Source organism: Coleofasciculus sp. C1-SOL-03, assembly GCF_040220555.1.
GTDB lineage: Bacteria > Cyanobacteriota > Cyanobacteriia > Cyanobacteriales > Coleofasciculaceae > Coleofasciculus.
Genome location: NZ_JAVJUO010000161.1, coordinates 1 through 41016 on the forward strand (window position 1 = coordinate 1; position 41016 = coordinate 41016).

Genomic DNA, 41016 nt, shown 5'->3' on the forward strand with positions numbered 1-41016 from the left:
AAAAGACTGCTTAAATCGTTACCCAGACTTGATAATGGAGATCTCTAGCCTGGAAAAAGAATTTGTTGATTTTGACCAGTGGGACAAACAGGATGGTAAAAAAGTTTGGGATTTAAGTTACTGGGCTGAGGTAAAAGCGACCTCCCCCGATGGTGATCCAGAATGTGATTTTAAGATTGATCAGTATGACCAATGGCAAAAGCTTGGAGAGCCGATGTACAAGGATGTCTACGAGCCTCTTTATGATTGTGACTGGTCATCTATTAAGCCTTTTTGCGATGCGGATAGCGACACTATTGGTGATATTGTCTCTGTTCAGTTTGACGCTGTAAAAGCCGTTGATAGCTACCACGGCGGAATTCATTTTTACAATAATGTATTTCCCCTCTAGGAATGCAGGTGTTAAATATAGATGGCAACATCATCTAAGTTTTGCCTCAGCACGAATCCACACAATACGGTAGTGTCCCATCCAAACCGCTTAACCCCGAAACCGTAGGGGCGCATGGCGTGCGCCCATCAAATCGACATCTAATCCATCATTTTAGCTGTGTCAATCCAGTAGGGTGAGAGAGCATTCCAGATGGTCTTTATCGAGCCTAACCCATCCGCGCCGCGATTCCCATTCGTGTTTTTACTGAAATTTGATAAGTGACGCCTTTAAATTGGGAATAGATAGCGAGCAAGATGCTGATTGGATAGGGAGCAAGATGCTCGCACTACTACGACAATAATTTCATCGGAAATCTGGAAAAACACCCCATTTTTCAGAGGCTCTCTTTATTTTTAGTCCGCACTCGCTGATACACCTGTTCCATTGCCTCAATAAATGAACTATCCTTGTGCCAAAAGGGAGGAATATCTCCGGCTTTTTTAATCAAAATGGCGGGAATATTAGCAGTTGTATCCACCTCCACCATTGAGGGTAATCGTTTCTCTCCTAACCAGAACTCCTTCTGATTCACAGATGATGGTGGTGGCATTTTTTCGGGCTGGGTATAGTAAGATTGGGCGGGTTCTATGGCGGCTTCCTGATCCTGTAAGGCTTGGGATAACACCTGACCTAATGGAGATTTCGCCAATTCTTGCTGTAGCTTTTCTGGCGATAACCCTCTGAGTTCAAAGAGTAAAAATGGGTTGGCGTCTAATTCGTTGGCGACTAAGTAATACACCCCGGCGATATGTTTACAGGGATTTGACCAGTCGGGACAGGAACAATGGGTGGTAAAGTCAGAACGGCTTTTGGGTAATAATTGAAGGTTGACATCGGCAAATGCCTCTTCAATATTATCTGGCATCTCATTCATGAGTAGTTTAGAGACAAAACTTGCCTTAGATGACAAATTCGCGATCGCCTTTGACCAAGATGCGGCTGAAATTGGTTTTATTTCAATGGTTGTGGTATATAATGGTTCTTTATAAACGCCAAAATAGGGATTAATTGAACCCCTAACTTTTGCGGTTATTTTCCCCTGAATAATTTTATACTCTTTAATCTTACCCCCACTGGCATAAGAACGCCCTCGCCCCAGTCTACCGGAGTCGGTAAAGGATTCTAAGGCATCAATAAAGCGTTTGCCCCACCAGGTTCGGCTAAATCTAGACATTCTGCATAACTCCTCAGTTTAATAGCACTTGTAGTGGGCTGACACAGTTAAAATTGTGGGATAGATTTGACTGTGGAATTGGGCGCAAGCCTTGCGCCCCTACAATTCTACTCCACCAATTAAGGTGTGCCACGACGCCATCGTGGGTATTGCCCACCAAAATTAACTCAAATCCCCCCTCCTAACTTTATAAAATAGCGGCTTTATTCAACGCAATCAACTGTTTAAACCGTTCATTATCCAGTTCCGTTAACCATGACTCATCCGCCCCGACAATCGCCCCCGACAATTTTTTCTTCTCTTCAATCATCTGGTCAATCCGTTCTTCTAACGTACCTAATGCCACGAATTTATGCACAAAAACATTCTTCTTTTGACCAATCCGGAACGCGCGGTCAGTGGCTTGGTCTTCGACGGCGGGGTTCCACCAACGGTCAAAATGGAAAACGTGATTGGCTTTAGTTAAGGTGATGCCGACACCCCCAGCTTTCAGGGATAAAATAAACGCCGAGGGTTCAGTGTCGGGGTCTTGAAATGCCGTAATCATTTGCTCTCGCTTTGACCGACTGATGCCGCCATGAATATAATAAGTGTTGTAATGCAAGGTCTGTTTCAGATAGTTGGTTAGGGCGCTACCAATGTCCGTAAATTGGGTGAAAATTAGCAAACTTTCCCCTTCCGCATTCACCTCCTCAATCATTTCGATCAGGCGTTCTAATTTATGCGATCGCGTGGGCGAGAATTCACTGTTATCTTGGAGAAACTGGGCTGGATGATTACAAACTTGTTTCAGTTTCAGGAGGGTTGACAAAATCAACCCTTTGCGGTTTATTCCTTCAGCATCTTCCAGTTTTGCCTCCACATCTTTGACCACGGCTTCATATAAGGAGGCTTGTTCTTGGGTAAGCTGGCAATACTGTTTGTGTTCAAGTTTATCCGGTAAATCTTTAATAATCTGTTTGTCCGTCTTCACCCGTCGTAAAATCAACGGTTGAACTAACTGCTTTAACACCGTCGATTGTCGGCGGTTATTGTCTTTTTGAATCGGCAGTTCAAAGGCTTTGCGAAACTGGGCTTGTTTGCCTAAATAGCCCGGATTGAGAAAGTTGAAGATTGACCAAAGGTCTAATAAACGGTTTTCTATCGGGGTTCCAGTTAACGCCACACGATGATAAGCGGGTAATTTGAGAATGGCTTTGGTTTGGGCGGCTTTGGGATTTTTAATGTTTTGGGCTTCGTCGAGAACTAAACGGTGCCAGGTGACGCTTTTAAACAGTTTTTCGTCTTTGCGGGCGAGGGTGAATGAAGTAATGATTACGTCAAGGCTTTGGCTAGCTGATTTAAACTCCTTTTCCGTTTTAATTCGGTTACTCCCATGATGCACTAAGGTACGCAAATGCGGGGCAAATTTTTCAATCTCTTTTTGCCAATTCCCCACCACAGAGGTTGGCGCAATTAACAGGGTAGGAGATACCGAAGACTCGGTTTCGCGTTCCTTGACTAACTGGGCAATAATCTGAATCGACTTACCCAAACCCATATCATCGGCTAGACAGCCATTGAGTCCCAATTGTTCTAAATATTGCAGCCAAGATACACCGCGTTTTTGATACTCCCTTAATGTTCCTTGTAATTGGGCGGGATTGTCAATCGGTTCCAGTCGGCTGGGGTTATTCAAGCACGCCATCATTTGACCTAAGATAGCATCATGTTCGACTTCTATCTCTGTGTCAGCTTCGCTGGTTTTCTTGAGTAACTCCAGCAGTGTCATTTCCGCTGTTTCTTCCTGGTGGGATTGCCAAAAGTCCAGCATTTGCTGCATCTTATTTTTATCGAGTTCAATCCACTGACCTCGAAACTGGACTAAGGGCGTTTTTGCCGCCACCAACTGCTGCCATTCCTGGGGGGTGACGACTTGACCGCCGATGGAGAGTTGGTAGTGATATTGAATAATGGTATCCAGATTAAAATAACCCTTACTCGCGGCTTTTGTAGACTGAGAGGTTTTTGGGGAAGCCTTGAGGCGCAGCTTGGCACGTTGACGCCCGGAGGGAGTCCACCAGGCGGGAACAATCACTTTATATCCGGCATCTTCTAGCACCCAGGCTTGTTCTTTGAGAAAGGTGAATGCTTCCGCTAAGGTAAGGTTTAACCCTATGGGTTGGTCGGTTTCCAAGCCGCGCCAAATTTCCGGGTAAATCCGGGCAGCATAACCGAGATTTAGGAGTAAGGTTTTCTCGAACTCTTGACCAAATTGTTGATAAACCGTGGCTTTCTTTTTTTTACTCAAAGTCCAATAGTCGGCAACTGCTAGTTTCAGGGAGGGGTCTTTTTTAGAGGCAACAATAAACTGAATCTGCCAGGAGTCGGAAGACTCCGCCCCTGGGTCTTCTAATTGAAAACAAAGATGGAAGGTGGAGGTATCAGACCCTCCCCTAATTTGTTGTTTCCAACTTGACCATTGTTTATAGAGATCTAATGCCCGTTCAGGGGCTTGGGCTAGGGGAGTTTGTGAGGAATAGAGGCAATCGGTAATCAGAGAATGATTAATTCTTTTATCCAAAACAGCCGGGATTGGGGTATTGGTGACAATCTCCGTCAGCAAACATTCAGAAAAATGCCGCAGTAACGTTTCTTTGGCGTAAAATTCGATAGGTTCGGGGGGACTGGCGTGACCGGATACACAGGCAAGGGGCATATAGTCTTGATAATAGTCAATCGTCTCTTCATAGTGATCCGATATAATTTGCCAACCTGGATAAAGTTCAAATAACTGAGTTTTGGCGCTACGTTTACGTTTGCTTTTGGGTGGGGGTAATTCCCTGTATTTCATCGCTGGAATATATTGGTCTTTGAGGATAACTTGTTTAAAGGACTGGGTGTAGTGATACCAAAAGAGTAAATCAGACCCCAGTTGCAGTTCTGCGGGATTGTAGAGGGCAATAAAATGCAGGTCATTTAAGCATTTAATCACGGGGGCGATTGCGCCAGATTTACGTCCAGATGTTTGGTGAACTGGGCTAATCTGATAACAATCAATTATCCAGATATGCCACTCCACAGATTCTGGCAATTCAATTTCCAGATAGCGGCTTAATTCCGGTGACGGCAGCGGTTGTCCTTGAGTTGTGGGCAGAATAAAGTATTGGGGGGTAATTTGATCCTGAATCGGGCTAGATGAGGTTGGGGAAATGCCGAGTTCATTCACTAGAAGGTTGGCTAAATCCGCTTGGGTTAATTGAGCCGGATGCGTATTGCTGTGGGCAGTTTTCTGGGGAGAAGGGGTATCCGTTTCCACCCACAGATAAAACGCGCCCGTTTGGATGAATGCGTCAGAGGTTTGGGGAATCCAGGTGCCATGGAGAATTTTCATGACGAGATGCTGACTAGGTTAGGTTGAAGCGTAACGGTTGAGGGAATGATACCAAATTGGCAGCCGTATTATCAATAAACAGAATTAAGGATAACGGCACTGAAATCAGCATGAGGAAATCGCCGCAACCTTTAATATCCCGTAGTGACGTGGCACACCTTATTTAGGGGATTAGCATTGTAGGGGCGCATGGCGTGCGCCCGGTTTAACCCTTCGACTTCGCGGCAATTGAGCCTGTCGAAATTCAGGGTTAAACGTCAAATCTATTCCATAATTTTAGCTGTGTCAGTCCGCCATCGTGGGTTGAGCGAAGTCGAAACCCACCAGCTTTAAGTCGAATGTCGTTGACTTAAGCGGATTTCGTAGTAGCACGAAGCGTGCCAGAAGCGAAGACAGCGCTGACTACAAACTCTAAAGTCAGTGCTATTAGGCTTAAGGAACTAAAGTGAACGGTAGAGAGGATCATTTATTCGTTGTAAAGGTTTGAGGTCTATGTACAAAACTCAATACAATCTGATTAGTGAGTAGCGAGCAAGATGCTCGCACTACCAGGATTTCCCTATTATTGATATTATTCACAGAGAGGCTCTTAAGAGAATAGCTGTTTAGACTTCCCTAGAATTTTAATTAATGGAAACTCAATGTTAAACTGTTTGTTGTCTTCAATATATTAAGTTAATGAAATGGATTAGTGTAATCACCCTCTTCTTAAGTATCTGGGGGTGGGGATGTGAAATTACTCAAGCGGCTGAACCCAGGCTGGGCAGTTCGTTTAAGCAGTGGTGTCTATTACGTGAGAGCTTGTCAGATGAGGCTAAAAAAACAGTGGAGGTTCTTTTGGCACAAGCAGGTACAAGTGATTGTGAACAAGCCTCAGTTGATCTGTCGAGTCGCATTAGGTTTGACCTTCGCAGTAACCAAATAAAAGATGTTAGTCCTCTCTCTGGGCTTGCAAATCTAACTGTGCTTCTCCTGACGGATAACCAAATAAAAGATGTTAGTCCTCTCTAAAGAACCTGTTTCAATCTGACAAATAAAAAGTCACCTGAGTTCGATATTTGAAGAACAAGCTAGAACCAAATCCCCAAGGGTATTATTTTGACTTTCGTTTCGACTTGGGCGGTGTTCGGTGTGCGCCGAAGTATTTTTCACTGCGGTAGCGAAGCCACACTCGCAACACTTGGGGGATCTGTTCTTTTTGTTCTTTGGTCAGGGTATTATAAAGTGCTAAAGCGCGATCGCGTTCTCGGCGACAGGCAGCATTATTGTGAGCATCCCAGTAGCTACGGGCAACCCGAATCCGCCGACAGACTTCCTTGATTAGTGCTTTTCCGGTGAGGGGTTGTTTCTGCTTTGCCATACTTTAATCAGAATGCACTACTCTCAATCCTAACCTTTAGCCGGAAAGCGTTTGCCCTTACTTGGGGGGCTGAATACCATGACATCTCCGAAAAGCTCTGTCAAAAGATGCTTCGTTTCGTTCCTCCGCTTCGCTCCGGACTCCACTCAGCATGACAAATTCTACCTTAGACTGCAACTTGATATAAGTGTTGTGATGGGGGAGACAAAAGGTAAAAGGCTTTCAGAGAATCGCCGTAGTGCGAGCGTCTCGCTCGCTATTTTGCCTAGTTTTGAACTGATAAAGGCTTAAACCCTTGCATTTCAATGTTTTTTTATCGACGCAGTGAAGCATCTGTTCAGATTCTGACACTACATCAACCCAGAACGAAACGCCTGCACTGCTGATTGCGTGCGATCATCACCACGCAGTTTATCCAAAACATTCTGGACATAGTGTTGAACTGTTCCCGCTGGAATATCTAAGCGTTTAGCAATTACCTCATTATCATATCCTTCAATAATGAACTGCAAAACAGCTAACTCCTGTTCAGTTAAAGGACAAGCCGCTATCAGTTGACTGGGTTTGCTCATATAATCCTGAATCGGTACGGTTTCTTGGGGGGGTGCTATCTCAGGTTGAGTCTGAGTTAAACTGCTATGTTTTAGAACAATTTTAGCAATTCCGGGATCAAGCCAAACATCGCCTCTATGAGTCCGTTTAATTGCATTTAATAGCTGCTCAAAGTTAATTGTCTTCATGCAATAGGAACTCGCCCCGGCTGCCAAGGCTGCCATAACTGCTTCTTCGTTTTCCTGTAAGGTTAAGATTAAAATTTTTGTCGAACAATCGGGATGATTCGCTTTAATACTTTGAAAACGTTGAGTTAACTCGATGCCATCCATGTCAGGAAGTCCAATGTCAACAATCCCAATATCTGGTTGAATCCTTTCCAGTAACGTTAACCCATCAGCACTATTGGTAGCTTCACCTACCCATTCAATCTCATGACTCTCTTGTAAAGCGGTTCGGAAGCCTATACGAGTGAGTTCATGGTCTTCAATTAAAACGACTCTAATTTTACTCATTATCAATCTTGAACATCAGGTTTGCCAATAATCAGGTAAGTAGTCGGATAAAAGTAAAGTTAACGGTTGAGATTAGGCAACAGGCAACAGGCAACAGGCAACAGTAAGGGTTTGAGGGTTGTTAGCATTTCTGGGTACAGGGTACAGATTTTATGTCCAGTACTTATCTGAGGATGAATGGTGCTGACTTAGGGCTGGTGGGCAATGCCCACCCTACGGTATGTCGAGGGTTTTGGTGTCTAACGGGGAATCAGGCATTGCAATGCATCTTAGCGTACCCTGGAAGCTAAAGCGCGATCGCACTCCCGTAACTGCTACGCTTAGGCTAGGCGTCTCTAGACTTCCAGAACCTTGTACCCTAAAGGGTAGAACAGTTATCCATCAACACAGGAACCGCTATGCAAAAGTACCTCCCTTTAGTCGCTCGGATTTTTCTCTCCGCTATTTTTATCAAATCGGGGATTAGTAAAATATTCGGTTTCGCTGGCACTCAAGAGTATATGGCTGCTAGCGGAATTCCTTTGGCGGGTGTCGTTCTCGTTCCGACTATCATTGTATTAGTTGGTGGTGGACTCTCGGTTTTATTGGGCTATAAAGCTCGTTGGGGAGCATTATTATTGATTGGCTTTTTAATTCCCGCCACCTTGATTTTTCACACCCAGTTTCCTGAAGAAGAAAATGCCTTTTTCAAGAATTTAGGCTTAATGGGGGGATTATTGATGGTTGTCGCATTTGGTGCAGGTGAGATTAGTTTGGATCAGCACAGCGACTCCTCTTCTATGCAGTCGGCGAAATAGATTGGTTCTTTGATTAGAATAAACTGGGGAATAGAAAGTAGTGGCGTGACACACCTTATTTGGTGGATTAGAATTGTAGGGGCGCAAGGCTTGCGCCCAGTTTAAACGTCAAATCTATTCCACAATTTTAGCTGTGTCAGTCCAGTAGATGTAAGTCGTTGGGAATTTAAACCTTAATAAAATAATGGCAAATTCCTTAGAGTGCGAGCATCTTGCTCGCTATTACTACCAATTCATCGCTACTAATACCCAATTGAAATGTACGACAGCGTATTCGTCATTAACTGCTAATAAACAAGCCGCGATCGCACATCAATATCTGTTAAAATTAAGAAAAAATGACTCCGATAAGGAGGTAATTATGCCAATTCAAAGCAAAAGCACAATGGGAAAAGTTTTCACCAAACTGACAATTACTAACCGAACTGACCAAGTTTTAGCAGAAGATGGGGTGATACCAGAAGAGAAAATTCGGTCAATAACTCTAAAAAATGTCTTGGCAAATAAAAGAGCCACGACTTTGTGTTTGCCATCAGATGCAATTGCTTCACTGGGACTAAAAATTCTCAAAGAAGTCGATGTTGCGACAGCCATGGGTATCGGCAAAGCCCGAATTTTCCGAGATGCCACTCTTTCTATATTGGGTAGAGAAGGAACCTTTGAGTGTTTGGAATTACCTGGTGGTGCAGATGCGCTTTTGGGTGTGATACCGTTGGAAGCATTGGGGTTAGACATAGATGTGCAAAATCAAACCTTGAAGCCGTTACCCATCAGTCCAACAGATATCTATTTGACAATTTTGTAAGAATCTATAAGCTTGAGAACATCAGTTGGGTTTCGACTTCGCTCAACCCAACCTACTTAGGAAATCTAAAACCTTAGACAAATGACCAATGACCAATGACCAATGACAAACCTTTATACCCTTGAGCTACTGTATTAATCCAAACTGCCCAAACCCTGAAAACTCAACCACTCAAAACTTCTGCCAAACCTGTGGCACAAAACTTATCCTAGCAGAACGATATCGTCCGCTGCGACTTCTGGGTGCTGGGGGATTGGGTAGAACCCTGTTAGCCGAGGATGAATCCCAACCCTCAAAACCTTACTGCGCCATCAAACAATTTTACCCCCAAGGACAAAACAATTCCCCCAAAGCTGCCCAATTATTTCATCAAGAAGCGGAACGCTTACAAGAATTAGGCAACCATCCCCAAATCCCGGAATTCTTAGCCTATTTTGAACAGAATAATTGTCAGTACATTGTCCAGGAATTTATTGATGGACAGAATCTAAATCAAGAGTTAGCAGAAATGGGCGCATTTTCCGAAAAACAGGTTCGCTCTCTGCTGAGTGACTTACTCCCCGTACTGCAATTTGTTCATCAAGGCAATGTTATTCATCGAGATGTTAAACCGGAGAATATTATCCGGCGGCGTCGCGACAATAAATTAGTTCTTGTGGACTTTGGCGCGGCAAAATATGCGACCTGGACAATATTAGCGAAAACAGGGACAACCATTGGTTCTGCTGGATATGCTGCACCGGAACAAACCTTTGGTAAAGCTGTCTTTGCTAGCGATATCTATAGTTTGGGCGTTACTTGCATTCACTTGTTAACCCAGATGCAGCCCTTTGATTTATATGAACCACTAGAAAGTGGGTTTATCTGGCGACAGTATTTGGTCAATAATCCCGTCAGTCAAGACTTAGCTGAACTGCTGGACAAAATGATTGATCCGGTGATGAAACAGCGATATCAATCAGTTGAGCAAGTTCTCCAAGATTTCCATCACTTGGGAACCAGTCAGGTAACGATTCAACCAACTATTCCCTCGCAACCCCTAAACGTTAATGCTTCGCTGGTCAATACAATTCGGGGTCATTCGGGGAGAATCTCTACTATCACCTTCAGCCCGGATAAAAAAAGTCTGGCGAGTGGTAGTGTTGATAAAACGATTAAACTGTGGCAAGTGAGTATGGCATGGGAAATTCGTACATTTGGGGGCTGGTTTTCTGGGAAGCATAGTAAAGAAATAACCGGTCTGGCGTTTAGCCCGGATGGAAAATATCTAGTCAGTGGAAGTCGAGATGAAACCCTCAGATTATGGCAGGTACAAACCGGGAAACAATTAGTTAGTCTCAAAAGTCATAACGGTGGCGTAGATTCAGTCGCATTTAACCCCAAGAAACGTCTTTTGGCGAGTTGCGGTAGAGATAACAAAATTCGGATTTGCCAGAGTCAAACGTTGAAAACGATACAGGTTTTATCCAGTCGTTCCAGTGGATTTAATTGTGTCGCCTTTAGTCCCGATGGACAAATCTTGGCAAGTGGGAGTGGCTATCGAACCATTAAACTGTGGTACGTTCCCTATTGGCAAAGGCTGGGGACTCTAGCCGGACATATCAATTCCGTTGATGCGATCGCGTTTAGTCCTGATAGTATGATTCTAGCCAGTGGCAGTTCAGACGCGACGATTCGGTTATGGGATATTCGCACTCTGACGCAAACCGCCCTAATTCAAGGGAATTGTCCCCAAGTGCGTTCCCTCGCCTTTAGTCCCGATGGGCGTCTCCTCGCCAGTTGCGGGGGTGATAACATGATTAGAATTTGGGATGTTGCAACTGGACAAGACTGTTGTACTCTCGAAGGACATACAGACATCGTTCAAGTTGTGGCATTTAGTCCCGATGGACAAACCTTGGCGAGTGGGAGTTGTGATAAAACGATTAAAATTTGGCGTGTTTGGTAAGAATTGTCATTTGTCATTCGTCATTTAGTCGGGGCGGGTGTAGTGGCGTGGCACACCTTAATTGGTGGATTAGAATTGTAGGGGCGCATGGCGTGCGCCCATTTTAACGGTAAAATCTATTCCACAATTTTAGCTGTGTCAGTCCGCCATCGTGCGTTAGCAAAGCGTAACGCACCATTTCAAACGATAGTCGTGAAACCCGCCCCTACATAAGAAATGGGGTTTGGAGACCAAACCCCTACATAATCTCCCTCATCTACCTGTTCCCTGATAATATGACTCAACCCATCAATCTTTTCGAGTACGAATCATTAGCCCATCAGCAGTTATCTCGCATGGCGCTGGATTATTACGCCAGTGGCGCTTGGGATGAAATAACGTTACGTGATAATCGGACTGCGTTTGAGAAATTCAAACTATGTCCCCGAATGTTAGTTAATGTTAGTCAGCGCGATTTAAGTACAACGGTTTTAGGGCAATCTCTCTCCCTACCCATTCTAATTGCGCCGACGGCATTTCAATGTTTAGCACATCCAGAGGGGGAAATCGCGACAGCAAAGGTAGCGGCGAATGTGGGTTCAGCGATGGTATTGAGTACCATGTCTACTCAACCGTTAGAAGAGGTAGCATTGACATCCAAACAGGTGCAGTCAGACTCTCAGACAGATAGTCATTCTCCATTATGGTTTCAACTCTATGTCCATCGCGATCGCGCTTTGACTCAAGACTTAGTTGAACGGGCGGAAGCCGCCGGATATAGCGCCATTTGTCTCACCGTTGATGCGCCTGTTTTAGGGTGTCGAGAAAAGGATAAACGCAATCAGTTTACCTTACCCCTGGGGATGCAGTTGGCGAATTTAGTCCATCGCGATATTCCGGAAATTGTCGGCGAGTCTGGTTTATTTGCCTATTTTGTCCAACAGCTTGATCCTGGCTTGACTTGGCGGGATTTGGAATGGTTGCAGTCCTTGACAAAATTACCCGTTATTGTTAAAGGAATTCTACGCGGTGATGATGCATTGCGGGCAGTAGAACATGGGGCAAAAGCGGTAATTGTCTCCAATCATGGCGGTAGACAATTGGATAGTGCGATCGCGTCAATTGATGCGCTTCCTGATGTTGTCGCGGCTGTCGGCGATAAGGTTGATATCCTCATGGATGGAGGGATTCGCCGTGGCACCGATATCCTCAAAGCCTTAGCCTTAGGCGCGAAAGCGGTACTGGTGGGGCGTCCGGTGTTGTGGGGATTAGCCGTGGCGGGAGAAGCTGGTGTGCAGCATGTCTTGGAATTGTTGCGGGATGAGTTGGATGTGGCAATGGCGTTGAGTGGTTGTGCCAAGGTAGAGGATATTGATCAGAGTTTACTCAAGCTAGATTTTAAGGCGACAGGTTAATACAAATTAATCATAAATTCTGGAGTTGGAACGGTTTTTGGTATAGACTACAAAGAAGCGGGAAAAAGATTTGATCTGAATTGTTGTATTATTAGAAACATTTTTGGGTAGGTTTCTCCTAACTCGACAAGTTGAGAACCTCCTAAGAGTGCCTCTCCTACGTTCTTTGCTGGTCTCAAACTATCTATTCTGAAAATAGGGCATAGGGTGGGACAGTCCTAGAGATTGGCAGGGAATCACTACGATACAGCCATCTCAAAAGAGGAAGGTAGACATGAACAAGTTTTCAATCGCTGTAGTTGGCGCTACAGTGCTTGCCGTAAGCCCAGTTAATCGCGATCCGGCTGAGGCAGCCCAGTTGACAAATCTGAAGGTGCATGGCAATGTAACTGTTTCTTCAGATGATTTGCCATTGTTCAATGAGCCTGAGACTATAGAACGGACAGTAAACGCGGAGGTGATTATTGATAACCTTGCAGGTAGGCTTGAAGATGAAGAAGATTCACATTTAACCTTTCCGATCATCGGCTATTTGAATGAGTACTTGCCTGAACTGTTCTCAGATCTTCCCGTAGAAATTTCTCTGGCAACTTTTAGTGGTCAAGGGTCTATTTATGGTGACGCGGCTAAAAGCAATCCACTATCCAAGTTTTCTTGGTCATACAACCAGGATGACGATATCGTGACTGTCGATGGCTACGACTTCTCTAGTATTGAGATGTGTCTAACGGCAACCTGTTATCTATCGGGAGAGAGTGAGCAGTTGAGCGTATCTGTTCCTGGTATGCCTTTATCGATGCCCGCCGAAATGAGTTTTGATGTTGCTCAAACAGCAACTCTCCTGCCTATGGATACATCACAACCGCCTGGTATCCAATCCTTTAATGTCTCCGATGCTAACACGGAATCCGTCCCTGAACCTCTGACTATCTTGGGTTCAGTCACTGCTCTAGGATTTGGTACATTGTTCAAGCGAGAGCATTCCAGAAGACAGCGGAATCGGACAAAACAATAGGTTAACTCACTCAATAGGGAGACTGACACCCCTTCCTTGGTAGGGAAGGGGTTGAAGGTTAGGGTGGTAAGACTACTGAGCCGACTTATCGAACTTTGTTACGCTTATCAACAATAACAACGTCCGGATCTTTATCGCCTTCTAGATCGTGAGCTTCAACAACTTCTCGCTCATTTGTATTCGGCTGCTTAACCGTTGACACAGGCTTTTGTTCAACATGTGTTTCTACATGTTCTTCTTTCAGGTGAACGTCTTCTTCATGCTCATGTTCAACCTGCTCAGGTGCCTCAAAAATTTCTAATTCTTCCGCATGGCGATCGCGCATAATTGAGGCAGCATGTTCAACTTTCTCCTCGCTGCCGCTGACCATCAATAAATAGTCGCCAGCTTTGACGCGCTCATTGTACACCTTGGCTTTTTCTTCCGGAATACCCAGACCAATCAAAGCACCAACAATACCACCTGTTGCTGCACCAACTCCGGCTCCGGCTAAGGTTGAACCTAACGCTCCTATCTCGGTTCCAGCCGCGAGGATTGGACCGACACCAGGAATCGCCAGTACACCGACGCCAATCAAGAAGCCACCAACACCACCAAGAAGAGTACCTGTAGTCGCGCCTACACCTGCTCCTTCTTTGGATTCATTCCCTTGTCTTTCGGTAATTTCTTTAGCGCCTTCAACGTCTTCGATATTCCGCGCTAGGAGAGAGACTCTCTCCATATCAAAATCAGCATCTTTGAGTGCTTGGATCGTATCTTGCAGATCTCCGCGCTTGGGGAAAATACCAACAACACGTTTGTAGTCACGGGTTTCGGGGACAAACTTTTCTTTTTCTAACATTACTGTTTCCTTTGAATAAATTAAACAACGGTTAGGCTTGATTCAGCCCTTTGTTTTGGTTTTGACTAAAGCTATCCGGATGAAGGCAAAAGTATAAAAACTCATGTCACACTTTATCCTTCCGGACAAACTTATTATTTATTATCGACAGCAGAAGGAAAAATATCTTCGGCTACGATAACGGGTCTGTCTGTATATCTAGACCCAAACTCCTTAATCTTTTCCGCGTCCCAACCGAGGTCAGAATCCTGCAACAGCTTCGGGTCAAACTGACGCGCTACACCCGTCACGGTGACTCTTTCGCCGTCTTGAACAACGCTATCCTCAGCTTTAAGATTGCGATTGACACCAATCACTAAAACGCCGATATCATCGACCCAACCATCTTCAAATAGAGAGAGTGAACTGGGAGAGTAAACCTCTCTAACATCACCTTCGACAGCAATAACTTTATCGAAATAGCCTGTCGGCGCTTCCGCTAAGTCTTGAGGAGTCGGAGCCAAGGCGAGGGATTCAGCGATAATAGCGGGTTTGTCTTCATACTCGACATATTCGTCACCTAACTCTACACCGTATTCGGTTTCGATATCGGCAATCACCAATTGCACGACTTCACCTGTTACTTGAATTGGCATCTCTTGCTCCTCTGGAAGCTGGAAGGGAGCTTGTGTCGCATTAAGGATCAGAATGGATTCGCCGCCCAACTCCTCAGGCTGTACGACATAGCCAAGATCTCCGACTTTTTGTTCGACTATGTTTCTAATTGTGACCTCTTTCCCGATGATATCTTCGGTATTTTCAACAACATCTTCGCTGGTGACGTTGGTTTTTCCCTCCTGAATTTCCTCGTTACCCGTCGTGCAGCCAGGAAGCAGCAAAGCGGCTAGAGCGAATGCGATCGCGCCTAAGTAAGTCCCTGTTCGTTTAGTCCATAAGGGGACGGAGTCTCCTTGATTCAACATGTATTATTCCTATTTCTAGAACGAAAGTTGCTGCTGGTTATCGCAGCCAACTCAACCATCGAACTCGTTGACGGTTAGTTAGATGGAGGTTGTCGTAAAACGTTAGTTATAGCGTTTTACTTATTGCACTAACCTACATTCGCTCTAAAAAATCCTTTTTGTATCTATCAGGAGAGTGACTTTCTCCCTCTGACTAATTGCAGAGTATTCCGGAAGCTTGAGCGGTTATTCCTTTTCAGGGTAGGCACAGGGGAGATTGATCGGGTGATTAATTTCTGCCATAATGATCGGAATGCAAGCACTCAACATCCTAGCTCTAACCCTCCTATTAGGCGTCACCCTAACAGTTTCACCCTTTGCCCAACCCGTTCAGGCACAACCCTGGCGTCCGGTACGTGGTAGTATCCTGTTTGGGATTAGTGGCATGGCATTCCTCGAACAGCAAGAGGATTCCACCTCGTTTCTCATCGTTCATGACAATAAAGGTGTAGGGGAAGGGCGTCTGGCGATAATCACGGTTATCGGCGAACAAGCCCCTGAATATTTGCCGATCAACTGGTCAAACCAACCTTTACCTGTAGATTTAGAAGCACTCACGGCTGTTCCTGGACAATCGCCACCCACATTTATGGCATTAACCAGTTCGGGAACAGTCTATCATTTCCGGCTCAATGGCAATCATCAAAATGTGTCTGTTTTAAATGTATTTAATTTGCCCAATTTGCCGGAAGGAACTAATTTAGAAGGATTTGCCTTGCAACAAATTGAGGATAAGCTGCTCGCAGTTTGGGCGCATCGAGGTAACCAGGAAGAACCCGGAGTCCTGTACTGGGGAGTTTTGGACTTGAAAACCAACGAGATTACGCCTCAAGGTTCAGCCCCGTTAACTGTCCCGTTTCCAGGGAGTAATGTTCGCCATATTTCTGATCTCAAGGTTGATTCGGCTGGAATTGTTTACATTACCTCAGCGTCCGATAACGGGAACAATGGACCCTTCCGGTCTGCCGTTTACGTAGCAGGTGGTTTGAGTTTACAGGATAACCGCATTGTATTTCGTCAAAATCAAGCACTGATTCCTATTTATCGCTTAAATTATCACAAAGTAGAAGCGATTGAACTCCTACCCGGTAAAGCCGGAGGAATTATTTTAGGGACAGATGATGAAAATATGGGTTCATCAGTTTGGGGCTTTGACGGAATGTTTTAATCCCTTATTTTTAAGTAGAGACGCGCCATGGCGCGTCTCTACTACTTAAATGATGTGTCCTAACCGCTATAGCGTTTGCTATAATATTAAAATCTATTCATCGTCTTTTTGCATAAAAATTTGCGAAATATAGTAGCGATCATCTTCTCGCCAAATTCCTATACCTGTCTCGTGGAAATCAGAATTCAAAATAGATTCGCGTTGCCCCTCGTCATCCATCCATTTTTGTACTATTGATGACGCAGAAGGAGAAGTATCGGAGAATTTATCAAAGGAAAAATTTTCAGCAATATGCTCAAAAGAAAACCCCGCAGCTTGCGCCCTTTTTTCTAAAGGTTCTCCTTGAAGTCCCAGAGGTGATAAAAAGTTGCTTTGTGCCATTTTACGGCTATCACTACGAGCCAGTTTCGCCAAATTATCGTTAATTTTTAGTTGATTGAGACCACGCTGCTGACGAATTTCATTGATGCGCTGATGAATTTTTGCCTCCAATTGTGCTATGGCATCGGATTGGACAGTGATACCATAATCGGCGCTATCGCCTTCCGCAAGACTCTCTCTAGTCGGTGTCTCTTCTTGGGTTGGGCGTGGTGAAGTATCTAGGGAAAAAACTGTACAACTTGATAAGAGGAAACTAAGGAATACAGCCCCAGCCAAATAGGTAAATAGTTGCTGTGGTGGCGTTAAAAACCCTGTCAAAGCTTTACTAGGTTTGGATTGGCTGTTCAGCTTGCTCATCGATTATCTCCTTTGTCCAATCCGAAATGTATTGCACTTATCTTAGTTTACAGCACTTTTTCCGATGGAATACAAAAATGTATCCACTTGCTGTTTGGCTCAATCAGGGTCTGTAGTCAGCTAACATTTTTTTATACTAGCTACTCGGCTCAATTTTTTTAAACAGTCTCAAAATTAGTAAAATAAATAGAGCAGAAATTAAACTCAAACCCCATAACCCACACCCTGCCGCAACGCCCAACGCTGATGACACCCAAACCGCCGCCGCCGTAGTCAGTCCCCGAATTCTATATCCTTGTCGCTGCGGCTGAGATTCTTGTACGATTACTCCTGCACCTAAAAATCCTATGCCACCGATAATGCCTTGAATCACGCGAGGAAGTGCGTCTGCGCTTTGTTCAGCAACACCAATTAATATGGGTATCAAGGCAAAGAATGCAGAACCAAAGCTAACTAGGATATGGGTTCTAAATCCGGCAGGTTTATCTTTAATTTCCCGTTCAAAGCCGATAATTCCGCCGACCAGCAAAGCCATACCGAGTCTAAGTCCTATCCCTAACCAATCATTTGGCGCAAGTACGTAAATGTTTGACATCAATTGACATCCTTCCCAACTAACTCTTTTGAGTATAGTTGAAGATGAATCGCCAAAGTCGATATTAACTCCAGTGAGAGTAGAATAAAGACCTATTAATATAGTAGCAAGAGCGACTTGTACCAAACCCGAAAAACGCCACGATTTGACCGAAGCACCGGAATGCGATCGCGTCTACAACCGCACTATAGAACTAACCACTCTCAAACAGTGGATACTCCAAGAAAAAATCCGCATCGTCACTATTTCTCAATCGAACTTGGCAGGCGAAAGTATCTCTACTTCAAGAGCTTCCCCTGCTCCCCCTGCTCTTAGCGCTTAAGTTGACACCAATGCCCCTGCACCCCCTACTCTACTCTTTCCCCCCAGCGCCGGGATGTTCTCGCCCAGGAACGCTCTCCAGTGCTGTCAGCGCCGCCTGCGAACCTGCCAAAATATCTCGTTCTTCACCCCCCAAATAGAGGCGTCCAAAACTGCCAACGGCAGAAATTTGCAGGATATTAATCGAGGCGGCTTTCTCGGCTTCATTCGCCGCCAAAGCCGCATAAGCGGCGGGTGCGACTTCTAAAACATACAAAGTTTGTCCTGCCAAAATCATCTGTCCCCGTCGGGTGCGATTAATCAGTTGAGTTTGGTGGGGGTCAATATTGCGAATAATCTGGCTAGAGACAACGCGGGGTTTAAGCCGTTCTCGTTCACCGACGCCTAGGGTGGCTAGAATCGCTTTCCCCGCCGCCCTGGTTTCTCCCTGTTTGTTCGCATGGACTTCCAGAACCCCATAGAGTCGTTCCACCATCTGCACGGCGGGACGTACCGAGGTTGATTTTAGCGCCACATCGGTAATCCGGTTAATTTCAATACCGGGTGAGATTTCAATCCAGAGCGACGTATCTCCAGGTAATGGCAAGAATCCTAGCGCCACTGTCCCCATATATGCCGCGTGCTGCGGCTGTAAGCTATCGATATAGACATAGGATCGCAATTCTATCGCCAAGGTTATTTCTCCGTAGATTGGGGTTCAAGCGGCTGGCATCGGCAACATTCGAGTTTACCGGAAAAGGAAGTGCGATCGCGATTTTTGCTGGGAAGTTACCCAACCTAGTGCCAGAAGGTAGGAGGCAGACAGCAGCAGGCAACATCTGCTAAAGCGCCAGGTTAACCAAAGTGCAGTTTAGTTATAGTATTTAAACTGACAGACATTCTACCCGCGCCAGAAAAAGTAAACGGATGGTGCGCCGTTTCCCTAATCATCATGGCTAAGAAATCGAAGACAACGACCGAGGTTAGTCTGAGAGACCCTAAATACTACTTCAACCGGGAACTCAGTTGGTTAGAATTTAACGATCGCGTCTTGCATGAAGCCCTCGATTCCCGAACCCCATTGCTGGAACGCTTGAAGTTTCTGGCGATCTTTAGTTCTAACCTGGATGAATTCTTTATGGTTCGGGTGGCGGGGTTGAAGCAGCAGTTGGAGGCGGGGGTGACATCCCTAACTGCCGATGGTCGCACACCGGGCGATCAATTGGATGGGATTAATCAGCGGTTACTCCCCATGGTCAAGGAACAACATGACCATTTTGAACAAGTTTTGCGACCCGCATTGTCACAACAGGGGATCTACCTGCTGGATTACATGGATTTGAACTCCGAACAGCGGACGTATTTGCAAAACTACTTTGAGGAGCAAATTTTTCCGGTTCTGACGCCCCTGGCGGTTGACCCTAGCCACCCCTTCCCCTATATTTCCAACTTGAGTCTGAATCTAGCTGTGGTGGTGAAAGACCCCGATAAAGGTGAGGAATTTTTTGCCCGGGTGAAAGTGCCTAAAGTCTTACCTCGGTTTGTCACCCTTCCCGAACCGTTACGAGAACGGCAAAAGGGAAAACCTGCCCTCTGGATGGGCGTTCCCCTAGAACAGGTAATTGCCCATAATTTAGAGTTTCTGTTTCCAGGGATGAATATCCAAGAATATCACCCGTTTCGGATTACTCGCAATGCCGACTTAGCCGTCGAGGAAGATGAAGCAGATGACCTCCTCTTGGCAATTGAAGAAGGACTGCGGAAGCGACGCCTGGGGGGTTCCGCCGTCCGCATGGAAATTCATGCGACTGTACCCGAAAATTTGCGGGAAACGCTGATGCGGGAGATGGGACTCCAGGACAGTGATGTCTACGAAATTGATGGTTTATTGGGACTAGGGGACTTGATGTCGTTTATAGGATTACCCCTACCAGAACTCAAAGACACCCCCTGGACACCCGTTATGCCCGTCGAGTTGCGATCGCTCTCTGGGGAGGAAGATGGAGATGACTTCTTTAGCATTATTCGCAAACGGGATTTATTTGTCCACCATCCCTACCATTCCTTTAGTGGTACCGTCCAGCGATTTATTACCCAGGCGGCGGATGACCCGGATGTACTGGCGATTAAAATGACACTCTATCGCACCTCTGGCGACTCTCCGATTGTCAACGCTTTGATTAAAGCCGCCGAAAATGGCAAGCAGGTCGCCGTTTTGGTGGAATTGAAAGCCCGTTTTGATGAAGAGAATAATATTCTCTGGGCGCGTAAGTTAGAACAAGCTGGGGTTCATGTAGTGTATGGGATTATTAAGTTAAAAACCCATACCAAAATCGTACTGGTGGTGCGTCAAGAAGAGAAGCAGATTCGCCGCTATGTTCACATTGGCACGGGAAACTATAACCCGAAAACAGCCAGAATTTACACGGATTTAGGACTCCTAAGCTGTCGTGAGGATTTAGGGGCAGATTTAACCGATTTATTTAATTTTCTGACGGGATACTCTCGCCAGCGCTCCTATCGCAAGTTATTAGTCGCCCCCGTGAATTTACGCGATCGCATGACAGGGATGATTCGGCGGGAAATTGAGCATTGTCGCCAAGGAAACACCGGGCGGATTGTTGCCAAAATGAATTCGTTGGTCGATCCGAAGATTATCGCTACTCTCTACGAAGCCTCCCAAGCGGGCGTACAAATTGATTTAATTGTCCGAGGAATTTGCTGTTTGCGTCCTGGTGTCGTCGGTGTTAGCGATAATATTCGGGTGATTAGTATTGTCGGTCGCTTTTTAGAACATTCGCGGATTTATTACTTCTATAATCAGGGGGATGAAGAAGTTTATATTGGCAGCGCTGACTGGATGCGTCGCAATTTAGATCGGCGAGTTGAGGCGATTACACCTGTAGAAGATCCAGAAATTATCAAAGATTTGCAAGAAATTTTAGCGATTATGATGGCAGATAATCGCCAAGCGTGGGAATTGCAACCCGATGGGCGTTATATCCAACGTCAACCGGAGGATGCGAAAGAGCAATGCGCTCAAAAGATTTTTATGGAGATGGCAAAGGAATCAGCGAAGGAGGCGGCGGGAAGGGGGTAGACATCGTAGGCTCCTTGCATTGGTGTCAACTTAAGCAGACATCCTTGATTCGGCAGAAATGCTTTTAAATTACAAGAATCAACAATCTTGTGAAAGAGGATTTAGATTTCTGAAAGACCCTGTATTTTTTGCCTTGATCCGGTATGTAGTCTTTTGTACTTCAAATTGAAGTGCGGAGTCTAGGCTGTAACAAACGGGTGGCTTTACCTAGTGCGATCGGCAAAACTCCCGTCGCCAATGGATCTAAGGTTCCCCCATGTCCGACTCGTTTCAGCCGCAGCAGACGCCGCACTTTCGCCACGCAGTCGTGAGACGTGAATCCTGTGGGTTTGTTTAAATTCAGAAATCCTTGCATTCGTCAACACAGATTACCCAGATAGCAATAACATTCTCCAGAAGACTCAATCGTGAATAACACAGATTGTCACAGAGAACTTAATAATCTCCCCAACAATCTAATCATCCTTTGCCCCCCACCACTAACACCTCTGTGAAATCAGTGCGACTAACCTCTCCCACTCCACCCCTACCGTTTATATAAATCCGTGAAATCAGTGTTGCGATAAACAGCAACAACACTCAAGCAATACTAGCTGAGTGATTTCCTCCTTTGGGCAATGAAACTTGAAGTGGTACTGATAAATCAATTATTCAGTAACGCAGCTTCCTAGATTCTATTTGAGGAACTATCAACGTTCTCGATGAATGTTGCTGCTGTTATGGTGTTTGTTGCTATCTTCTGATGAGACAGATATTAAATGAGACAGGTTTTTTCTTCCTCCTAACTTCATTCAATAATTGTAGACTAAGCTGTTTTATCTGTCGCCAGAAGTTATTTAGCTTTATATTCAATTTAGCACGTTCTCTGAGATAGGCAACCCCTTGATAGAGTCTTTTACATTTGTTTAAAAACTACAAAAATATGAAACATAAGTTTACGGAAACGGGATTAAATGTTGTAGCTGTGGTGAAGGTGAGACGTTCCTCAGTTCATTCGTCTGTTCAGAAAGCTGATTTTGGGTTAAAGATTCCACTAAACTCAACGGCATGGCGTCTTGACTGAGGAATTGGGCATAAGCCGCATTCAGATAACGCTGGTATTCCGATTGACCCGCAATATAAACTTCAAAAAAGGCAACACTCAGCGCCTGGGTATAGGCACGCCCGATCGCGGGATCAGGACCCATCACCTCTGGTGGCAATTCTACCGCCGTTGTCGAGATACCGAGGTTAGAGAAGTGAGTCCCTTTATTCAGCAACGCCAAATACTTATTCGGTGTGGTTAACCAAGTAAAGGGTTGAATCTGTTCCGGGAGGGCGGGTGCTACAGTATCACTACTTCCCGAAATCAGCATCAGGGGGATTTGAATCTGAGCAAACTCCGATTCGCCAAAGATAGCACTCCCCACCGGATTAATCGCGATCGCGGCTTGAATCCGTCGATCACGAAAGTCATAGTCCGCCAGGGGTAACTCTAATGCCCGACATTGCAGTAGCAGTGATACATTTAAGGAATCCTCTGACTCCCCGCAAACATCCTGCAATCGCTCAAAATTAAGTTCAGCACCCGCTAGCGCCAAGGTTGTGTAACCGCCAAAGGATTGACCCAATACGCCAACATGATCCAGATCTAACTGTCCTTGATAGGATTGTTCCAGTTGATCCAGCAAAAAGGTAATATCCAAGGGACGGTCAATGAACTCTGACGGTGGCGTCACCTCACTAGCTAGTCCTCGACTCAGGGCTTGTAATTGTTCGGCATTACTGCCAGGATGTTCCGGTAGGGCTACAGCAAACCCATAAGACGCCAAGTGTTGGGCTAAATATTCAAACGTCATCCGATCAGAACCGAGTCCGTGGGAAATTACAATCAGGGGAGTTAGTCCTTCCCCAGCCGATATCGCAGACGGTAAATACAAATCCACCGGAAATCGGCGTCCGCGACTGGGATCAGCCAATGTCAGGGTTTGTTGAGAATAGGCAATGGGTCCGGGTTCGCGTAAGTCGGGTAATTCGGAAAAGTCGGGTAGCATTTGGGGAAACTGGGACTCGATCTGGGCTTGAACTTCCGCCATCGCCTCCTGATTCACCCCCGCGATCGCTTGTTGGGTTTGCCGACTTAACCGAGATAGTTCCTCAATGATCTCAAAACTCCGGGCAGAGTTAATCCGTATCCCATAGGTGGGAAACTCCCGCAGCACATTTAATAAGGTTAGCCCCCCCGGTTCAGCCGCCGCTTTGATTAATGCCGCCCGAATCGCATAAAATCCCTCTTGACCGGCTTTGGTTTGAATCACTTCCCCCAACCGTTCCAAGATGGCTTCCCCTTGAGGCGAATAGAGAAATTGTGCGATCGCGACTGGACTCACATCGATGGGCGTGACTAAAACCTGCCGCAACCGTTCTAACTGTTGCGGTTCCACATAACTGGCATAAAACGCCAACTCTGGCTCAATTTTACCCTCAGTGGCGTAAACTTCCAGGGCTGCGATCGGCAGAGAAAATTCTAACGGACCGTAAGGAATATAAATTTTCGTCGCACTCTGAACCGGAGTCGCCATCACCACCATTTTCAATAGGGCGGTTGAAACCGCAGCTACACAAACCAAACCCGCCTTCGCGGGTTGCCAAACCCTTAATTTTCTGTTCGTCCGCCCAGGCAGACTTGGTTTCGTCTGGTTCCACGATTTCCAATCGTTCTGGTCAGGTGCAATATCTGAGTCTAAATTGTTATTATCATTTGCTTCCACCTTACCACCTTGCTCCTTTCCTTCTGCCGCTTCTATCCCTTCTACCTTCAAACCGCCTTCTGTCTTACTTTTCATACTTTAAACTTGATATCTCTTGCTATTAAAATCATCCCATTGCCCCCACTTCCAAAGCTTGTGGAACTTGCGGCAACGCTTCATGTAGAAGAGAGCGGTTTTATCCTGATTATTTTCTCGGCAAATTTCTTTAAATATTTTATAGCCTTCAGCAAATTTTCGGCTATAAAAAAGATGAATCCCCAACTCAAACTTGCCTCGATGCTTAATTTTCAGATTAACCGACGTTAGGGGTTCCCCATCAAAGGCTTCAAAGACGGAGACCGCTTTTTTTCTGCCTTTGACCGGAACTTTCCCTAAAAAACGGTAATTATAGCTTAACGGATTATCCAGACTCAGCAAAAACTTTTCACTAAAGATAATCGACGCGCCAAAAATCTTCGTCAATCCTTCCAAGCGGGATGCCAGATTCACAGCATCAGAAATGACTGTTGCCTCCATCCGTTGTTCTTCTCCAATGGTACCTAGCATTAGACTACCATTATGGAGTCCCATGCCCACTGAAATCGGTAGGGTTCCGTTTTCTTGCTGCTTCCCGTTGTAGATGGCAATCTGTTTTTGCATTTCAATCGCCGCATCTAAGGCTTCTTCAGCTTTTTCGGGAAAGACTGCCATGATCGCATCGCCGATGTACTTATCCACAAAACCATTGTGCTGACGGATAGTGGGAACGACTTTCTTAAAATAATTATTGATAAAATCAAAATTTTCCTGGGGCGACATCTTCTCCGACAAGGTAGTAAATGAACGAATATCGGCAAACATAATCGTCATATCCCGTTCAACGCAATCCCCCAATTGAGCCTCACTGAGGTTGGTATAGCCTAAAATATTGAGTAATTTCGACGGAATGAAGCGGTTGCAGTTGGCATTGATTTGGGTCAGTTGTAGATAAGGATTAATTCGGGCAAACATCTCATTTGGATCAATGGGTTTAGTCCAATAATCATTGATCTGGTAGCTTTGTATTTTTTGCCAGTCTGGCTGCTTTTCTTTATCGTCAACGAGAATAATCGGCAATTCATTGGCTGAGAAAAAACGGCGAATAGTTTGGCAAAGGTCATAGCCATTCACGGGAGATATTACGGCATCCACAATCAGCAAGTCAGGCTGAAAGCCTTTTTCGATTTCGGCTAAAACTTGCTTGCCATTCGCGACCCGTTTTATCAGGTAATCTGGAGAATTTAAAAATGGTTTGATTAGGGCTTGGCAATTGACAGTTTTATTGGCTACGATTAAAATCTTGAATGACTGGATTAAAACAGAGGAGGGTTTAAATTCAGCAGCTATTTTATTGGTGTATTTTACTAGAGACAGAGGCTTTTTGTCAGACGCGGCTAAGGGGATTTGTTGATTGTCAGAAATGGGTAGCGTCAAAATAAAGCGGGAACCCTGATTGCCGATTGATTCAACCCGGAGTTGACCGCCATTGAGTTCGACCAGACGCCGAGTCACGATTAATCCTAAGGCGGTACTGCTGTACTGTTGGATTGTGGCACTATAGGCATTCTCCAGTAATTGCTCGGCGGGAATATTGATGCCGATATCAGCAACAGTCAGTTGTAATTGCTCAGGGGTAATCGTGGCGGAAATGTCGATCGCGCCTTGTTCGGTAAACTTAATCATGTCAATGATTAAGTTATACAAGATTTGCTGCAATTGATTAGCATCAGCATTAAAGGGGGGGAAATCGGCAGCGATGGAGTTGCGTAATTGTAAATTTTTTGGGCGAATTAAAGGTTGACAAAGCTCTAACACGTCTTGAGTGATGGAATGTAGATTCACTGATGAATTGAGACGTTGCGGCGGGTTGGGCTTTAAGGTGAGAGGATCGAAAAGGGTATCAGTAAAATTGGCAACACGCTGAACCTTTGCCATCAACATTGAAGGAGTAGTATTTGACTCCTGTGAAAGAAAATCCAGGTCTTGATCCGACAAATCATCAATGAGGTTCTGGAGGCGATCGCGAAATGGGGGCTGTGGGTTAATGATCTGGCTGAAAAGGGGGCGGGTGTTATCTTTATTGGTGGTTAGAGCTTGATTCGTGGCGAGTTGAGCCGCGATGCTTGCAGGGGTGCGATCGCCAAATTGTTTCCGGTTCAGGTTATCCTGAAATGAGAGCGATGCTGGAACTTGACTAAACCACTCCTCTTGAGCATCATCTTGACTATTGAAAAAAGCCTTAACTAATCCTAAGGCGATCGGGAGTGCCAAAATTAAACTCAGACTTACCAAGCTTAACATCAGCCAGAGGAGTTTCTGGAGGGGATAAAATTCTTCAGTAAGATAACCCGATGCCAGATAGAAAAAACCAAGATTGGTACTAATGATGGCAACGACACAGAGAAGGATGACGGAGCGTTTCATAAGGTTTAGAGTTTGGGAGGGCTAAATGCATCGATTTAATCAAGTCAATGCCAACTCACGGAGGAATCTACAGGGAATCGAGACGTAATATTGGCGATCGGTTCTCAACGCTTCCGAAAAAAAACTACTATTTTACATCATCCGCCTCAAAATTAAACTGATCCGATAAAAATCTGCTAAATTTTTAGCACGGTGCTTCTTGCCAAAACCTGGGTAGCCGTAGGAGACTGACATCGGTAAAAAGTGGTGCTGGGTGAGATTACCCCAGCCAACGTGCTTTAAAAGCAAGCGCCGATCCACTGAGTCATCGGAGAAGGAACATGACGGCATTACAAGGACGAGACGTGTTAGGTTTAGCTGACCTGAGTGCGGATGAGATTCACGAACTGTTGCATCTAGCTATCCAGTTGAAAACCGGTCAGGTTAACCTGCGATGCAATAAGGTGTTAGGGCTTTTGTTTTATAAGGCATCGACCCGAACCCGAGTCAGTTTTTCGGTAGCAATGTACCAACTAGGGGGTCAAGTGATTGACTTGAACCCCAATGTCACCCAGGTGGGTCGAGGAGAACCTGTGGTAGATACAGCCCGGGTCTTGGATCGGTATCTGGACATCCTGGCAATTCGCACCTTCGAGCAAAACGAACTAGAAACCTTTGCCGACTATGCTCAGATTCCGATTATCAACGCCCTGACTGACTTAGAACACCCTTGTCAGGTCTTGGCAGACTTGTTGACCATGCAAGAGTGTTTTGGGTCACTCGCGGGTGCGACGGTCGTGTATTTGGGTGATGGCAATAATGTGGCTCACTCACTCATGGTAGGATGCGCCCTCATGGGGATGAATGTCAGAGTTGCCACACCATCGGCTTACCAACCGAATAGTTTAATTGTAGATCGAGCTAAACAACTGGCGGTCAACAGTGAAGTGACGATTACGGATGATCCAAAGGCAGCCGTTAAGGGCGCTAATGTGATTTATACCGATGTCTGGGCAAGTATGGGTCAGGAAGCATCAGCCGATGCGCGAATTCCGGTCTTTTTACCGTACCAGGTCAATCAACAACTTTTGAGTTTAGCGGCAACGGATGCGATCGTGTTGCACTGTTTACCCGCCCATCGAGGCGAAGAGATTACCGATGAGGTGATGGAAGGGTCGCGATCGCGGATATGGGATCAAGCTGAAAACCGGATGCACGCCCAGAAAGCTTTACTGGCTAGTCTTTTAGGCGCGGATTAACAGAACACAGGGGACGATTCAACGGTAAAGTCGATGGTTAAGTCGGGGCGGGTTTACTGGTATCTGGGTGAGGTCAAAAACGTTAATCGTCAAACCCGCCCCTACGCAAAATTCTTAAAAATTGCTTTTAAGGGGACCCAGATAGGACATTAGTACTACTAATGTTTTATAGTAAATAGTATTCGTTTAGTTGAATAAATGGGTTTCAATTTAACCCGTCTCAGAGTAGATTGACTGCCATCAAGACTCACAAGTCGAATGGTTGAGCCATCTGCACCCGCAACCTGTAACGTCAAAATCTAGTGTAATTTGTAGGATGATGGAACCCCTCACCCAAGCCCAGAAAGAACTTTATGATTGGTTGGTTGACTATATTCAAACCGCCCAACACGCGCCCTCAATCCGGCAAATGATGCGAGCGATGAACCTGCGATCGCCTGCACCGATTCAGAGTCGGCTCGAACATCTACGCAACAAAGGATACATTGATTGGACAGAAGGCAAAGCTCGGACGATTCGGATTCTCAGTAGTACGGCATCAGGAGTACCTGTACTGGGTGTGATCACGGCGGGGGGTATGGTGGAACCATTTATCGATGGCATGGATCGGATTGATTTATCCGGTTTATTCACCCAACCCGGTAACTTTGCCCTCCGGGTTACCGGGGACAGCATGATTGAAGCCTTAATTCGAGAAGGGGACTTGGTGATTATGCAACCCGTTCCTGAACCCGATCAACTGAAAAATGGTCAAATTGTTGCCGCTAGAGTGGAAGGATACGGCACAACCTTGAAACATTTTTATCGGGAAGAGGAGATGATCACCCTGCAACCTGCTAACTCTAATTATCCACCCATAGCAGTGGCAGCAGAAAAGGTAGAAGTACAGGGCGTCTTAGTTGGCGTCTGGCGTAGTTTCGAGAATCCCAGTTAATTAGGGTCTGCTGAATAAGTTTTGGGGTGGGGTTAGAGAGCAGGGGAAGCGGGGGAAGCAATGTAGAGACGTGCCATGGCACGTCTGGGGAGCAGGGGAAGCAGAGGGAAAAGAGGCGTTCCGATAAAACATCTTTTGTAGGGGCGGGTTTTACTACTAACATTTCGTTTTCACCCTGATGTAACTAAACCCGCCCCTACCTAACCGTTCAATTATTGCAAATGACAAATGACGAATGACAAATGACAAATGACGAATGACGAATGACAAATGACAAACAATTAAACCGCTTGCGGTTGCACTTGCGGCTGGAATTGGAATAGCGAGTACACCACATTGCGACGGATGTCAATCCTCATTTCCAAGAAGGTTTCATATCCTTCTTGCTTATACTCAATCAGTGGGTCTTTCTGTCCATACCCCCGTAACCCCACTGATTCACGCAACGCATCCATCGACTGCAAATGTTCCCGCCATAGAGTATCAATTTGCTGCAAGATGAAGAACCGTTCCGCTTGTCGCATCAATCCCGGTTGAATTTGATCAATTTGGGCTTCTTTAATGTCATACGCTTTGTGGACTTCTTCATACAAGAACGTTTTAATCTCCGTCACCGTCATATCATCCAGATGTTCTGGCTGAAGATCTTGCAGCAAATAGACAAACTCTTGTACCTTGGACACCAAGCTGCCTAAATCCCATTCTTCCGGCGGCAAATCCGGGTTGACGTATGCGTCTACAATATCATCCATCGTCTTTTTTGCATATTGGATGACTTGTTCTTTGAGATCTAATCCTTCTAACACCCGACGACGTTCAGCATAAATTGCCCGTCGTTGATTATTCATCACCTCGTCATATTCAAACACCTGTTTCCGGGTGTCATAGTAGAAAGTTTCTACTTTTTTCTGCGCCCCTTCTAAGGAACGAGTCAACATTCCCGATTCGATAGGCATATCTTCTTCTACCCGGAAGGCATTCATCATCCCCGCCACGCGATCGCCGCCGAAGATTCGCAGCAAGTTATCCTCTAAACTGAGGAAAAACTTGGTTGACCCCGGGTCACCTTGGCGTCCTGCCCGTCCCCGCAGTTGGTTATCAATCCGGCGAGATTCGTGGCGTTCGGTACCAATGACATGCAATCCGCCGATACTGATTACCTCATCATGTTCCTTATGGGTAAAGGCTTCATATTCCTGGCGTACTGCCCGACAAACCTCCCGCAGTTTCTGAATCACCGGGTCATCTGTTGGGGCATTTTCCGCCGCGATCGCCACTTTTTCTTCGGCTTCTAATTCCGGTAAACTCCGTTCCCCATATTCTTGCACTGCAAACTTCACCGCTTCGATCAGTTTTTGCTCCGTTTCTTGAGACAACTGGGTGGGGAAAATCTGGGGACTCACCTTCCAGGTTTTCACTTTTTTACCGGGCGCAAACCCTTGAGCTTGGGAGCGTTTTCCACCTCCTGCTGCCATAGCCGCAAAGGAATCTTCTTCTTCGGGGATGACAATTTGCGGCATGAAATATTCTCGCACTTTCAGCCGCGACATATAGTCAGCGTTACCCCCCAAGATAATATCAGTACCACGCCCCGCCATGTTGGTGGCGATCGTCAACGCCCCTTTGCGCCCTGCTTGGGCGACAATTTCCGATTCCCGTTCCACGTTCTCCGGTCGGGCATTGAGCAGGTTATGGGGAACTTCTAATTGGTTTAACAAACCCGAAAGCAGTTCAGATTTTTCCACACTGGTTGTCCCCACCAGTACCGGACGCCCTAGTTCGTGCATTTCCGCACATTCGCGGGCAACGGCTTTCCATTTGGCTGCCTCCGTTTTATACACCACATCCGACATATCCCGCCGTCCGGGGGGCTTGTTGGTGGGAATAATTGTAACTTGCAGATTATAAATTTTTTCAAATTCGGCTTCTTCTGTTTTCGCGGTTCCGGTCATCCCCGCTAACTTGGGATAGAGCAAAAAGAAGTTTTGATAGGTAATCGTGGCTAGGGTTTGAGTTTCTTTTTGAATATCGACGCCTTCTTTTGCTTCAATCGCTTGGTGCAGTCCATCACTCCAACGGCGTCCCTGTAATACCCGTCCGGTAAACTCATCGACGATCACGACCTCGCCGTTACGCACAATGTAGTTTACGTCATTGGTAAACAGTTCCTTGGCTTTAATCGCGTTGAAGATATAATGCGCCCAAGGATTTTCCGGGTCATACAAATCCCCAACCTCTAGGAGTTTCTCTGCCTCGATAAAGCCTTCATCGGTCAGGATGACATTACGCGCTTTTTCATCCACCTCATAATGCTCCTCCGGCTGAAGCATTTTCGCGATTTGAGCCGCTTTGATATAGTTCTCGGTGGGGCGTTCCACCTGCCCGGAAATAATCAGGGGGGTGCGGGCTTCATCAATGAGTACGGAGTCTACTTCGTCAATGATGCAGTAATTGAAGGGACGCTGCACCACTTCATTCATCGAGGTTGCCATATTATCCCGCAGGTAGTCAAACCCCAACTCGCTGTTTGTGGCGTAGGTAATATCACAGGCGTAGTTGCGCTGTCGTTCTGAAGGACTCATTCCCGACTGAATCAGTCCCACGGTTAATCCCAGGAAACGGTGTACTTGTCCCATCCATTCCGCGTCCCGACGTGCCAGGTAATCGTTGACGGTAACAATATGTACCCCTTTGCCACTTAGCGCGTTGAGATAAGCGGGTAGGGTAGACACCAGGGTTTTCCCCTCACCCGTTTTCATCTCCGCGATTTCTCCTCGGTGCAGCACCACGCCACCGAGTAACTGCACATCAAAATGGCGCATTCCCAGAACCCGCCATGCCGCTTCTCGCACGACGGCAAAGGCTTCGGGTAGGAGATCCTCTAATAGTTCTTCTCGCTCACGATCCGTGGTCGCGCCTTCAAGCTGCTGCTTAAATTCTACGGTTTTCCCTTGGAGTTGCTCATCGGAGAGCGATCGGATATCTTCTTCCAGAACGTTGATATCGGCAACGAACGGTTGGTATCGCTTAAGTTTGCGGGTATTTGGATCACCAAGTAAGTTTTTTAACATAGCAGGAGAGGGATACGTCTAATCGCGCTTGGTCTAGGGTTAAGGTTAGACACTCAAGACTAAGGGCATGAATAGGAGAGTCAGCGTTCACAGCCAATCTTGCACGAGTCCTATGTGGCTAACGGCTAACCCCTGATAAACTACCGCTGAGGGCGGCATTTTTACGATCATCCTACCATTTTTGCTCAGATTGAGGGGGGTGTGGAGATCTCGAACAATGGGGGTGGGTTTCTCGTTCATGTAGAGACTAGGCATGCTTAGTCTCTACAATGGTGCCGAAAGTCCTAATCGATGTGTCTACGGCTATATAGCGCTACGCGCTAGGCTTTCTTGCAATAGGCTTTCTTGCAATAGGAAATAGGCTTTCTTGCAATAGTGAAGAAAAAAGCTTACCTTATAAGGGATTTTCAGCCTACCTAATTTCAGTTAACGCTTGATGTAACGCCGCACGATGCATCCAGCCCACGAATCCACTATAAAGGCATTTCCCTTCGGGATTAGTGACAAAAATATGGTCAACGTGTAACGGACTTGTCCAGATGCGAATTGTGAATCCGTTGGCAAAAGTGATGTAGGGTTGACTCCGGGGAAAGTCTCGCGGATGAGCATCAGTCATTCCGGGTATTGACTGCAAGCGTTCAATTAACTGAGCGGTAAAATCTAGGGGGTAAGGGTCAGTTATTATGGGATTTGCCCAAAATTCCCGAATAATTCCAGCTACAGTAGCATGATTCTTGAGTTGGGCATGGGCTAAATTGGGAATACTCACAAACTTGGCGCGGGAAAACTTGGTTGATTCAACGGTAATGGTGCCGTCACTTCCCCCATCGCTATCGCCAGCAATGACTAATGTGGGAACCATTTTGGCGATGGATTGTGCAATTTGGCGGCGGTTAATCCCTAAGGCACTCGCAATTCCAATTCCCACACCCAAGGGGTCAATTAATCGGGCTAAATCTGCCCCGCCAATGGGGGATGCAACCAGGACAAAGGATTCTATTTGAGACCACCATTCGGGATGGTGCTTGAGAATTTCTAGCCAAATTAAACCGCCCATGGAATGACCAATAATTCGGATCGGAGTATTTGGATACTGGCTAATGGTTTCAGTGGCTATTCCTTCGACCTGTTGAATTAAGGGTTCAATGCGCCACCAGGTTTTCAACCAACCCAGATTGGGTGTAATCAATAGAGACTGGGGCGTGGTTAAGGTTTGGGCTAAGGCGGCGATCGCATGGTGGGTATCCGCCCAGCCATGTTGGGCAAATAGAATAAAGTCTGGGGTTTGGTTCATGGGCTTCAATCTGTCAAGCAGTAATTAGGAATAAAATGAAGTTGACGAATTAAAACAGCGCTTACCACAACTTTTGATGGTCTGGAAGCGCCAAGCAGCAGAGGGAATGTTGAGTCAGTTTTCAGGTGATATCATGTCCGTCCAAACAGTCATTATTCCCTTGTACCTTGCAACCTTCCTCCTTCCCTTGGAGCCCTTCTGCCTTCTGCCTTCTGCCTTGTCTCAACCGATAGTGTAAGTATTCCACCGGACATGATATGAGACGGAAAACGGGGAGACCAACCACCCGGTAATAACCACTGAAAATCTGCCGTCCAGTTGAGAGTAGAGACATCCAAGCCAGCCAGTTCTGCTTCCAATCCAGGAAATAACTGATTTAGAATGCGATATCCCTGAGTTAACAGGACATGAAGCTGATGGGATTGGGGAACTCCTGCACGAGGTTCAGGTTGTTCGGGAACGCGATCGCGTTCAATAATCGTCACCTGATCAAAATGATCGGCTAGTGCAGCGCGGCAGAAATAACTAACCAGCGAACAAACTGCCTAAAAGCAGCTGCCATAGGTTCCTTATAGCCTTCTGCCCTCTGCCTTCGGACTTCTGCCTTCTTGTACTAGCACCCGTGCGGTTAACAGTCCGGCTATACTACCACCGATAACAATTACCTTTTGTGGGGTTTTAACAGGAGTTTCTTGGACGTTGGTTGTGATTTCCACGAGTGTCTAAATTAGATTGGGCGATGAAAAAAACGATCAGTTGTCAATGATAACTGGATTTTGCCAAAAGTCGCGAATCACTTCCGCTACAGCCGGATGATTTTTTAGTGTGGGATGGGATAATGTAGGCAGATAAAAGAAATTTGCACCAGGAACCTTGGTTTCGTCTAGAGTCACCGCACCATCTGTTCCGCCACCAACATCGCCCGCAATCACTAACGTGGGAATCACTTCAGCAATAGATTCCGTCATCTGACGGCGATTGTCCAGCAAAGCCCCAGCTATCCCCACACCCATTCCCAAAAACGTAAAATTTCGGGCTAAATCCACCCCGCCGATGGGCGAAGCGACGAGAACCAACGACTCCACCTGAGACCACCATTCAGGGTGTCGGTTGAGGAGTTCTACCCAGATTAATCCGCCTAGGGAATAACCGATAATCCGGATCGGGGTTTGGGGATACTTGGCAATTATTTCCGTGGCGATTCCTTCCACCTGCTTGATTAATGGCTTAATCCGCCACCAGGTTTTCCACCAACCCAGATTGGGTGTAATCACCAGTGTTTGGGGAGTCGCCAGAGTTTGTGCCATCACTGCGATCGCTGCTTCTGTATCTGCCCAGCCGTGTTGGGCAAATAGAATGTAATCTGGGATTTTTTGCATCGTGATAGTCCGATGGAGGGAGATGGGGAGATGGGGTGATGGGGTGATGAGGAAGTTAACTTAAAACTCTATCTTACCTGTTCCCTGTTCCCTGTTCCCTGTTCCCTGTTCTCTGACAAATGCCAACTTATCCACTCAGTTTAGCTTTAACCATAGCTTGAATCTTGCGACCTTCAGCACGCCCTTTGACTTTTTCCATAGCCGGTCCCATGACTTTCCCCATATCTTTCATGGAACTTGCACCAGTTTGGGTAATAATTTCATCCAGTATCGCTTCAATTTCCTGATCGGATAGGGGGGAAGGGAGATATTCTTCAATTATGGCTAACTCTTTGGCTTCTTGTTCCGCCAAGTCTTCCCGTCCCGCGTTACGATACTGTTCCATTGAATCCCGACGCTGTTTGGCAAGTTGGGCTAAGAGTTCAAGTTCCTGAGTTTCGGTGAGTGTCTCTTGTCCTTGAGGGCGCAAGCTGACCTCTTTTTCCAGGATCAGCTTTTTGATACTGCGGACGGTTTCCAGCCACACTTTATCTTTCGCTTTCATCGCGACTTTGATATCTTCAGAGATGCGGTCTTTGAGGCTCATTATGTCGATTGAGGAAACAACTGATTAAATTATAAGGAGTAAACCGGGCGATCAACGGGATTGGCTCATTAGGATTTTAAGTTTAAGTTGAACAGCACTGAATTCATGCTGGTGGGCAGTGCCTACGATAAGCTGTCACGCATTTAAATATTTCAGTGCCATTGATTTTCAGTTATTCATCGAGATATACCCAACAATGCTTTTTCTTCATCACCCAAAACTCCTCGACTTGATGCGGGCTGACTATAGTGTGTCAGATATTCAGCAGTTATTCCAGTTTCTCAACAACCAAGGTACGTTTCAGTTTCCTGCTCTAGACAATGGCTTATTCGCGGCGGCTTTATTAAAAAGTGATGCCGACTATACTGATTATACCAGTGTCTGGGTACGAGATAATCTCTATATTGCTCACGCTCATTATGTTCTGGGAGAGGTTGAAATTGCTCTGAAAACCGTTAATGCGCTGATCAGCTATTTCAAAAAGTATCAATGGCGTTTTGTCCAGATTATTGAGGGCGAAGCTGACCCCCAGAATGTGATGGAGCGCCCCCATGTTCGCTTTGATGGTAAAAATTTGGCGGAAATTAATCAAAAATGGGCGCACGCGCAAAATGATGCTTTGGGATTTTTCTTATGGTTTTACTGTCAATTGGCAACTCAGGGACTCCTGAATCCTCAAGCTGAGGACTTCGCGGTTTTGGTATTATTTGCCCGTTACTTTCAAGCGATTCGCTATTGGCAGGATGAAGATAGTGGTCATTGGGAGGAAACTCGTAAACTCGAAGCGTCTAGTATTGGTGGCGTGGTGGCGGGGTTAAAATCCCTGCAAACTCTGCTTAATCACAGGAAAAATTGGTCTGAGATACAGGAGTGCGATCGCGCTTTTTTCCCATCTTTTTTAACTGAGTTAATCGCCCAGGGAGAATCAACCCTAGAAACGATTTTACCTGCCGAATGCATCCAACCGGAACCGAAAAAGAATCGGCAGTATGATGCAGCGTTGTTGTTCCTGGTTTACCCGTTACAATTGGTTTCGGAAACTACAGCCAATCAAATCTTAGATAATATTATTACGCATCTGCAAGGGGACTACGGTATCCGGCGCTACTTAGGAGACTCGTACTGGTGCGCCAACTACAAGAAAAAGTTGCCACCCCAAGGACGGACAAGGGATTGGAGTGAAAGCATTGAGGAACGCGATCGCTTATTGGCGGATGGGGAACAAGCCCAATGGTGTGTTTTTGATCCGATTCTTTCTATTATCTTTGGACTTAAGTTTCAGCACCATCAACAGTCCCAGGATTTACAGCAACAAATCTATTATCTGAATCGTTCTCTGGGACAACTTACTGGACAAGATAGCGAGTTTGGCGAATTTAAATGTCCGGAACTTTATCATCGAGAAGATGACTCCTATGTTCCCAGTGATGCAACGCCATTACTTTGGACACAAGCGAATTTAGCGGTGGCGCTGAACATGATGGAGACGAGTTTAAGTGTAATGGCACTGACTTAAGCCTTTTGGAATCGCCGGAATTCTTGCTATACCCTAGGTTAGGCACTATCTATCAGCTTTAAGTTAGTACCATTCGGATTAAAAGTTTTAGTCCACTTTAGTGGACTTGAGCTTTTAGCCCGGAGTTTGAACTCCGGGCGGGTGTCGGGGCTTTAAGTCAGTGACATTCAGTTTAAGTGGGTGGACACAATTAAAGTTAACGGTTGAGATTAGGGAACAGGGAACAGGGAACAGGGAACAGTAAGGGTTTGAGGCTTGTTTACATAACTTAATCTAGTTAAGTTTATTTCCACCAACCTACTTATTGATTAATTGAATCGTTTATTTTAATCAACATCTTCATCTTGTTCCCTCTGCCACTGGGTTAACACGTCACCCGGATTAAACCCACGATACTGAAGGTAATTCCATAGCTTTCGCTTGGTTTTCGGGTCAATATCATGAAAATCAGTAATTTTATACTTTCGCACCACCTTCGCTTTTAAACCATCCAGTTGTTCTCCTTCTTCCTCGTCCTCGGTTTGAGACTGCCAGATTTGTTCAAAGAACTCCGAATCAATGCCCTTATCTCGGCATTTGCGTTTAATGACTATTTTGCCATATTTGCCTCGATAGGACGTGATCATGCTTTCGACAAAACGAGTATCCGATTGATAATTGAGGCGTTGCAGCTTCTCAATAGATTCAGTAATATCCTGGGCATCAAAGCCTTTAGTTTGGGCTTTTTGCGTGAGTTCAAAGACACTATATTCTCGACGGGCTAAAAGTTTACAGAAATAGTCAATACATTTCATGGATTGTCAGGATTAAGTGGGTGGACACAATTCAAGTTAACGGTTGAGAGTAGGAAGGAACAGGGAACGGGGAATGGTAAGGACTTGAGGCTTGTTAATATTGCTTAGTACAGCGGACAAGCTCCCCCATCTCCCAGACGTAGCATGCTACGTCTCTACACGCTCCCCCCGCTTCCCTTAACCGAACAGTACCGACTCTTTTCCCCCATTATGTTACTCAGCCTTTTGACCCCATTCAATCGTAAACGTGCTAGAAGAATCAACCTGAGAACCGTTCTCATTGTCCCTTTTGTACTGCAAATTGTGGGCGCAGTGGGATTAGTGGGCTGGCTTTCGTTTAAAAATGGGCAAAAGGCAGTGAATGAGTTGGCGGGGCAATTACAGCGCGAACTGACGAATCGGGTTGAGGAACGCTTGACTAATTATTTAGACACGCCTCATTTAATTAATCAGATTAATGCTGAAGATGTCAACTTAGGCAAACTGGATTTACAGGATATTTCCGGATTAGAACGCCATTTCTGGAAGCAGCTTCGCTTGTTCGAGCAAATGAGTTATATCTACGTGGGCATCCCTGAAGACGTTTTTAGTGGGGCGGAACAAGTTCCCAATCAGCTTCCCCATGTTGCTTACTGGACAGGTGACTCTGCCAATCAAGGGTTTAAAACCTATCAAACCGATGCCCAAGGAAATCGCCAAAAGCTATTATCGGTTATTCCCAATTACGAACTCCAGCAACGTCCTTGGTATCTGGCGGCAAAAAATGCCAAAACCCCAGTTTGGGGAGATATCTATGTTTGGGCTGCCCCTTATCCTAATCTAGCACTCCCGGCTGTGCGACCGATTTATAATGCCCAAGACGAGTTAACGGCAGTATTTGCGGTTGATTTATCCTTGTCAGCTATTGGTGAATTTCTTCGGAGTTTAGAGATTGGCAAAACGGGTCAAATTTTTATTATGGAACACAATGGTTTGTTAGTCGCCTCCTCAACCAAGGACTCGCCCTTTACTCAGGAAAATGAACAAATCAATCGCCTCCAAGCCGTTGAAAGTGAGAACCCGTTAGTCCGAGAAACGGCATTGTTTTTGCAGGCTAAATTTAGCGACTTTAACCAAATTACTCATCCCCAGCACCTTGACTTTACCCTAGAGGGCAAACGCCAAATCGTTCAAGTCACGCCCTATCAGGATGAGTTTGGTTTGGATTGGTTGATTGTGGTGGTGATTCCAGAAGCCGATTTTATGGCGCAAATTCACCGCAATACCCGCAATACGATCGCACTCTGTATCGCTGCCTTAATTCTCTCCATTTCTGTCGGTATTCTCCTTGCCCGTTGGGTGACGCAACCGATTTTACGCCTGAATACCGCCGCTAAAGCGATCGCGCAAGGGCAATGGGATCAAACCGTTGAAAGTCAACGATCTGATGAAGTGGGGGAGTTGGCGAAATCCTTTAATACCATGGCAAAACAATTGCAATCTTCCTTTGAAACCTTGGCGCAGCAAAATGAAGAATTACAACGCCTGGATCAACTCAAAGATGAATTTTTAGCCAATACCTCTCACGAACTCCGCACGCCTTTGAATGGAATTATTGGTATTGCTGAATCCCTAGTAGATGGGGTAACCGGAGACTTGCCTGAATCTACACGCAATAACTTAGCGATGATTGTCTCTAGTGGTCGCCGTTTGTCCAGTTTAGTCAATGATATTCTCGACTTTGCCAAACTCAGACATCAAAACTTAGACTTGCAACTTAAACCCGTTGATTTACGGTCAATTACTGACATCGTACTGATGTTAAGTCAACCCCTAATTACCCACAAAGATGTCAAACTAATCAATACCATCCCCGCCGACCTCCCCGCTGCCCAAGCCGATGAAAATCGTCTGCAACAAATTTTACATAATTTAGTAGGAAATGCGATTAAATTTACCCAATCTGGACAGATAACTGTCTCCGCCGCCGTTGTCTCACCTCCTCCTTCCCCAACTCAAAACCCGGATAACCCAGGACAAATAATCCTTACAGTTTCTGACACGGGAATCGGCATCCCAGAGGATAAACTTGAGCGCATTTTTATCTCATTTGAACAAGGGGAAGGCACAACAGCTAGAGAATATGGCGGGACGGGTTTAGGATTGGCGGTAACTAAACATTTAGTCGAACTCCATGGCGGCACAATTCGTGTCACCTCAAAACTGGGGGAAGGGTCACAGTTTAGCGTTACTTTACCCCTTGCTAATCAGTCCGCAGCACCCCAACCACCGCGTCAGGCGATCGCAGAAACTATAGGTTCAGAAATTCCCGCTTCTGTTCCCCCGACTACGCCACAACATTCCCCCTCTGATTCCCCAGGTATTCATGTGTTAATTGTTGACGATGAACCGATCAATCTGCAAGTTTTAAGGAATAACCTTACTCTACAAAACTATGCTATCACTCAAGCCAATAACGGACAAGAAGCCCTGGAACTGATTAAAAATGGCTTACGTCCTGATATTATTCTCCTGGACGTAATGATGCCGAAAATGACCGGATATGAACTCACCGAAAAACTCCGTCAACGCTTCAATTCCACAGAACTCCCGATTCTACTGTTAACCGCAAAAAACCAAGTGCAGGATATTGTCACAGGTTTAAATAGTGGTGCGAATGACTACCTAAGTAAACCAATTTCCAAAGACGAACTTTTAGCCCGCATCCAGACGCATCTGAATATTAAACATCTCCAGGCGGAAAATGTTCGATTAGCCACAGAGTTAGATGTCGTGCGAAAAATGCAACAAATGGTTCTACCTAAAGCATCTGAATTAGATGGGATTGAAGGGTTAGAGATTGCCGGATTTATGGAATCGGCTGAGGACGTGGGGGGAGACTATTATGATGTCCTCACCGATAGGGGACGGGTCAAAATTGGCATTGGTGATGTCACAGGACATGGTTTAGAAAGTGGTGTGTTGATGATTATGGCACAAACCGCGATTCGGACGTTAGAAAATAGTCATGAAACTGATCCGGTGCGCTTTTTAGATATTCTCAATCGCACCCTGTACGCCAATTTACAGCGGATGGATTGTTATAAAAACATGACCTTAATTTTAATTGACTACGCCGATGGATTAATTACCCTGAGTGGTCAACATGAGGAAATGATTGTGGTGCGAACCGATGGCAGCTTAGAAAAAATTGATACGATTGATTTAGGGTTCCCTATCGGGTTAGATGCTGATATTATGGAATTTATTGCCCAAGCAAGAATCCAGTTAAATTCTGGCGATGTTGTCGTTCTCTATACCGATGGCATTACCGAAGCAGAAAATATCCATCAGTCCCACTATGGACTCCAACGACTCTGTGAGATAGTACAAGCCCATCGTCACCAATCAGCCTCAGACATTCGCCAGGTTGTCATTGAAGATGTGCGGCATTATATTGGTCAGCAAAAGGTTTTTGATGACATTACATTATTAGTGTTAAAGCAACAGTAGGGGTTTGGTCACCAAACCCCTTTCATAAGTAGAATCTGCTGAATAAGTGTTGTGGTGGGGAGAGGGAATAGGGAATAGGCAATGGGCAATGGGCAATGGGCAATGGGCAATGGTAAAGAGTTTCAAGGCTTTTTTCTATTTTTACAATTAACAGTAGGAATCATCATTTGCCATTTTTCACCAAACCATCTTTTATAGTACATTTGTTCGGGGGGGGGAGCTGACAGGTGTAGGTTTTTTATTTTAGGGTGGGGACAAGACAAGGAGGACAAGGAAGGAAAGAAGACAAGGAGGAAAAACCGTACAAAATTAGGTTCGGTCAAACTCACTTCTAAAAGCCGAAACGCCCTATTTTCCGTTCTCACTCTTCCTTGTCTACTGGTCTACCTGTCTTCTAAGTCTTACCTAAAC

The 41016-nt window shown here is 45.6% G+C and carries 32 protein-coding genes and 1 pseudogene; 14 read left to right on the forward strand and 19 right to left on the reverse strand.

Translation table 11 applies throughout. The features are described from left to right. Positions 1-391: hypothetical protein (locus RIE73_RS26020; RefSeq protein WP_446403935.1), on the forward strand; the 391-nt coding region annotated here is incomplete at its 5' end. A 376-nt stretch (positions 392-767) separates the two neighbouring features. Here the strand turns inward: RIE73_RS26020 and RIE73_RS26025 are convergent. Further along, positions 768-1607, reverse strand: coding sequence for an SWIM zinc finger family protein (locus RIE73_RS26025; RefSeq protein WP_446403936.1), 840 nt, complete (start codon positions 1605-1607; stop codon positions 768-770). Positions 1608-1794: 187 nt separating this feature from the next. After that, the gene (locus tag RIE73_RS26030) at positions 1795-4980 is read right to left on the reverse strand and encodes a DEAD/DEAH box helicase (protein ID WP_446403937.1); all 3186 of its coding nucleotides are present in this window, start codon (positions 4978-4980) and stop codon (positions 1795-1797) included. Between the two features lie 678 nt (positions 4981-5658). On the opposite strand from RIE73_RS26030, the gene RIE73_RS26035 reads away from it, so the two are divergent. Next, positions 5659-5991, forward strand: a complete 333-nt coding sequence (locus tag RIE73_RS26035) for a leucine-rich repeat domain-containing protein (RefSeq protein WP_446403938.1) — start codon at positions 5659-5661, stop codon at positions 5989-5991. 82 nt (positions 5992-6073) lie between these two features. Here the strand turns inward: RIE73_RS26035 and RIE73_RS26040 are convergent, their stop codons facing one another. Both RIE73_RS26040 and RIE73_RS26045 read right to left on the reverse strand, forming a co-directional pair. After that, positions 6074-6340, reverse strand: coding sequence for a Precorrin-3B methylase (locus RIE73_RS26040; RefSeq protein ID WP_446403939.1), 267 nt, complete (start codon positions 6338-6340; stop codon positions 6074-6076). Positions 6341-6690: 350 nt separating this feature from the next. Further along, entirely contained in the window at positions 6691-7407 is a 717-nt protein-coding gene (locus RIE73_RS26045) for a response regulator transcription factor (protein ID WP_446403940.1), read from the reverse strand. A gap of 398 nt (positions 7408-7805) precedes the next feature. Between RIE73_RS26045 and RIE73_RS26050 the strand changes: the two genes are divergently transcribed. From RIE73_RS26050 to RIE73_RS26070, 5 genes are all read left to right on the forward strand, one after another. Next, positions 7806-8204 carry a DoxX family protein gene (locus RIE73_RS26050; RefSeq protein ID WP_446403941.1) on the forward strand — a complete coding sequence of 133 codons (399 nt, stop codon included), beginning with the start codon at positions 7806-7808 and terminating at the stop codon, positions 8202-8204. A gap of 361 nt (positions 8205-8565) precedes the next feature. Then, the gene (locus RIE73_RS26055; protein ID WP_446403964.1) at positions 8566-9009 is read left to right on the forward strand and encodes an aspartyl protease; all 444 of its coding nucleotides are present in this window, start codon (positions 8566-8568) and stop codon (positions 9007-9009) included. Positions 9010-9130: 121 nt separating this feature from the next. Then, positions 9131-10957, forward strand: coding sequence for a protein kinase domain-containing protein (locus RIE73_RS26060; protein WP_446403942.1), 1827 nt, complete (start codon positions 9131-9133; stop codon positions 10955-10957). Positions 10958-11232: 275 nt separating this feature from the next. Next, positions 11233-12351: an alpha-hydroxy acid oxidase gene (locus RIE73_RS26065; protein WP_446403943.1), complete on the forward strand. Its 1119-nt coding sequence runs from the start codon at positions 11233-11235 to the stop codon at positions 12349-12351. A gap of 274 nt (positions 12352-12625) precedes the next feature. After that, positions 12626-13366, forward strand: a complete 741-nt coding sequence (locus RIE73_RS26070) for a PEP-CTERM sorting domain-containing protein (RefSeq protein ID WP_446403944.1) — start codon at positions 12626-12628, stop codon at positions 13364-13366. 85 nt (positions 13367-13451) lie between these two features. Here the strand turns inward: RIE73_RS26070 and RIE73_RS26075 are convergent, their stop codons facing one another. Both RIE73_RS26075 and RIE73_RS26080 read right to left on the reverse strand, forming a co-directional pair. Beyond that, entirely contained in the window at positions 13452-14207 is a 756-nt protein-coding gene (locus RIE73_RS26075) for a histidine kinase (protein WP_446403945.1), read from the reverse strand. Between the two features lie 134 nt (positions 14208-14341). Continuing rightward, the gene (locus tag RIE73_RS26080) at positions 14342-15169 is read right to left on the reverse strand and encodes a hypothetical protein (RefSeq protein WP_446403946.1); all 828 of its coding nucleotides are present in this window, start codon (positions 15167-15169) and stop codon (positions 14342-14344) included. Between the two features lie 292 nt (positions 15170-15461). Between RIE73_RS26080 and RIE73_RS26085 the strand changes: the two genes are divergently transcribed. Continuing rightward, positions 15462-16376, forward strand: a complete 915-nt coding sequence (locus RIE73_RS26085; protein ID WP_446403947.1) for a hypothetical protein — start codon at positions 15462-15464, stop codon at positions 16374-16376. Between the two features lie 93 nt (positions 16377-16469). On the opposite strand, the gene RIE73_RS26090 is transcribed toward RIE73_RS26085, so the two are convergent. After that, positions 16470-17114, reverse strand: a complete 645-nt coding sequence (locus tag RIE73_RS26090) for a CAP domain-containing protein (RefSeq protein WP_446403948.1) — start codon at positions 17112-17114, stop codon at positions 16470-16472. A 136-nt stretch (positions 17115-17250) separates the two neighbouring features. Beyond that, positions 17251-17709, reverse strand: a complete 459-nt coding sequence (locus RIE73_RS26095) for an MgtC/SapB family protein (protein ID WP_446403949.1) — start codon at positions 17707-17709, stop codon at positions 17251-17253. 145 nt (positions 17710-17854) lie between these two features. Between RIE73_RS26095 and RIE73_RS26100 the strand changes: the two genes are divergently transcribed. Next, entirely contained in the window at positions 17855-18031 is a 177-nt protein-coding gene (locus RIE73_RS26100) for a hypothetical protein (protein WP_446403950.1), read from the forward strand. A 30-nt stretch (positions 18032-18061) separates the two neighbouring features. Here RIE73_RS26100 and RIE73_RS26105 read toward each other — a convergent pair whose 3' ends face one another. After that, positions 18062-18703 (reverse strand): hypothetical protein, encoded by a 642-nt coding sequence (locus RIE73_RS26105; protein ID WP_446403951.1) that lies wholly within the window; start codon positions 18701-18703, stop codon positions 18062-18064. A 258-nt stretch (positions 18704-18961) separates the two neighbouring features. Here RIE73_RS26105 and ppk1 point away from each other — a divergent pair, with 258 nt between their 5' ends. Next, positions 18962-21109 (forward strand): polyphosphate kinase 1, encoded by a 2148-nt coding sequence (gene ppk1 / locus RIE73_RS26110; protein ID WP_446403952.1) that lies wholly within the window; start codon positions 18962-18964, stop codon positions 21107-21109. Between the two features lie 184 nt (positions 21110-21293). Here the strand turns inward: ppk1 and truB are convergent. The 3 genes and pseudogenes from truB to RIE73_RS26125 all read right to left on the reverse strand — a co-directional run. After that, positions 21294-21464, reverse strand: a pseudogene (gene truB / locus RIE73_RS26115) (tRNA pseudouridine(55) synthase TruB); the annotation flags it as partial. A 580-nt stretch (positions 21465-22044) separates the two neighbouring features. Next, on the reverse strand, positions 22045-23679 hold the full coding sequence (locus tag RIE73_RS26120; protein ID WP_446403965.1) for an alpha/beta hydrolase: 1635 nt from the start codon (positions 23677-23679) through the stop codon (positions 22045-22047). A gap of 258 nt (positions 23680-23937) precedes the next feature. Beyond that, a complete protein-coding gene (locus tag RIE73_RS26125) occupies positions 23938-26301 on the reverse strand; it encodes an adenylate/guanylate cyclase domain-containing protein (RefSeq protein WP_446403953.1) in 2364 nt (787 codons plus the stop codon). A 320-nt stretch (positions 26302-26621) separates the two neighbouring features. Between RIE73_RS26125 and argF the strand changes: the two genes are divergently transcribed. After that, positions 26622-27539, forward strand: coding sequence for an ornithine carbamoyltransferase (argF, locus tag RIE73_RS26130; RefSeq protein WP_446403954.1), 918 nt, complete (start codon positions 26622-26624; stop codon positions 27537-27539). A gap of 319 nt (positions 27540-27858) precedes the next feature. Next, positions 27859-28473, forward strand: a complete 615-nt coding sequence (lexA, locus tag RIE73_RS26135; protein ID WP_446403966.1) for a transcriptional repressor LexA — start codon at positions 27859-27861, stop codon at positions 28471-28473. 281 nt (positions 28474-28754) lie between these two features. On the opposite strand, the gene secA is transcribed toward lexA, so the two are convergent. From secA to RIE73_RS26165, 6 genes are all read right to left on the reverse strand, one after another. Then, positions 28755-31544, reverse strand: a complete 2790-nt coding sequence (gene secA, locus RIE73_RS26140; protein WP_446403955.1) for a preprotein translocase subunit SecA — start codon at positions 31542-31544, stop codon at positions 28755-28757. A 412-nt stretch (positions 31545-31956) separates the two neighbouring features. Continuing rightward, entirely contained in the window at positions 31957-32838 is an 882-nt protein-coding gene (locus tag RIE73_RS26145; protein ID WP_446403956.1) for an alpha/beta fold hydrolase, read from the reverse strand. A 152-nt stretch (positions 32839-32990) separates the two neighbouring features. After that, positions 32991-33323, reverse strand: coding sequence for a hypothetical protein (locus tag RIE73_RS26150; protein ID WP_446403957.1), 333 nt, complete (start codon positions 33321-33323; stop codon positions 32991-32993). A gap of 84 nt (positions 33324-33407) precedes the next feature. Further along, positions 33408-33554: a hypothetical protein gene (locus RIE73_RS26155; RefSeq protein WP_446403958.1), complete on the reverse strand. Its 147-nt coding sequence runs from the start codon at positions 33552-33554 to the stop codon at positions 33408-33410. Between the two features lie 36 nt (positions 33555-33590). Beyond that, entirely contained in the window at positions 33591-34217 is a 627-nt protein-coding gene (locus RIE73_RS26160) for an alpha/beta hydrolase (protein ID WP_446403959.1), read from the reverse strand. A gap of 127 nt (positions 34218-34344) precedes the next feature. Beyond that, positions 34345-34803: a GatB/YqeY domain-containing protein gene (locus tag RIE73_RS26165; RefSeq protein WP_446403960.1), complete on the reverse strand. Its 459-nt coding sequence runs from the start codon at positions 34801-34803 to the stop codon at positions 34345-34347. A 196-nt stretch (positions 34804-34999) separates the two neighbouring features. Between RIE73_RS26165 and RIE73_RS26170 the strand changes: the two genes are divergently transcribed. Then, positions 35000-36319 carry a glycoside hydrolase family 15 protein gene (locus RIE73_RS26170; RefSeq protein ID WP_446403961.1) on the forward strand — a complete coding sequence of 440 codons (1320 nt, stop codon included), beginning with the start codon at positions 35000-35002 and terminating at the stop codon, positions 36317-36319. Between the two features lie 326 nt (positions 36320-36645). On the opposite strand, the gene RIE73_RS26175 is transcribed toward RIE73_RS26170, so the two are convergent. Beyond that, on the reverse strand, positions 36646-37113 hold the full coding sequence (locus RIE73_RS26175; RefSeq protein WP_446403962.1) for a regulatory protein RecX: 468 nt from the start codon (positions 37111-37113) through the stop codon (positions 36646-36648). 144 nt (positions 37114-37257) lie between these two features. Here RIE73_RS26175 and RIE73_RS26180 point away from each other — a divergent pair, with 144 nt between their 5' ends. Next, positions 37258-40605 carry a SpoIIE family protein phosphatase gene (locus RIE73_RS26180; protein WP_446403963.1) on the forward strand — a complete coding sequence of 1116 codons (3348 nt, stop codon included), beginning with the start codon at positions 37258-37260 and terminating at the stop codon, positions 40603-40605. The last annotated feature ends 411 nt before the right edge of the window (positions 40606-41016 follow it).

Bases quoted from the DNA above. Each gene is read 5' to 3' on its own strand.
- RIE73_RS26170 (WP_446403961.1), top strand. From the start codon at position 35,000: ATGCTTTTTCTTCATCACCCAAAACTCCTCGACTTGATGCGGGCTGAC.
- RIE73_RS26165 (WP_446403960.1), bottom strand. From the start codon at position 34,803: ATGAGCCTCAAAGACCGCATCTCTGAAGATATCAAAGTCGCGATGAAA.
- RIE73_RS26065 (WP_446403943.1), top strand. From the start codon at position 11,233: ATGACTCAACCCATCAATCTTTTCGAGTACGAATCATTAGCCCATCAG.
- RIE73_RS26030 (WP_446403937.1), bottom strand. From the start codon at position 4,980: ATGAAAATTCTCCATGGCACCTGGATTCCCCAAACCTCTGACGCATTC.
- RIE73_RS26050 (WP_446403941.1), top strand. From the start codon at position 7,806: ATGCAAAAGTACCTCCCTTTAGTCGCTCGGATTTTTCTCTCCGCTATT.
- argF (WP_446403954.1), top strand. From the start codon at position 26,622: ATGACGGCATTACAAGGACGAGACGTGTTAGGTTTAGCTGACCTGAGT.
- RIE73_RS26025 (WP_446403936.1), bottom strand. From the start codon at position 1,607: ATGTCTAGATTTAGCCGAACCTGGTGGGGCAAACGCTTTATTGATGCC.
- RIE73_RS26085 (WP_446403947.1), top strand. From the start codon at position 15,462: ATGCAAGCACTCAACATCCTAGCTCTAACCCTCCTATTAGGCGTCACC.
- RIE73_RS26055 (WP_446403964.1), top strand. From the start codon at position 8,566: ATGCCAATTCAAAGCAAAAGCACAATGGGAAAAGTTTTCACCAAACTG.
- RIE73_RS26035 (WP_446403938.1), top strand. From the start codon at position 5,659: ATGAAATGGATTAGTGTAATCACCCTCTTCTTAAGTATCTGGGGGTGG.
- RIE73_RS26095 (WP_446403949.1), bottom strand. From the start codon at position 17,709: ATGTCAAACATTTACGTACTTGCGCCAAATGATTGGTTAGGGATAGGA.
- RIE73_RS26045 (WP_446403940.1), bottom strand. From the start codon at position 7,407: ATGAGTAAAATTAGAGTCGTTTTAATTGAAGACCATGAACTCACTCGT.
- RIE73_RS26145 (WP_446403956.1), bottom strand. From the start codon at position 32,838: ATGAACCAAACCCCAGACTTTATTCTATTTGCCCAACATGGCTGGGCG.
- RIE73_RS26175 (WP_446403962.1), bottom strand. From the start codon at position 37,113: ATGAAATGTATTGACTATTTCTGTAAACTTTTAGCCCGTCGAGAATAT.
- RIE73_RS26080 (WP_446403946.1), bottom strand. From the start codon at position 15,169: ATGTTGAATCAAGGAGACTCCGTCCCCTTATGGACTAAACGAACAGGG.
- RIE73_RS26180 (WP_446403963.1), top strand. From the start codon at position 37,258: ATGCTACGTCTCTACACGCTCCCCCCGCTTCCCTTAACCGAACAGTAC.
- RIE73_RS26075 (WP_446403945.1), bottom strand. From the start codon at position 14,207: ATGTTAGAAAAAGAAAAGTTTGTCCCCGAAACCCGTGACTACAAACGT.
- RIE73_RS26125 (WP_446403953.1), bottom strand. From the start codon at position 26,301: ATGAAACGCTCCGTCATCCTTCTCTGTGTCGTTGCCATCATTAGTACC.
- secA (WP_446403955.1), bottom strand. From the start codon at position 31,544: ATGTTAAAAAACTTACTTGGTGATCCAAATACCCGCAAACTTAAGCGA.
- RIE73_RS26040 (WP_446403939.1), bottom strand. From the start codon at position 6,340: ATGGCAAAGCAGAAACAACCCCTCACCGGAAAAGCACTAATCAAGGAA.
- lexA (WP_446403966.1), top strand. From the start codon at position 27,859: ATGGAACCCCTCACCCAAGCCCAGAAAGAACTTTATGATTGGTTGGTT.
- RIE73_RS26160 (WP_446403959.1), bottom strand. From the start codon at position 34,217: ATGCAAAAAATCCCAGATTACATTCTATTTGCCCAACACGGCTGGGCA.
- ppk1 (WP_446403952.1), top strand. From the start codon at position 18,962: ATGGCTAAGAAATCGAAGACAACGACCGAGGTTAGTCTGAGAGACCCT.
- RIE73_RS26090 (WP_446403948.1), bottom strand. From the start codon at position 17,114: ATGAGCAAGCTGAACAGCCAATCCAAACCTAGTAAAGCTTTGACAGGG.
- RIE73_RS26120 (WP_446403965.1), bottom strand. From the start codon at position 23,679: ATGGTGGTGATGGCGACTCCGGTTCAGAGTGCGACGAAAATTTATATT.
- RIE73_RS26070 (WP_446403944.1), top strand. From the start codon at position 12,626: ATGAACAAGTTTTCAATCGCTGTAGTTGGCGCTACAGTGCTTGCCGTA.